The organism is Paenibacillus sp. NPDC056579 (genome assembly GCF_042793215.1).
Classification (GTDB): Bacteria; Bacillota; Bacilli; order Paenibacillales; family NBRC-103111; genus Paenibacillus_S.
In genome coordinates, this window is sequence record NZ_JBHTVD010000016.1 from 57672 (window position 1) to 115342 (window position 57671).

The window sequence follows — 57671 nt, forward strand, 5'->3', positions numbered from 1 at the left end:
TGCTGACGCTCGAGGTTCGTTTCTACGTGGGCTTTCATGATGTACGTAGCTACTTCCTCCTGAATGCTTTGAATCATCTCCTGGAACATTTCAAAGCCTTCAAACTGGTATTCGCGCAGAGGGTCCGTGCCGCCGTAAGCGCGCAAATGAATCCCTTGACGAAGCTGATCCATCGCATCGATGTGATCCATCCATTTGGAGTCTACCGCACGAAGCACAACGACCTTCTCGAATTCGCGCATGAATTCTTCGCCGATGGATTGCTCACGCTCTTCATACAGGCGAAGTACAAGGTCTTTGATGTATTGGGCGATTTCTTCCTTCTCTTTGCCCCACAGCTCTTCCGCTGTCAGCTGGCCTTCGTGTAGGAAGGAGCCGTTCGCATAATCGACGATCGCCTGCAGATCCCATTCCTCCGGAACGAGGTCGCTTGGACAATGCGCTTCGGCAAGCCGTTCGATGACCGGCATGATCATGCCCAAGGTAATGTCACGAATGTTGTCCGAATCCAACACTTCGCGGCGCTGTTTATAAATAATTTCCCGCTGCTGGTTCATTACATCGTCATACTGAAGAACGACCTTCCGCACGTCGAAGTTGTTACCTTCTACGCGCTTCTGAGCGGATTCCACGGCACGGGTAATCAGCTTGCTCTCGATAGGCTGATCTTCCTCGAAGCCGAGACGGTCCATCATGCCCATAATATTCTCCGCACCGAAACGGCGCATCAATTCATCCTCCATGGACAAGTAGAACTGGGACGAACCCGGATCGCCTTGACGTCCTGCACGGCCGCGCAGCTGGTTATCGATACGGCGGCTTTCATGCCGCTCTGTACCTATAATATGCAGACCACCCACATCATGCACACCTTCGCCGAGCATAATATCGGTCCCGCGGCCCGCCATGTTCGTAGCGATCGTCACTGCTCCCGCCTGGCCTGCACGAGATACGATTTCCGCTTCTTCGGCGTGGTATTTGGCATTCAAAACTTTATGCTGAACGCCTTTCTTCTTGAGCATCTCGGACAAACGCTCCGAGTTCTCGATAGATACCGTACCGACCAATACCGGCTGCTTGTTCTGATGGCGCTGGACGATCTCGTCCACTACCGCGCGGAACTTGCTGTTGACCGATTTGTACACGACGTCCGGCATATCCTGACGGATCATCGGACGGTTCGTCGGCACGACGATAACCTCGAGCCCGTAAATCTTTTTGAACTCTTCTTCCTCCGTTTTCGCCGTACCGGTCATCCCGGACAGCTTGCGGTACATACGGAAGTAGTTCTGGAACGTGATCGTCGCGAGCGTCATCGATTCATTTTGAACCTGGAGCTGCTCTTTCGCTTCGATCGCCTGGTGCAGTCCTTCGCTGTAGCGGCGACCTGTCATCAAACGTCCGGTGAATTCGTCGACGATGACGACTTCGCCTTCCTGCACGACGTAATCGACGTCACGCTTCATGATAACGTGAGCTTTCAAAGCTTGCGTAATGTGATGGTTCAACGTCACGTTGGCATGGTCGAACAGGTTTTCGATGCCGAACGATTTCTCCGCTTTGGACACACCTGTTTCCGTCAGCGCTACGGAACGCATTTTTATATCAATGATGTAATCTTCTTCTTCCTTTAATTTGCTTACAAAACGATCGGCCAGGTAATACAGATCCGTCGATTTGGCAGCTTGTCCGGAAATGATGAGCGGCGTTCTCGCTTCGTCGACCAGGATCGAATCGACCTCGTCAATGACCGCAAAATAAAGCGGACGCTGCACCATCTGCTCTTTATACACGACCATGTTGTCGCGCAAGTAGTCAAAGCCGAACTCATTGTTCGTACCATAGGTGATATCGCAAGCATAAGCCATCTGCTTCTCACCGTGCTGCAGAGAGTTCAAGTTCACGCCTACGGTCATGCCGAGGAATTCGTAAATTCTGCCCATCTCCGCGCTGTCACGTTGAGCCAGGTAGTCATTGACGGTAACCACGTGCACGCCTCGGCCTGTCAAAGCGTTCAAATAAACCGGCAGCGTACCTACCAGGGTTTTCCCTTCACCTGTTCTCATTTCCGCAATACGGCCCTCGTGGAGTACCATACCGCCGATTAACTGTACGTCATAATGGCGTTTGCCCAAGACCCGCTTCGAAGCCTCACGCACGACGGCAAAAGCTTCCGGAAGCAGATCGTCCAAATCTTCACCTTTATCCAGACGCTCACGGAATTCTCCGGTCTTGTTCTGCAGCTCCTCATCGGACAATACCTCGATAGAAGGCTCCAATTGGTTAATTGCATCGACTGTCTTCCACAGCCGCTTCACTTCACGTTCGTTTGAATCGCCGAATATTTTCTTAACGAGTCCTAACATGGGCCCATCTCCCTTTTCTAAGAACGGTTTGCCTTAAATTGTAGCAGTTTGCGGCACGAGTCGCAAGAACTGCGGGGTCATCCATTTATTATCATGATCTCATAGGATTTCCTTATTACTGTGAAAACCATCCACCCAACCCGAGCTACATGGCGGGAAAGTACCTTCAAACCATATGAAAAGAGCCTGCCCTGTGAGGCAAGCTCCTGGATTTCCACCCATTATCTGGCCGGCTCAATCAAGCCGTATTTGCCGTCATTTCGTTTGTACACCACATTGACCTGCTCCGTATTCGAATTCGCAAAAACGAAAAAGCTGTGGCCTACCATATTCATCTGCAAAATCGCTTCGTCGATGTCCATTGGCTTAAGCATGAACTGCTTCGTTCTCACCAGCTCGTAGTCGTCTTCATCCTCATACAGCGCCGGCGTGTCCACTTTCAATATATCTCGCATACCGCCTTCTTGGCGAATTTTACGGTTCACTTTGGTTTTGTGCTTGCGGATTTGCCGCTCCAGCTTGTCGACCACCAGATCGATGGAAGCGTACATGTCGTTGTTCTTCTCTTCAGCTCTCAGCATGACCCCCGTCATAGGGATCGTCACCTCGACCGCTTGTAGTCCTTTGACTACGCTCAAAGTTACATTTACATCAGTTGTAGGGGGAGTTTCAAAGTACCTTTCCAGCTTGCTAAGCTTTTTCTCAACATATTCTTTCAAAGCCTCAGTTACCTCGATGCGTTCTCCGCGAATGTTGAATTTCATTGTACTTCTCCTCCTTTCATGTACCTATTATACTATATTCAACGGAGGTCTTCAAAAATCCTTCATTTAAATCGACAATTTTTCAAAATATTCTTACAATTTAGTGTCAATGTGACAAACCGCATTGCGCCTGGGTTTGCAGCGTATTGGGGACATTCCCCAGCCCCATTCTTCCCATGCATTCTCTGTACTGCCAATAAGAAATCTTAACAATCCGCCGCGGAAATATTAATAAATATGGATCGTTTAACAAAACCTACACAAACAAAAAAACACCCCGGATTTCTCCAGGGTGCCGTCGCTGCTAATAGTAATCGAATAACCATCTATACAAGGGCGGAATGCCGGATGATTATAGCTTGATAACGTTAGCTGCTTGAGGTCCGCGAGCGCCTTCTACGATATCGAATTCAACCGCTTGACCTTCTTCCAAAGTTTTGAAGCCCTCGGTTTGGATTGCCGAGAAATGAACAAATACGTCTCCGCCGTCTTCGCGCTCAATGAAACCGTATCCTTTTTCTGCGTTAAACCATTTTACTTTACCTTGCATGTAAAACATTCCCTTCATTATCAAATAACTGTGAGCGTTCTCACAATTCGAATATATCATCCCCCTGTCTTACATGTCAATTATAACCACGCCTGTTAGCAAAATATTTTGAAAATTCACGTATTAACATTACGTTAATAATCTATACACATACAAAAACCGCATCGTTGTGCGGTTTTTCGACATTTTTTATGAAAGTTATACACAGAGTTATCCACATTGTCCACAGGGTCCTTCTTTCAACAGAATAATTCTAAAACTATTCAGTTCAAGGGTTACTAAGTGAATTATTCCACTGAGAACGTGTGATTGCTAACAGATTAACATCATAAAATTGCCCATTCGAGTAATGATCTTGATGTAAAACACCTTCCAACTGGAAACCACATTTTTGTTTAACAGAAATAGATGCAATATTATAATCAATTGCGTATGCATATATCCTGTTAATAGCAAGGTCTTCAAATGCATATTTTAGTAATAACCTAATCATCTCGGTGGCGATTCCTTTGCCCCAAAGCGAACGGTCTCCTACAATCGTAGATCCAATTTCCGCTTTCCGGTTTATATGATCAATACTGTAGAGACCGATCATACCCACTGGTTTATCAGTAGATTTAGATACAGCAATAAAGATTTCTTTTGATCGGCAATATTTCTCAAACCACTTGTTCTGTCCAGAAAACATCCTGATTTCTCCATTTACAATGTTTCCAAGGTTCTCTTCTTCTAATATCTTAAAATCAACCTACAGTTGCGAATTTAAATAATGATCATTATCAAACCCCGTATATTCCTTTCCCTAAATTGTTCCAAACATTCATCAATACGAAACGTCGGGGTGAATAATTGAATTGATGACATTTTTTATCCCGTTTTATTAAGATACGCATTCAAGACTTGTAAGCCTCACAAGTTCGGATAGAGCAGCATGACAATACTTCTCTATTGAGAAAGTTCTTAAAGATTGGCCATTTGTTTTAGCTAATCCCATTACCCAAATTGCTACCCTTAAAAAACTCTGTAAAGATCTAAAATATAAATCTTCTCGTGTTAAAATGCTATTTTTCCTACTTTCTTCAATAAGCTCGTACCACTCATCAACAGTAGCAGCCTTTGTAAGAACATCTCCTGAGTCTTGTCCCGCATGTACTCTAAGATAACAAAGAGGTTCAGCGATATATACTCCCTTACCTTTTGTTAAATGTTCTAGCCAAGTTGCTACATCCGTTAATTTATAAGTTACAACATTTTGATAGGTACCAAATGCTACATTGTCTTTGCGAAATAAGCATGCCGATGGCTCACCAATATAATTACAACATTCAACTAAAATTTTCCGAGCTAAAGCAATTCCGTCGATTATTGTATCGTGTTCAACTAACGGACGTGTTGATAAATCATGAGGAAGTGTGTTTCCATTTTCATCGATACGCTCCCGTACACAGGTAACTAAGTTAATTTGTGGATCATCAAGTAAAAATTTAATCATCCGTTCGATCTTGGTAGGATGAAATAAGTCATCATCCATTAAAAAATTAATAAATTGGCCATTTGCCAAACTCTGGCATTTCAAAAAATTCTCAAAAGCACCGATATTCTTTTCATTCTTTATGTAGGTAATATGGGGGTATTCGCTTATATATTTCCTCATTAACTTTGCTGTATCATCGTTTGTACTGTTATCGCAAACTATCACTTCTATATTTGAATAAGTTTGTATAAGTACACTTTGTAGTGCTTGCTCCAAATAATGAGGACGATTATAAGTCGGTATAAGGACACTTACAAGCGGCCGTTCGCAAATTAGAGCAGCTTGTTCGAGCTCTGTTTGATAGTTACAAACCTGTTCATACTCATTTGTACATTCAAAATTATCCCCTAGTTTGCCAACTATGGCGTTAATATAGTTCAAACAACCCTTGATCGCTTGAATACGTGTTTCGTCCTTTGATAAAAACCCAAACAATGGAGCATTTAAAACAATGTGACAATAATCCAGCATACCCGCAACGATCATTTTATTCGAATGAAGTTGCTGATTGTCATGCAGTCTAAAGTAGCTGAGTGTCTCTGAAATGTAGACGATCTTTCCTTTTGAAAGCAGGTTCACCCATGTCGCCGTATCTACGTTACAACCATACTCTTTGCCAGCAAAGGTTCCAAAAGGTACTTCCAAATCCTTTTTCCTGAATAAAACTGTACTTGGTTCCCCGATAACGTTGGCATTTCTTGATATGACGAAGTCCCCAAACTCGATACCATCGGTTATCGTATCATTACTAAAAAGTTTGGTTGTTACATTCATATCGTCAAGTAAATTCCCTTCTGAATCAATTAATTGCCTGTGAGAAGTAACGAGCGAAACCTCTTTCCCTGTACCACTTAAAAAGTAGCTCATCATTCTCTCAATTTTGTTATAGGCAAATAGATCATCATCCATCAAAAAATTAACATATTCCCCGTTAGCAAGTTCCATACATTTTAGATCATTTTTGAATTGGCCCAAGTTCTGTTCATTTTTGTAGTAGCGAATATTAGAATATTGCAATAAGTACGGTTGTATTACTTTAAATGTTTCATCATTGGTGCTATCATCGCAAATAATAATTTCGATGTTATTGTAAGTTTGGTCAAGAACGCTTTTTAATGCAAGTTCAAAATAGTGGGGTCTGTTATAAGTAGGAATCATGACACTAACAAGAGGAAACAATCGTTGAGAATACTCCTCTAAAAATACTCTCCTATTTTCAGTAGAAGTTTTCGCATAATTGTTGAATCCGCAATCATGAATACACCATGGGCTCGTCTGAAATGGGACACCCACTTCATATCCCTCTTTTATGAACTCCATACATTGAGATAGATCATAAAAGTGCCATCCGTTAAACAGATCGCTTCGCCAAGGGAGATCATACTGAGTAACAAGTATACACCCATCCAAGGCTTTAACGATTTTATAATTAGATTGAACTTCTTTAAAAGATAACAAGCTCATATTGCCGCTATGGCTATCAAATACTTTTCCATATTTCTCATCAGATTCCCGCCATACTGCATTTGTTGGAATCGTTCCCGCTCCGACAACCCCCAACATACCAAGTTGAGTATTTTTGCTGAAAATTTCGGATATATCATAAATAAATCTCTTATTAATAATAAATACATCCTGATGCAAGTATACTTTATACTTGGCATCCGATTGATTCATAGCATAGTTGTAACCTGCCGTCATGCTACCCGCTTCACGCACAGTAATTACATCTATTTCAAAACCTTCCGGTATTTCTAGATAAGCCAAATATTTTAACGATTCATCCAATTGTCTTTCATCGTTTACACAATAGATAAAACACACTTTTTTAGGGTTCATATCAACAATGACTCCTCCAACTCTCGTGCGGCTGCAATCAAATTTTCATCATTTGTACTAATCTGATTTAAGTATCGATGTGCCAAATCGGTCTCTCCAAATTGATACAGTACCAGAGCCAGATTGTACAAAGTTTCAGCATCATTTGGCTCGTATTCAATTGCCTTTTGTAATAAAGTTAGTACCATCTCATATTGACCCTGCCCATAGGAAGTATTTGCAAGCGCATTAAGGACTTTAGCCTTCGATATTACATACTGCTCTAGATTGAACCACATCAAATCTATATTATTGTCTGTATCTTCCTGTAACCACTCTATTACAATATCTGTGCTTGGTTGGACTTCTATATCAAATTCGATTCTGCGAAGCAAATACTTAAGCTCATCCTTTATAAATCGTTCTTTTGCCAGCAGCTTCTGAAGTTCCTCTTCAAATTGGAGAACATCATAATCACGATTTTTAATAAATTGCAGCCAGTCGTAGGCAAGTTGATGCTCGCCTTTGGCATGTAGTACGACGGCTAAGTTATAGTATGTATCCTCATTATCAGGGGCAATTTCAAAAGCTTTGTTGAGTAGCTGTTGCGACCAATCGTATTGCTTTTGCTCATAACCCAATATACCTAGCACATTTAATACTGGAACCGCTTCATTCGTACGCTCAACAATTGTACTAATCACTTCGTCAACTTGATATTGGAGTAATAATTGAATACTATCCTCGATCTTTTCCTCCACTAAGATACTTTCTACCAAATTGTCTATGGAATCTTTATTGCTAAGCCGACTTGAACGCACATAGAAACTATGTATACGATAAGGCTCTTCTATACCAACTCCACTAATCTCTGCAATTTGCTTGATAAAAGCATCATCTCTTGAAGGGATATATCCAATGGCAGCCTTGATTTCCACTTGGCTCATTCCTAGCTCTTTAAAAATCGGTTCAATTTCGCTTGCTTTGTAATATGTTAATTGCTCTCGATTAATTTTTCCTTGTATCATTTCTTGAACAACACGGTAATAAAGCAAGTTGGGCATTTGTGCCAGCAATACCCCGTCCGGTTTCAAATAGGCTAGTAGGTTCCGTATCTGCTCTGAGTGATTATCTTTTGGGTTTGTAATGATAATGACATCGAAAAAATGTTCATTAAACTTTAAGGCAAGTTCGTGGATATTGCTCATAGTTTGAGCAAACAACGATGCCGATAATCTATTTGGCTCTTTTTCTTCAATCCCATATATCTCGGCGTTACGGTAGTGATCTTTAATTTGCAACAGAGTGCCACCGCACAAACATCCGATGTCTAGAATACGCAGTGGTTGATGTAAAGGTTTACGGATAAGTTGCGCAATCTCCTGATTTATTACTTGTGCCGAATCCGGGTCAAAACCCCACTTTTTTAAAAACTTTAATCGATTCGTATACATTAAATCGTTATATGCCTTATTTTCACGAAAAGAAGCACTCCCAAAATGGTGGATAAAAGTGTCCTTACAAAGGATCAGTTTGTATCCTGCTTTTCGAATCTGCAGTGAATAGTCATCATCCTCGTAGTTTCCAGGCGTGAATTGCTCGTCCAACAGTCCGATTTTATCGACTACTGATTTTTTAATAAGCAAACAATAGCCGATTAACTTTAGTCTTTCCTCCCATAGCAACGGGTTCGATTGATTGTAATCAAGTGCAAACTGGTGCATCTCTTCAATCGTCTGATAACTTACAGGTATCGCTTGATAGTAGGAGCAATGGTTAGTCACAGAACCTACTGCACCAATGTCATCACAGCTGTAAAGACACGAAAGCAAGTTATCCAGCCAATTGTGAGTAACGATTGTATCATTGTTCAATAAGAGAATATTTTCTCCATTGGCTATTTCTATTCCCTGATTGCACGCTTTCGGAAAGCCGAGATTCTCATCATTTACTATCAAACGAATATCGTTTTGCTGCCGCAGCCAATTTACCGTCTCATCCGTAGAATGATTATCTACTACTATGATTTCATAATTGCCGTATTCAGTATATTCCCTTATACTCTGGATACATTGCTGTGTGTATTCCATTTTGTTGTAAGTGGCTATAATTATGCTTGTTTTCACAGTTTCCCCCCACATTTGATTGATCAGTTAGTATCCAGTTTCAAAATATTATGATTACTACATATATCGACATTTTTATTTGAAATAGTTAGATCTACATATATACAAATGTCGGTAATTGTCTAAAGGATATCTGATAAGTAACCACAAGCTTCTCAATTAAAAAAAAACAGAATCCTTCTATATAAAACCCATCTTTTTGTCGATAAACTAATTGAAGGTATATGATGACTTCTTAGGAGGATCCATGGGTAAATTATTATCACTCTGTATGATTGTTAAAAACGAAGAGAAATTATTAAAACGTTGCCTTGATAGCATAGCGGATTTAGTAGATGAGATTGTAATAACGGATACAGGCTCAACCGATCGAACAAAAGAAATTGCTTACCAATACACCGATAAAGTCTACGACTTTACATGGACCAACGATTTTGCCGCGGCCAGAAATCATGGCATACAACATGCGGAAGGCCGGTGGATCCTCTGGTTGGATGCGGATGAATATGTATCTAATAATCATAAAGAAGGTTTAAGAACATTATTAAAGAATCTCGATGAAGCTGCGCCAACTGCACTCTTGGTTCCAATATTAAATTACATTGGTGACTCTTTGGAAAACAGGTTTATAGAATCATCAGCGGCCAGAATATTTCTTAATCATCAAGACATCATATTCACAAGACCAATTCATGAACAAGTCACATATTTGAATGGCCAATTAAAATATTATAATACTGATTTTTTTATTTTCCACACTGGTTATACACATGAAGTTCATGTGGAAAAGGACAAATCAACTCGGAATTTATCCATATTTGAAGATATGAGTGAGAAGAGTATTCCAAAGGATAACTACCAATTATTCACACTAGCTAATGAGTATATGATGATAGGTAATCATAAAAAAGCCCTTTATTATTATGAGCGAGTTTACAAGCGTGCTAATAAAAATGAATCTTGGTTCATTCATTGTACGGTTCAATACATTTTTGCATCTATGGAATTGAAACGTTATAAAGAGGCGATAGTACTAATAGAAGAAGCAATCGGCCGATGGGGACAATATCCTGATTTTTATTGTTATCTTGGAGTAATATATAAAACCCTCGGTTTTGATGACCATGCTATTCAAAATTTTGAAAAAAGCCTCGAATTAGCAGAATTAGCTAGTGCATCTTCAGGGAAATTTTGGCTTGTCAGCCCCAACTTCGGAAGCATTACTCCTTATATGAAATTAAATGAAATTTTCTCTAAGCAAGGTAATCTCCCGAAGGTCATTTATTGCCTTTCGAAAATAATTGGCATGAATTCTAGTGATTCAATTAACCTCTACAGGCTGTTACATTTACTTTCCTTATCTGAACCAGTAGACCAGATAATTCTATTCCTTGATAAATTCTATCCAAAAACAGAGACTACTAATTTAAAACTATGTCTTCAAATGAGTCTTTTATTGGGCCATGAGCAGCTAAGTACGTTTTACATGGAACAATGTCATAAAGCAGAGCTCGAGCTTGCGACAACTTATAGGCTCCGATATGCTATTATTTCTAAAGACCACGATTTGTTCGATTCTACTTTTTCTTGTTTATCGTCTACTCCCGAAGATCTTGAGTATGTCAAATCTCTATGCTTGGCAGCATGTATATGGAAAGATTCGCAATACTTAAATGCAGTAGATCATCAAGTAGATGAATCCTTCAGTGCTTTCAAATCAATATTAGAGGATTTTATTAAAGAATCTCCTTCTGAAGATAATTATCGTCCATATCTTTCTACCATAGCATCGATATTGATTGAACTTTTTAAAACAGGGCACTATGACACCTATGATTGGCTGATTAATTGTGTTCCAAATCTCTTCGAAGAACTTGCCAATCACATGGCCAATTATTTTTATACTCAGCATCAAACAGAGCTTGCCTTAGATTACTACTCTCTACTTCATAACTCAAACCGTCTGAATGCTGAAAGCTATGAAAACCTTGGTTGGCTTTATATGAATCAAGGGGAACATCAAGAAGGGCTCGAGTTTTTCAAAAAATCATTAGAGCTTAATCCTAATGTCGTTTCGATTTATACCGCTATATGTACGAATACAAATAATCCTTCAGATAAAGCTATATACAAAGAGAAAATGTTCAATTCATTCCCGCAATACCGAGGAATTCCTTTCTTAAAAACTCTATAAAAGTAAAAAAGGCTTCGTTTAAAACGAGCCTTTTCTTTATTTAATCAATATGCCGATCAATAAAATAGCCTGAGGCCTGCACATAAGTGCCATAGTTGTTCTTCATAATATTGCTTTTTTGTTTAAATTGCTGAAACTCTCGCTGGATTTGACTCTGAAAATTTGTAAGCTTAGTTTTCACTTGTTCCTCTACTTGCAAACAATCCGCAGCTAGTGCTTTTATTTCATCACCTAACAAAGCCGAGTTTATTAGAAACAGTCTTTGAAGCTCTGCACGTACAATTTCTTGCCGCTGTTGAAGATCATTCAGTTCTTCAATAAATGTATCCTCATGAAACGACAGCTGCAATATTTTGTGCGAGATGTCTTTGGATTTATACAACAATTCAACCGCTCTTTGTAAATCTTTGGTTTGATTCATAGATTCACCTTTTCTTAACCAGCTTCAAGGCTTCAACCCATGTATCGCGAAGCTCCGTAACTAACTCAATAGCAGTACTTAAAGATTCCACATGTAGCTTTAAATTAGCTTGTTGCAGCTGTTCCTTAATATAAGTATAAAGGGCCGCCAGATTTTTGGAAATAGGGTAGCCATGGTTCAATGTAATTAGTAACTCATCAATAATGTCTTGCGCTTTTTTAATGTTTGTGTTTTTCTCTTGATAGTTATTTTCCTGGATTGCTTCAAGAGCTTGTTTCATAAACTTGATGCATCCGTTATAAAGCATTAGAGTTAAATCGCCAGGGGAAGCTGTAGTAGCTTGCGTTCGTAGATAAACCTGTTGGGCTTGATTATTCATGTTGATAGTTACCTCTTTTCATCTATGATTACGCCCGAAATCTCCTGTAATTTCACTACCAGATCGATAAGTTTCTCCGGTGGGATTTCGCGAATAACTTCCTTGGTATCCTGATTGATTACTTTAACTATGATATCTCCTGTTTTTTCATGAACGGAATATTGAAAAGATTTTTCAACCCCCGCTAAAGCTTTATTAGCCTTCTCTATCGCTTTCACAATCGCTTCTTCTGCGATAGAAAGCTGCTGTTTATTTTTGTGAAGTAATTCCGTTGTTGAAGCTTGCACTTGTTTTGTTGCCGCTTCTTCGCCGCCCACGTTGCTGGAACTCTCCATTTTTTTTGCAGACATACCTACATTATTAGCAAGAGATTGAATATCCAAGAAACTCCCCGCCTTTACCCGCCAATTTTAGAGAGATAGGACATTTGTGCATTACTCTTCTCAATGGCTTGCTCCATTGCCGAAAACATTTTATAGTAGTAGTTTTCTTTACTCACGAGCTTATCTTCCAGGCGGTCGATTCCATCTTCCATATTCTTAATTTGTAACCCCAACTCAGTTGTAATATCGTTGACGATGGTACCAACACCACCGGCTTTGGTGATCAATTCCCCTATTCCCTTATTTGCTTGATCATAAAGCCTTTGTGCAATACCATTAGAGTCGGAACTACCGCCTTGATTAGTAAACAGCGAAACAACACCGTTAGGATCTTCGCTTAGCGCTTTACGAAGCTGTTCTTCGTTAATAACCAGCTTCCCGGCATCATTCTGAGCATTTGCATCATAGCTAACCGTATCAATCCCAATTTTTGACAAGGAATTATAAGTAGTGGATAGGGAGCCTACAGGATCAATGATTGCACTTCTCATAGATCTCAAGGTGCTACTTAAAGTAATATCGTTTTTCAACAGACCGCTTTTCGCTTTTTCCTCCCAGAGCTTAATATCATCTTCGCTCATATCAGCCTTCTGGTCATCCGTAAGCGGCGAATATGACTTATATTTTGTTTCCTTTACCCGTTTATTGAGCAGCTCGATGGTTTCGTTATATTTAGTAACAAAGTCTTTAATTTTATTTAAAACCGCATCCGTATCGTAGGTTGTATTCACCGTAACCGGACTAGTTGTCGTTTGCTTTAATGTATAGGTAACCCCATCCGCAGTAAAAGTGTTGGATCCGCGGAATGTTGTCGCTCCGTCGATCTTTACTTCCGCATCCTTTCCGGTAACTACAGTAGTATCCATCTTCATTGCTGATACAAAATTACTTGTACCGTTCTCTAATTTGACCTGCGCTGCAACACCAGTATCCTTGGATGTGAAAGTTATTTTGTCGGTAATCTCATCATAGGACATAATGACTCCGGCCGCGGAATTGTTCACTTTATTAATGACGTCAGATAACTTATCCGTGCTGTTTACGGAAATGGTCTGGCCATTGATTTTAAAGTCTCCGTACGTCAGCGTCGTTGCGAATTTGTTTGCACCTAATTCTGCATTGATATTCAGTTTATAGGACTGCTTATCAGTGAAGCCAATTGCGGCTAAACCAGTATTAGCACCAGCTGCTTCCATTGTTACCTGTGGTAAAAAACCAGCAGTACCTGTTGGCGTCAAGCTTAATTTTGATGTATTAAGATTTACGTTGATTCGGTTTGCCCCGAATGCTCCATCAATTTTAGATTGAAGCTCATCCTTCAACTCTGCTGGTGTGTAACTTTTAGCAGTTAGAGTAATAGTTTTCCTCACACCATTTAATGTAATGTTAAGTTGATCATTCACACCAGCGGTGATATTCGTACTGCCTGCTAAAGCTGTGCCTTCTAAATTCTGGTTTGATATAGTCCCAGTACTTGATTTAACAGCATTAGAAGCCAAGGATATTACTTCAATAGTTCGATTAATTGAGCTGACATTTCCATTGGTACTTGTTGCAGTCACCGCAGCTTCATTGGATGATGCCGCTTTGATTTCTTTAAAATCATTTCCGAACCTCATATCGTTTAGCGACTTCCTAAGCGAAGCAAGCTTTGTATTAACTTCACGATACAGATCGGTGCTCCATGTTGCAGCGGTTTTCTTCTGTTTTAATTTATCTAGTGGAATTCTCTCTGCCTTCATTAAGTCTTTAATAATTTTTTCCGTATCCATTCCCGAGCTCATTCCTGTAATCCTTATCGGCATAATGAGTATACCTCCTCTTCCCTATCCGAAATGTTATTACTATTAATATCGTCTTTTGATGGAGTGTTTTTAATACTTAAATTAACAGTTTTAAACGAACCCCAGCTTCTTCATATCCGTATGAAAGTGCAAGTTGATAGTACTGAATAGCAGAAGGCTTGTTACCTATTATTTCATAATAGACAGCCAAGTTATATGCAGCTTTGTATGTTCCGACCCCGTTTATGGAAGAATATTTTGTAGTATCTCCTATGGATATTGCGGTAAGAAAACAAGGCTCAATGATTTGAATACTGCCCACATCCATTGCTAAGAGGCCTAATAAAAACGGTAAGTCGGGAATGTCTGTATAGATATCCAAATATTCCAATAGCATTTGTTGAGCCTTCGCACTCCGCCCCATCTCTTTCATGCAATAGCCCCACATAACCAGCATGACTGGAAAATAAAGATTGCTTTCTTCCTTCTGCAACCATGACTTTCTAAAAAATAATTCTGCATTAGAATAATCGCTTATCGAGTAGTAGAGCTTACCCATTTGGTATAGCATGTAGCCATCATTGGGGTAGCGACTCAAGTGCTTCTGATATAGTGGGAGGTAACGATTTACCTTATCTTTATTCTTATAAGTTTCAGTCTGATAACCAAAGTGGCGGATTACCATGTCAGTAGATTCAAAGTCTGCGGCTTTATCGAATTGAAATAGCTTTTCGTGTACTAAACCATTAAATTGATACGATCTATGATTAGGAAAAAAGCGCACCATACGGTGTCTTCTGATTTCATTGTCAATAATGTTCTCTATAATAACGGACCCAGCCGTAGATGGGTATTTATTTACAAATTGATATATCTGTTCCTCGATATCCTCTGATAGTTCTTCATCAGCATCCATAATTAATATATAATCACCGCTAGCTAAGGAATTGGCATAATTCCTTGCTGCTGAGAAATCGTTATTCCAGTGAAAATGGCTTAGCTTGACGTTGTACTTATTTACCAAGTCGATAGTGCTATCTTCGGACCCCGTGTCTACAACAACAATCTCAAATAACATAGGAATACTTTGCAATGCTCTTTCAATATGAAGTTCCTCATTTTTTACAATCAAACAGACACTTACTTGCACATAATACACCCCATAGTTAGAAAAAGCCCATTACTAAGTAATGGGCTTTTTCTATTGATAATATTAACGAAGCAATTGCAGTACGCCTTGAGGGGCTTGGTTAGCTTGAGCCAACATAGCTGTAGAAGCGTTTTGCAAGATACCCAATTTCGTGTAGTTCATCATTTCTTTGGCCATATCTACGTCGCGGATACGGGATTCAGCAGCTTGCAAGTTCTCAGCTGTTGCAGCCAAGTTGTTGAAAGTGTGCTCGAGTTGGTTTTGAACCGCACCGAATGTGGAACGTGCAGTGTTAACTTTACCGATAGCAGTGTCAATTGCACCCATAGCGCTAGATGCTCCTGCTGCTGTGGAAAGGGAAAGTGAAGCAATACCCAATGTGCTGGATTGGATATCCTGTAAAGAAACGGTTACAGTATCCCCAGCTTTATCGCCGATTTGAACATTGATGCCCGAAGTGCTGTTCAACAGGTTGATACCGTTGAATTGAGTTTTTGTAGCGATGTTGTTGATAGCATCGTCAAGCTTTTGGAATTCTTTGTCCATTGCATCCAAGTCAGATGCATTGTAAGTTCCGTTACTCGCTTTAACGGAAAGCTCTTTCATACGAACGAGCATATCGGATACTTCACCCATTGCACCTTCAGCTGTTTGAATCAAAGAAACGCCATCTTGGGAGTTCGCTTGTGCTTGGTTCAAAGATCTGATTTGCGCACGCATTTTTTCGGAGATCGAAAGACCTGCAGCGTCATCAGCAGCGCGGTTGATGCGGTATCCGGAAGAGAGTTTTTCGCTGGATTTACCTTGATCCGTGTTGTTGAATACAAGGTTACGGTGTGCGTTCATTGCGTTAAGATTGTGATTGATAATCATTTGTTTCTTCCTCCTTGAATGTTAAGTGTCCACTTCCTTGTGGATTTGTAGTGCTTGAGCTCTACATATTACTATATCGGTAGTCGCACATTGAAACTTTAGTCTAATTTACGATTTTTTTCAGTTTTTTTGTAATTTGTTGTATTTTCCCGATAAACTACTCATCATTCTTTTTAGACTGAACAAGCGATCTTATTACTGCTAGATTAGGCTTGCTTTGCGCGGCTTCTTTATTACTCGCTTGAATGGCATCCAGTACCTCTTTACGATATATGTTGATCTCTTCAGGAGCTTTAATTCCTATTTTCACCTGTTCTCCTTCAATAGAAGCCACGAATATCTCTATATTGTTATTGATGACAATGGACTGGCCTTTTTTTCGTGTCAAGATCAGCATGATTATTCACCGCCCTCTGTCGAAATAGTTCCCTGAAACAGCAACGTTTGGGTATTATAGGAACTAGCTTGAAGCACAATCTGCTTCGCTCTCTTAGTCTTTATGTTTACTATAAGAGGAGCTAATAAGTTCACGGTCGATTGACTAAACGGTTCACGAATGGTGACAATGGAGAACACGGCAAGCTCTTCTTCGTTTTGTATCCCCAATTCTCTTCGATTGCCATCCGGAATCTCAAACTCATATTCTTTGAAAAGCCAAAATGGTGTAGTAACAAGAAAGCCGATATTGAGATCTTCGGTGCTCTGCAAATAAAGAAAAGGTTCGCCTTCATTTACAAGTATAACTTCAAATTCATCGTATTGCTCAAACCCCAATATACTTCCTTGAAATGAAAAAAAACTTCCCGTAAAAAGTTCTAACATTATTAATCCTCCCAAATAGTAAAAGCTATAGTTTCACTATAGCTTTGTTTATTTATACAGATCATATTCGCTTACATAGATGTTTATTGAGTTTTTTTGTCTCAGGTACAACTCAACATTGCCCTGAGTATACTGAATTTGCGGTTTTTGGGAAATGAATTCGATATCAGCTTTTTGTGGTTCTATGTTAATAGTAGGATCATTTGCTTCGAACTGCACTCGAACATTAGTAAACGAAGGGGAACCTTGGAAGTTAAGCAATGACTTGGGCCTGAAATTGCTGTAAGCAATATCCGCTATGGCGTCATTCGGATTGGAGATATCCGCCATTCGGTTACCATCCTCCACAATACCTGAAATGTTCTGCATAACGACACCTTGCATTTGACCGTAAATGGAACTCATCCATTCAAGATGACTTCCCCTTCCTAGAGCTGCCCAAGCTTCAGAGGAATCTACCGTCAACCTTCCAGGAGGAGCTTCTATTTCGATTTTTGCAGGTTTCTGGTCTATGGATTGTTCGCCACGAGGAGACTCAATCTCTACCTTTGCATTCGTTGTGGTTATGCCTAATTGAGAATAGGTCTGCCGGATAGATAGTCTTAAATTATTCATCACAAGCCGTCCCCTATCCTACTCACCTCAAGTAATCGACCAAACTAGGCTGTATAATTTTAGCCCCTATGGACAGGGAAGCTTGATATACGTTTTCCTTAGTCTTTAATTTGATGAGTGTTTCGGCGTAATCAGCGTCCTCCGTCTTGCCGCTTAGACTTTCCAGATTCAAGTTTAAATCTTTTAATCGGTTGTCTAAAAGTTCTACCCTGTTTGCTCTAGCCCCAACCTCAGCACGTGTGTTCAAAAACTTGTCCATCCTGGAGTTAAACAAATCCATCATATCCCCGGCAGCCTCTTTTTCTCCAGCATTAAACGCATCCTGCAGCCCCTTTATTACTTTAAACAGATTGTCTTCTTCCGCGTTTGTACCAAACACTTCATTACCGGTTATATTTATAGGAATAGTTACACCGGCAGCAAATTGATACACAATATGGCCTGTATCCGTCGACTCATTTTGAGCATTATCAGTAGTATAGGGCTTCTTATCCGTTTGCTGACCATTAAACGTATACTTCCCATTCAATTGAATATTGCCCAGCGTCACCGTTTCATCGAACAATTGTCCCATCTCTTTGGCAATGGCGTCCAATGCGGATTGAGGATTAGTGCCGTTTAATCCTCTTGTCCCTAATTCTTTTACACGCTGCATAACATCGTTGATTTGATTTAAGACTGTATCAACATGCTCTATGGAAGATGTGGCCGTATCAATATTTTTTTGATACTGCTCATTCATGGAAAGGTCACTTCTATATCTTAATGCGTAGGTAATGCCCACGGGATCGTCAGACGGTTTATTAATTTTCCTTCCCGTTGACAGCTGATTCTCATAATTATTCAAAACGGAGATATTATTACTTACGTTCCGCAAGAACTGCGTCTGAATCATTCCTTGAGTAACTCGAAGTGCCATTTTTACGAAACCTCCCTCATGCTATTAGCGACCGACAACACCCATGCCGTTTATAACTTTATCCAGAGTCTCATCAAATGTAGTCATAGCTCTGGCAGCCGCATTATAGGCATGCTGGAACTTGATCATGTTAGCCATCTCTTCATCCAATGAAACCCCGCTGACCGACTCGCGACGTGAGCTTACCTGATCAACCAAGGATTGCTGGTTGGTCAGGTTTCGGGATGCTTCCATCCCCTGTACACCTAGTTGTCCAACTATCGAGCGATAATAGTCATCAACCGTTCCCGTGGTGACGCCTGTGCTGGAGTTAATGGTGAATTTTACATCTTTTAATTGGCTCATAAGCAGCGCCAACCCATTATTGCCTTTGACTACACTCTCGTCTGCCCCCGTACCAACTGTTCTCAAGGAAGTTGCGATGTTATCACCACTTGCAATAATAGCTGCACTAAGCTGAATATTCTCGGCTGTAACCGTTCCAGAATTATCTTTGGTTGTAAAGAACGCCCCCCCCTTAGTAGGCGGACTACCAAGTGTGTAGCCTAATTGATGAAGGCCATTGATCCCATTTATCTTAACGGTTAAATCACTAGCGAGCTTTCTATTTTCACCGGTATATACGACATTATTTATAATAGTCCCTTCAGGCAAAACGGAATCCTTTGGTATAGTAATTGTAAATTCACCGTTAACCAATGTGTTTGCCATGGTGTCCAATTGTCTTTGATAATCTGCCACGTAACGGTCTCTTGATAACATCATCCCATGTACTTGACCACTATTCAGAGCACCTGAATTAAATGCAGCTGTCAATATATCAGTCGTCGTAGGTGTAGTAGCGCCACCATCAACAAGAGGAGAACCACCAAGTGCAATGGTGTAGCCTTGAGGGGTATCTTGAACTTGAATATTGGCAATTTTCGATAATTGGTCCGTCAATAAATCCCTTTGATCCCTTAAATCATTAGCATTATCACCCAGTCCTTCAATTCGCTGGATCTCACTATTTAGGTTTGCGATTGTGGTAGATATAGAGTTAATTTCATTTACTTTTACATTAATATTCTCTGTCAAGTCGTTGCTTAGGTCTTTTAGCTGCTTGCTAGTAAGATTAAATGCATCAGCTAAGGCAATGGCGTTTTCCCTAACAATTTTACGGCCCGTTACATCTTCCGGATTCTTACTTAGTTCGGACCAAGACTTCCAAAAGCTATCCATTACGGTTCGAATACCTGAATCTGAAGGTTCGCTAACAATAGCTTCAATTTTCTCAAGAGTATCGGATTGGACTTCCCAGCTGCCTAAATTTTTATTTTCATTGCGAAACTGGTCGTCAAGGAACTTTTCCCTTACCCGTGTTATGGAGGTAAACTCAACGCCCGTACCTAACTGTCCAGGTATAGAGGAATGCATCATACCTACAGCTTCAATCGGTCTGGAAGCCGTCATGTTAACAACTTGACGCGAATAACCGGCCGTGCTGGCATTGGCGATGTTATGCCCAGTCGTTTGCAAAGCTGCCTGCTGGGTAAACAAACTTCGTTTGGCCGTTTCAATTCCATGAAATGTAGAACGCATCATAATTTCCCTCCATATTGCTTATTTTCTGCTTTCATGCTTTGGTATCAAATAAACCCGGCCGTTTTGAACCATACGTTTGCTGCTGTGGTTTCTGATAGGTAAAATCATTGTCCGGCGGTCCCGCAATTATATCTATCGAGTATTCAATAAAAGCCAACGAGTGCTCAATCAGCTGCTGATTCAACTGATTCATTTCCCTCAACTTCTGTATCGTCCCCATCAGCTGCTTCTGCTTCCCTAACAGCAGCTTCTTGTCGTCCACATTAAACACAATTTTCGTCAGGTCGCTTACCGTCACCTTCGGATTCGGTTTATAACCCTTCTCGATCATATATTGGCCTATGGCTTCGACACGCTGCCCATCCAATTCGTTGATTTGCTTGATCAGCTTGTTTTCTTTCGCCACGATCTGCATCAGCTGTTCCACATCATTGCGGATGAGCACCTGCTTTTTCCGTTCACCCAGCTCAAGCAGACTCTCATGAATGTCGTTTAATGTTGTCATCGTTTGTATTAACGCTTCGAATGCCATGCTCATCCACCTATGGAATCAGAATTGGAATTACTTGATAAAAGGAAACAGCTTTTCCGCCAATGCTCTCGCATCGATTTTATAAGTACCGTTCGCTACCGACGTTTTTAATGCTTCCACTTTCTCTCGATTCTTCTCTGCTGCTGCCGCATTGTGTGTCTCCAATAGCTCTTTCGCCTCGCTGGAAATTTCGACTTGATCTTTCTTTTTGCCGGTCTTGCCCGTTCCTGATGATTGCATCGCTTCCTGGGACTTCATATATTGATTTACAGCCCCGACTCTATTCGTTCCATTTATCTTCATCGATGTTCACCTCTTTATATACATAAAATAACTCCACCGGATAAGCGCTACTACTTTTATCGGTGGAGTTTCTCTGAAAGTTTATATTAATTTGATAATATCATTGTTGGTGCCGATCCCGCAATCGGTCGGTGATTTTAAACTGCATCCGATTCGCATCCTCTTGCTGTGTATGCTTCCGCTGTTCATCTTCGCGAAGATTACTGGCGTCTTTCGTCAGCTTCGAGCGGCAGGAATCACATATGGTATGCACCCGGATAGGGGTATTACAGACTTCGCAATTGTAAGCCATATTAGGATTATTATTGATGGAAATCCGGCCTTCACGAATAAACTTCGTAATTTGTTTTATCGATACCCCCGTCGCTTCACTCAATTCGGTTATATAGCAAGCGCGATTCTCCCTAAGATATTTCAAGCATTTTTCATACTGAAGATCGATTTCCTTAATGCAATTTCCACATAGACCGTAGTTGTTTTTGACATATACTCTCCCGCAACGCTGACAATTGTCTACATTTAAACTCATAATCTGCTCCCCTCCCATGAACGGTTCCCTGTTTGCTCAATTATTAGGTCTAGTGTACTGTAACACCCATGAGATTGTACACCATATTTTTTAACATATTTCGACAAATCGGATTACCTAGCCCAGCTAATTCCATACACATGGATGCCTTCAAGCTCTCGGCGCACCGTTCTGGCGCATTCGTTCAGTGTACTGCCCGTTGTGTAAACATCATCAATCACGTACAGCTTGATCGGCGAGTAGGCCGCCAGCTGCTTTAAGGCAATCGCCGATGCTGGAATCAGCGCAAAAACCCCCTGCAAATCTTCCAGCCGGTCTCCACGCGTCTTAAAGCTTTGTTTGTCGGTGTGCCTTGTCCGCTCCAGTAAGGGTATGACGGGGATGCCAGCTCTCTTGCCCAGCTCTTCAGCCAGCTGCTGTGCCTGATTAAAGCCCCGCTCCAGCTGCCTTTCTCTGCTAAGAGGCACGTACGTGATCAGCTCCCTGAAGGGTGGCTGTTCGTTCATGTCTTCCGCTCCGAATCTATGCAAATGATAGGCGTGCAGCAGCATCGTCCCAATAAGCTGGCGAAGCTTCTCGTGACCGCGATATTTGAACAAAGCCAGCCACTCCTTCATTAATGGGCTGTAGTTTACCGCGCTGCGGTTTTGGACGAAAAATGTGTCCCGACGACGTAAACAGTCCGTACAATGGTCGGGCCTGCCGCACCGCTCACAGCGAACCTGCAAGATCCATGGAACTGCCTCCAAGCAAGTGTCACACAATGGAAGCTCACGCAGCTTATTGTATCGGCCCCCGCATGCCGTACAAACGGACTTACTAGCTGAGAGCAGCCCCTCCGTTACTCGTGCAAGCCGTTGCCAACCTTGTCGGAATCGGCTTCCTCCGCTCAAGCTTCACCCACTCCTTTTTCCCGTAAATATCCCTTCTTCCTGGCCAGTGTGTTCATTCCTTTTATTTGACGAACGGCCTCCAACTGGGCACGAGTCCTCTCTTTGGAAGCGAAATATACATGCCCTGCCGGGTCTTCCGCAGAACGCCCTGCTCTGCCCGCCATCTGCACCAATGCTGCCGAATCAAAAATAGGCTCGTCCGCATCTACAATCAGCACGTCGGACTTCGGAATCGTGACGCCCCTCTCAAGGATCGTTGTCGTTACCAAAATGCGGGTTTGCTTGCTGCGAAAATCGACAACCTTTTGACCCCGCTGCTCATCCTTGGAAGAGGTGCCTTCCGTAACGACCTGCGGAAACGACCGACGAAGCAAGCCTACCAATGGCTCTACCATATGGATCTTTGGAACAAAAACGAACAGCTGCGCGCCTCTCTGTATCGAGTGAGCCACGATCTGTTTCAGCTTCGGTGCGAGAGTCATCTTCTGCAGTTGTTGGCGGACGGACGAGGCAGGGATTAATACGGGAACAGGCAAAGGGTGGCGATGGTAGCGTGCCGTTACTTTCACATGCGGCAATCGGCCGCTAGCGGCTGCCTTTTGCAGCTCACGCGGAGGTGTCGCGGACAGCAGAATCGTCGCTCCGTTCACCTTGCACACTTTTTCTGCAGCATACTGCAGTACGGGATTATTGTGGTAGGGGAACGCGTCCAGCTCATCTATGATCACCAGATCGAATGATTGATCGAACCGCAGCAGCTGATGCGTTGTAGCAATTGTTATCGGGGCCATATCCCACCGCTGATCACTGCCGCCATATAACGTGACAACCGGCGTGGGGTGAAACGCTTTTTCCAGCCGGGGCTTCAACTCCAGCACAACATCCTTCCGCGGAGTGGCGACCACTACTCTTCCGCCGCGCGCAACCGTATACTGGATCATGGGAAAAATCATCTCCGTCTTCCCCGCTCCAGTTACCGCCCAAATGAGAAACTTCGCCCGTCTATATGGATGCATATGCCCCGATTGTAATTCATTCCCTTTCAAAAATAGCAGTGCTTGTCCCGACGCTTCCGCTTGAATCTCGCTTAGCCCCCACGGACTCAAGTAAGGCTCGAGCTCTCGCCCGGTATCCCCTTTGGCTGAGGTGTTCGGTTTAACCATAAGGTTGCCTTTTGCCGGTTGAATAGATACAGAGCAATACCGGGACCGCCCCATGGTCAAGCATTCCTCACAATACGGACACTCAGTACCGCAATACATGCATTCGGTAAAGACCATGTGCTCCAGCCCGCTCCCGCATCGGCGGCAACGGAAGCTTCTTACCTGATGAATCCAGGGAAACTTGCGCTCCCTTATCATCTCAATCCCTTGATCCAATTGCAGCATGCCGTACAAGTACGCTGTCTGCAAATAAGCCAATGGACGTGCCAACGCATCCGCGAGCCCATAATGCTCCATCAGCTGCTTCACTTCATCCAACAGCAAGCTCCGTCCTTGCATCCAATGGACCATCCGCTCGAGCTCATCTGCTAGAATAGGCATAGGGTCACCATGACTTTGCAAATAAGCCTCCCATTGCTTCCGCGTACAGTCTACCATCTGCAGCCCATCCGCCGGTAAAGGCAGCTCGAGCTGCGATGCTTGTTCTCTCATAGTCTTAAGAAAAACACCCGGTCCTGTAGCGTCTTTACCCGTCCAATCAAGCGCATTAAGCTTGTCCCGCAATACGACAGCTTGTCCAAAAGAAATGGCCGGCTCCAGCATCCGGATCTTGATAGACTCCGAACGCTGACCGAACCAATAGTCCATATCAGCCACTATATCTATTGATAGGTTCCACTTCATAGAGTGATTATCGAGAACTACATATAGGATGGATTTCATTAATCACCTGCTAGTTCATAATTACATCGTTTTGTAAGCGGTTACCAAACCATCTTGGGCGCCAAGCCGAACAACAATAACCTGCTTATCTTCATATTGTCGGATCCATTCATCCATAGATTCAGGTCCTTCAAAGATACAAATATCCAGATTATTTTCCTTTCGGAAACGTTCGGCTATAGCTAGCGTATCATCCGTTGAGCCTTCGTCGGCGATAGTTACATGAACGTCTCTACCTTTGAGCCGCGAGAAAAACAGGAGCGAACGAATGTACCATTCCACTTGCATTTGATTATTATGTGTAATAAGCAATAGATGCGTTATCTTCCGGTCACTTTTCCGGTGCCGCCGATAACACCAATGCACCAAGGCAATACTTGCAGCATAGCTGCCAAAAATCCACAGTAACCCTAACATCATCGCGGCTCCCTCCCTTAAGACCAGTATATGCCGCAATGAGTTGGTTGGTTCCTGTTTTAGAGTGTGACCCAGCCGTTTTTAATAGCAATAATGACGGCTTGCGTCCGATCGTCGACCTCCATTTTTTGGAGAATGCTGCTGACGTGGTTTTTCACTGTTTTCTCACTAATATACAAAAACTCGCCGATCATCTTGTTGCTCTTTCCTTCGGCCATTAGACGAAGCACCTCGGCTTCTCTGCGCGTCAAAGGACTGTTGTCGGAATGAACGTATTTCACTCCCGCCTCTTTCGCTACCGCTCCGTTGCCGGCTACTCCTACCTCATCCAAATAAGTCATTCTGCGCAGCTGATTGATCAGCTTACCCGTTACCTTAGGATGTATGTAGGCATGTCCAGCAACGACAGAGCGAATTGCATTGATCAGCGACTCCGCCTCCATATCTTTGAGCAAATAGCCGGAAGCGCCTTTACGCAGCGTCTCGAATACATAGCTTTCGTCATCATGAATCGACAGAATGATTACCTTTATATCGGGAAAAATATCCTTCAGCTTCTCGGTAGCAACCACGCCGTTCTCGACCGGCATATTAATATCCATTAATACGATATCCGGTGATAACGAATTACACAACTCGATGACCTGAATTCCGTCACCGCACTCGCCTACAACCTCAAGATCGTTCTCCATATTTAAAATGCGTTTGACCCCTTCGCGAAACAGCTGGTGGTCGTCTGCAAGCACGAGCTTTATATTGCGCTTCGTATTTCCCATGATGTCCATTATCTTACTCCTCCTTCGAGTCTAGTTTAATTGGAATCAACATCGATACCTTCGTGCCGGCCCCTTTGGCCGATTGAAGCTCCATTCTGCCCTCGAGCAGCTCAACACGCTCACGCATGCCTATTAAACCGTAATGACTTCCTTTCTCAATCTTTTTATCGATACTTTCAACAGCAAACCCGATTCCGTTATCGGTCACGACGATTTTGACCATTTGCTGCTGATAGGTTACCTCTAGTGTAACATGAGAAGCTTGCGCATGCTTCGCTACGTTGGAGAAAGCTTCTTGAACAAGGCGATAAATCGCGACTTCCATCCCCGACGGAAGACGGGAGTCTTTCCCCGTAAAATCGAACTGCGTGCGGATTCTCGATTTTTCCTCAAAATCCTGTACGAACTTCCTGACGGCCGGAATCAGACCGAGATCGTCCAAGGCCATTGGCCGGAGGTTAAATATGATTTTGCGGACTTCCTCAATCCCGCCTCGAACCTGTCCTTTCAGGTCCACCAGCTCTTCTTTAACAGAAGTATAGGCTTGCTTGGTAAGCATCCGTTCGGCGATTTCCGTTCGCAGCACGACGTTTGCCATCGTTTGTGCCAAGCCGTCGTGTATTTCCCGGGCAATCCGTTTGCGTTCCTCTTCCTGGGCCAAAATAATCTTCAAACCAAGCAGCTGTCGATTTTTGGCGGATTCCAGCAACCGGGTTACCTGGTTCAAATCTCCCGACAGGTACTCAAGAACTACATTCACTTGCGAGACGACCGATTCCGCTCTCTCCAGTTGTTTATCGACATTTTTAATCCTTTTTTGCAGATCGTCCCGTCTCGCCTTCAGGTACAGCTCCTTCTCCCTGTAGGTAGCGAGCTGAGTTTGCATCTGCGTGGCGAATTCGTAAGCGGTCCGTATGTCCTCTTCCTTGAATCGTTTAAAATCACGGCTTACCTCGGTCAACCGGATGCGAGCCCGCCTATATTCCATTTCAATATGATCGACCATATCGATCGTTTTCGTCGTTTCGTCGATAACTTGCTCCAGTTCGTTATTAAGTGCGTTCCGCTCTGACCGGACATTCTCGCAAATTTCAAATATCTGATATTTGCTGCTCTCCATGACGTCAATCGCATTTTTAATAATGCGGTCCAATGCGTCCACTTGCATATGCCAGGCCCCTTCATTAACGATTCCATATGGAGAAGCCTGTTCGACCCCGAGTGTCGGACAGGCTCCTAGCAATATAGTACCATATTTATCGACGTTTGTAAGAGGAGCATGGAACTAATTATTGCAGAGTAATTTGCTGCGTTTTCTCATCCCATGTTACTTTCCAGCCGAGATTCTCGGATAAAATCCGAAGCGGTACCATCGTCACATCTTTCATAATCCTTGGCGCGACCTCCGCCGTAATCCGTTTTCCAATCACAATCAGATCGGGATTGTCGATCCAAAGATCGATCATTTTGTCGCCTCGAATCACCGTCACCTTACGCTCATTATCGTCCCATCGGACAGTGCCGCCCAGTGCATCCGTTACGAAACGGATAGGGAGCAACGTATTCCCGCTAATAATGACTGGCGCTTGCTCCAAGGTCATATTTTTGCTGTTTACCGTAACCGCCGTCTTATTGACGGTCAATTTGACCGAGTTGTTCGATGGAGTTGTAATCTGGCCTTTGTAACTAAACGTAATATCGTCAAGGCCTACTTTGCCAACGGCAGCCCGCTCGTCTTGACCCATTTTGTCGTTGACTACATAGACACTCTTTACGGAAATCGGATACTTCAAGTCATATGCCGACAAATCCACGGAAAGCTGCTTCCACCCTTTCCAGTTAATGTTCGGGGTGAGCTCTACATAATAAATCTTACCGCTGTTATCTTTAATTTCCGTTTTCAGAGCATTGAGGCTCTCATCACCATTGACTTTCAATTTCAAAAGCTGCGGCTGGCCTTCAATCTGGATGCCCGTGTCCATATCGGCATAGGCCCATTTGGTCCCTTCGCCTTTGGTGAAGTCATACGCCAACTCCAAATATTTGTTCTTGTTTTCTTCCCGAATATAGACCGAAGTCGTTACGCCTTCCGGAAGCGGTCTGGAGAGCGTCATCACCGCATTGGTGTCCAGATCGTACCATACCTTATCCTTGCCGATCGCAAGAGTCAGCATCGTGCTGTAGCCGTCATAACGGGCGATAAGCTGAACCTGGGTTGCACCAGCGAGACTTTCGACGTTCAGCACGCCGTTTTTGACCTCGCCTTTCATGCCGAGCACTTCCCATTGAATCAGCTCAGCCGGCACCTCTCTGGATTTCCCGGATTTTGTCGTCGCAATGACAGGAAGCTTGTAAGAGGAGCCTTCGGACAAAGCGATGTCGCTTCCGCTAATTCGGAGCCCCGCCAGCTGATCCCGTCCTACGACCGGAATTTCAGCGGATTGCGTTCCATTGCCCGATTTAGCCGTTACTTTTGCTGTTCCTACTTTGGTTGGTGTAAATACATTCTCATTAAACGTGCCCGCTTGATTATCGGAGCTCCATTGTGCTACTACATTATCGGATACAACCGGATTGTAAAAAATATCATAGCCTTTAAACTTCAATGGCACTTGTTCGTTCAAAAATAAAAATTCAGGCGCTTGGATAAACAATGCGCTGACATCGCCTTTAGGTGCGGTAGAATAAACACCGACTCCGTTAACGACTTTTCGCTGAACGCCTGTCTCCGTCTTATTGACCAATACGGGGTTAAATTCCCCTAACGGCCGGGCAACCATCTGGGTCGATCCGCCGCCGTCCAAGTTCATCCCTTTCCATACGCCGACTTTGATCATAAACTGCTGCAGCTCTGTCATGCTCAAGCCTTTGCTTTCTCCGCTATTATCCACTGTAATGAGATAAGCCTTTTTCATGTCTTGCGAGTACCCAATGGCTGTTCGGGAACGGTAGCAGCACAGATCGTCCACGGTTCTTGAAAACTCGGTAGCTTGCCCCCCATCTACCATGATGGTATGGCCGCCGATCATCATTTTGAAATTTTTCGCATCATACTTTTTGCTTGGATCTTGAGGAAGAATCTCATAATCCGTTACCAACGGATCTCCGACCTTCATATGCTCACGAACAAAGTCCGCCGCTTTCCCGGAAGCTCTTAGTATGTATCCGTCTTGAGGAGCAATCATATCGATGATCGCATTGTCTGCGATTTTTGTTATAATTCCTTTTTGGACCAGGACTTCTGTCGGCACGGTGACACCATCATTGGAACGGTCCACCTGTCCCCATGCATTAGTATACATAAACATGGCGTCAATATGGCTGTGCTCACCGCCCGGCTCAAACCAGTAATACGTTTTATTGATACCGCCGAGAGCGAATTTCGCCCCGTCTTTTGCCTTTATGGAACCTTGAAACGTAAACAAATCTACTATCGGCACATTATCCTTGGTCAACGCGAAGGAATAAAAACCAGGCAAATAAGGAGGCGTTGCCACCAGCTGTCCGTTGGATATTTCCGGTCCCATCGGAACCCCTTCCGCCTTCGTATTATAAAAATCCCCGTTCACCCCGGCTACCGCCTTGGTTTCTGTAGCCATTCCCAATATGCTCTGCTCTTTGGTCAGCTGGTTGTTCGTGCCTGTCATGACATCCAACTTCACATAGGGATTGGTCAAATCGACCTCGATGACATTACCATTCGTCATATACTCTTTATTGCTTCGTGTCGATTTCCAAACATATTTTTTGAGAACTGCGCCCGTCGTTAATATATCTTGGCCTACTAACGTTACTGTCGGTTCCGTCGCAGCGTACACTTGTGTTGTAGATAAAAGAGGCGACATGCTTATCACAGCCGATAAGACTATTGAAGACATACGAATCCATAACTTATGCTTACTCACGTTGCGTTCTCCCTTCTATTTCCCACTCTCCTTAATCTTAGACTCTATTACTATGGAAAAAGTTACGTTTTGCTAGATTAAAATAAGATAAAATCCACCTTAAATTCGCTATATTTGAACATTTCGCGACAGACAAACAAAAAAGCCCGGTTCTCATAAAAGAACCAGGCTTTGGTATCTGAAGCAGATGAAATTATACTAATGCATCGCGCTTAAGAAGCTCGGCTTTGTCGGTACGCTCCCAAGGCAGATCCACGTCTGTACGGCCGAAATGACCGTATGCAGCCGTTTGTTTGTAGATAGGTCGGCGAAGATCCAATTGCTTGATAATGCCCGCAGGACGAAGATCGAAATGCTGGCGGATTACTTCAACCAATTTCTCTTCAGACACTTTCCCTGTGCCGAATGTGTCAACTGCAATCGAAACCGGTTGTGCTACACCGATTGCGTATGCAAGCTGAACTTCGCATTTGTCTGCAAGGCCTGCAGCAACGACGTTTTTAGCTACGTAACGAGCCGCGTAAGCGCCGGAGCGGTCAACTTTTGTCGGATCCTTACCGGAGAACGCACCGCCGCCATGACGTGCGTAGCCGCCATAGGTGTCAACGATGATTTTACGGCCAGTCAGACCAGCGTCACCTTGAGGTCCGCCGATAACGAAACGACCTGTCGGGTTAATGAAATACTTAGTGTTTGCATCAAGGAACTTCTCAGGCACGATAGGCTTAATAACGTGCTCTTTGATATCCGCTTGGATTTGCTCCAAAGTTACTTCTTCACCGTGCTGAGTCGATACAACGATAGTATCAACGCGTACTGGTGTATCACCTTCATACTCAACCGTTACTTGCGTTTTGCCGTCCGGACGAAGATATGGCAATGTACCGTTCTTACGAACTTCAGACAAACGACGGGACAACTGGTGGGAGATAGAGATTGGAAGTGGCATCAGTTCTGGCGTTTCATTAACCGCAAAACCGAACATCATCCCTTGGTCACCCGCACCAATAGCTTCGATCTGCTCGTCCGTCATTTGACCTTCACGTGCTTCAAGCGCTTTGTTAACGCCTTGTGCAATGTCAGGGGATTGTTCGTTCAAGGAAACGAGCACCGCGCAAGTTTTGGAGTCAAAGCCATACTTCGCACGAGTATAGCCTATATCCTGGATCGCTTGGCGAGCAATCGATTGAATGTCTACATATTCGGATTGGCTTGTAATTTCTCCGATCACCAATACCAAACCTGTAGCTACAGAAACTTCGCACGCAACACGTGCATTGGGATCATTAGCAAGAAATGCGTCTAACACTGCATCGGAAATCTGATCACAGATTTTATCCGGATGCCCTTCTGTAACGGACTCGGATGTAAATAAGCGTCGACCGCGTGGAATGGACATACTATCGACCTCCTATAAGTAGTATTCTTAAATAAAAAGTATACATACAAAAAAATCAACCTTTTCCTAGTGGAAAAGGTTTCTTTAAACATGACCTTCTTTAAGTTATGTTACTGGATTTGTCGAGTACTGTCAATAATATTGCATGAGTTCCCACAAAAATAACATATTTTTTAATTAATAGAAGCTGCATCATTCTTGGACTACAAATTAAACATCATTTCCTCAGCTTTACGTATTAACCTGCTTGTAATAGCTCCGCCAACGGCTCCTGCATCACGGGATGCAATATGGCCCCAGTAGTCTTCCTTCATCGAATATTGAGGAATTGCGCCTAATTCTGTAGCGAATTCGACATTGGCGCTTGCGTTCGACATCGACTTTCCAACTGGTAAACCAAGCTCTGCAGCAATCTCATACTTCAATGCATCCAACGCTTGCTTACTTTCAGGTACAACCTTTTTGGCTTTTGCCATGAAGTCCACCTCCAAGAGTGATGTAACCGTAGTATGTCTCTCTGCACGATCAGCAAACGTATAAACTGTTGACAGTATGGGTAAAATTTATGGTGTCACTTTAGAACCATCTGCATTGGTTAGGACATAGCTTCCACGCACCATAACAAAAATGTCTTGCTTGTTTTTAGGGTCAGGCTTAACACCACGCCCTTCTCTAGGAACAATAAGCAAATGGTTGTTTTCAACTGCTGCACCGGCAGCCAAATCTTTACCGGACGTGACATCGGCAACACCATTATCATCTGTACTTATAACAGTTACCTTACCGGTTCGAACAATAATCTCTACTCCAGCACCGCCATAAAGCAACTGTCCCTGCTTGAGCTCCACGACGGTTAACTCGGAACTTCCAGAGGCTGGCGGTGGAGTAGGCACTTCAGGATTAGATGTCCCAGGAGTTCCTTTGCCAAGCTCGGCACTTATGATTTGTTTAATTTTCTCTTCCGTCATCGATTGCTTAGCAAGCTCGTCCATCACTTTCTGCTTAATGTTCTGATCAAAATAGCTTTTCGTAATAACCGGATCATCGACCGACCCCGGCTGGATGGTGTAGTTATTGCCGTCTGCGTTCGCGCCAACAATGGTAGCTGCCCATAAGAGCAAAGTACTGACTAAAACTTTTGTATGTGTCTTGTTCATGCTTCACCTCTTGTCATCAGCTTAGTATGTACTGTAAGTATAGCTTGGATATACAAAAAAAAGAAGACCCCGAAGGGCCCTCTCTTTTTTAAGGCTTATTACTTGGAAACTGTGAATGTTGCAGTTGTTCCGTTACCAGCCATTACGTTGATTACGAAGGAAGTAACAGCGGAATCAGCTTTCACAGATACTTTACCGTCAGCAGCTACGATAACATCGGACAAAGTGCCGCCAACTACATCAGTGATGTAAGTTGTCAATCCGTAAACAGAAGCATGCTTAACAGTTTCGGATTTAGCAGTATTCTCAGATACAACTTCTCCGCCGTAGTTGTCTTTCAAAGTCAGTTTCTCACCAAGTTTAGCATCCCACATGTAGGAGCTTCCAGTGACAAACAATGTGTTGAAATCAGCTGTGGAAAGAGTTTTCTCAGTCTTCTTGGACACCAGGCTTGTAACTGTAGGTGCATCGGACTTCGTAGTTACTTCCAGAGCATTAGCAGTTTTGCGCTCGCCTTTTTCATTCGCATACAAGACAGTCAACTTCGTAGTACCTGGGTTGATACCAGCAACGAATTTGTTGTCATATGCTGTTGCAATGTTGTTGTTAGCGGAGCTAATCGATACGATGGAAGAACCAGTTTTCACTTCTTCACCGTTTTTCTTAACTCTTACTTTCAACTCTTTTGCAAGTTTAGGGAAGTTGTCTTTTACATATGTTGCTTGAGTAGTTGTGGATCCTCCGAGATCGAAGAAGTCACCCGCTGCAAGAAGCGTATTGTTCAAAGATTTGTCAGCATAAACTTCATAAGTGAAGTTGTTGGAAGCACTGTTAGGGTTAAGAACTTCCAGAGTGCTGGATTCTTTGGAGATGGATTTGTACTCATCATCCTTCTTACCTTTTTTGAACAATTCAGCCTTGAATTCGAACGTAGAAGCTTGTGCACCTGTTGTAGTGTAGAACTTCCAAGAAGTGTCAAACACATTTTCAACAGCAATGTTGTTTTTGTAAACAGACTCACCAACAGAAGTTGCTTTCAGCGTTTCAGTAGTGTCGCCGATTTTACCTTGCAGGTAAGTTTCAGTTACTGCGCTACCTTCAGTTGCTCTGTAGTTGAAGTTTACATAGTAAGCATCATCTTCAGAGTTTTCGTATTTGATAGCTTGACCGTATTGGTCATAGAATTTCAATTTCAGTTCGTTATCCACTGTTCCGGAAAGAGCAGGAGTTTGGTATTTCTTAGGTGTAGTGGAGAACTTCACGGACTCAATAGTACGAACGTCGCCAACATAAGTAGTCCATGTTTTTACTACTGGCTTATCTTCCAACTCGATCTCGATGTCTTGAGCACCCGTTTTATCAACGGATTTGATTGCGATGTATCCTTTGTAAGGACCAGTTTTTTGGATCGCATCTTCTCTCAAAGTGATGCCGTTAGAAGAGTCAACAGTAAACTTCTTCTTATCGTAGTAAGCAGTTACTACATCGTCTGCATCCAATACGTCGCCGTTAGCGTCTTTGATGATTACTGGTACAAACAATTGCTTTCTGAACTCTTCTTCTTGCAATTTAGCGTAGTCATCGCCTTTAGCAAGTTGATAGTTGTAAGAACCGAACTCTACGGAAGCAGGCTCTTTGGAAGCTCTGATTTTAACTTGCTTGGATACGGATTGGCCGGAACCGTTAGCGAAGATTTGAACTGTTACGTCTTTATCTTCGTCAGTGTCGGACCAAACTCTCAGATCGTCAGCATCGTCGCCGATAACGTCGGATACGAACGGATCGTCATTGCCTTTAACGCCTGTTTCAAGGTCACGATCAGTTGTAACAACGTTCACGGAATCGTTCAAGATAACTGCTTTCTCAACGCGGAAACCGTATTGGTCCCAAGCTTTAACGTCAAGGTAGCCGTAACCGTCTTTACCGTCAATAGCGTCGATTTTCTTGCCAGTGGAATCAACAAGATCGCCAACTTCTACTTTAGCAACAACGGATTCCATACCAACTGTGAACAGCTTGTTAGCTTGAACGCCAGTTTCTTTATGGATGATTGTGATGGAGATACGATCGTTAGTATCAACATCTTTCTCTTGAGTCAAACGGAACGCTTGCTCGCCAGCGATTGGAGTAATAGTTCCATCGTTGGTTTTGATATCGAATGCACTTGCATTCAAGCTAGCTTTTGCACCGTATTGGTTAGTAGCTTTGAAGTCAATGCGGATATCTTGCAATTTCTCATCTTTATCCCAACCCAAAGGAATTGTGTCGGAAGCAGTCAAGAAGTCGATTTTAGTGATTTTCTCTGGGCTAGTTGTGACGGAAGCAGTTTTAGCTGTTTCGTCGATGTTAGTCAAGCCGCCCAAAGTGATTTCGTATTTGCTGTCAACGAACTTAGCGTCGAAAGTCAAAGTTGCTTTTGTTTTGTCGTCGCTCCACTTCGTAGTGAAACCGGAAGTGATTACAGAGCCGTCTTTCTTAACTTCAAGCTTCAAGTTTTTAGCAGCTTCTTCGGAAAGAGCTCCGTTCAACTCAAGAGACAAGATGTTAGCGTCAGTTGCTTTGAAGGACGCGATTGCATACTTGCCATTGAAGTTTGGCTTGTATTGTTGCTTAGCTTCGTAAGAAGAAAGAACCAGCAAGTCGCGAGTTGCTGCGGAAGTACCACCGAAAGTACCGTCAGTACCGCTAGTCAACAATTTCTTTTGGATTGCAAGAGCTACATAACCTTTAGCCCAGTCGGAAACTGTTTTGTCAGTAACGCCTGGAGTAGCTTGTGCGTCTTTATCCAAGCCCAAACCACGAAGCAAGAAAGTAGCCAATTGCTCTTTAGTCACTTCGCCAGATGGGTTGTATTGACCTTCTGCATATCCATCAGTGATGCCAGCAGCTTTAACTGCTTCGATGTAAGGAAGAGCATAACCGTTAGCTGGATCGTCAGCTTTAACGTCTGCGAAAGAAGATGTTTTCAGGGAAGTATCAACTTTCAATTTGAAAACCAGAGCCGCAACTTTAGCAAATTGAGCGCGGTTCATTTTGTCTTTCAAACCGAATGTGCCTTCGCTAACACCATCAAAAATACCAGCAGAGATCATATCGTCGAACTTAGCTTTAGTAGCTGCGTCCAGATCTTTCAAGTCGCTGAAATCAGCGGAAGTTTTAGCAGCTTCTGCACCCAGAGCTACGGAAGAAAACATAGAGAATGCCATAGCTAGGGACAGGATTGTAGATAAACTTTTCTTCATAACCTTTTTTTCTCCTCCTCGAATATCTTTCGGTTGTTGAGAGTTTTGTTTAGATAATTTATAGCTCGTTTCCCTCATTAGCCGATTCACCCCCTTCCCAGAGTTGAGCGAATTTAAAATTATTATAAAGGTCTGCAACGTATAATATTGCAGAAACTAGTAAACAATAAAAATGAGAACATAGGGACTCGCATACCCTTATACATTATACACTGCAAAACTAGTAAGGTAAAGAGGGTATTTTGTGAAAAATATCCAACAATACTTGCTCTTTTAAGCGATCATTTCCGTGTTGTTTTGTGTTTCATTGTATTAAACGCAATGTTGTTTAAAAAGTTGCGCTCTTTGAAAAAACTTTTTTAAAGTTTTTTCTCATTACTTTCAAGCGGTTAGTACTGCATTTCGTATATCATTTCAGTATACTCGCTCGCTTACGAAACTTAGTATACAACGATATATCACCTTCGTCATCACGTATTATTTTCCAACCGATACCTTATGAAAATGCCCGTCAACAAGCTGCATTGACGGGCTCCAATCATGATGTTATTCAGGAAGTTATTTAGGGATTTTCTTTTGCTGCTTCAATATGCGAATAGCTACTGCAGCGGCTTCTGCACGAGAGAAATAGTCCTTCGGCGCGAATCGAAGCGTCTGCTTCTTTTGGCCTTCCAGCAGCACGTTCGGCATCCCTTCGATAAAGCCTTCACGGGTTGCCGCTTCAACGGCAGGCCTTGCATAGTATTCAATGCTTCCGCCATCGGTAAATGCCTTTTGAAGCGAAGCCAGCACTTTTTTATCATCGGTGGTCATCTTCAGATCGGCAGCTCTTGCAATCATGACGGCAGCATCTTGACGAGTTATAGAGTCTTTATGACCGAAATAGCCGTCACTTCCGCCTCTAACGATACCGGCTCTCGCAGCCGCCTCAATATGTTTAAAGTCGTACAACCCATCGGAACCATATAGATCGCCTCTTTGGACATCTTTAAATGTACCGTCATAGTTAGGGTCGCTCTCGTCAATAATATTCGTATCTTCATTTTCCAAAGGAATATTGAAGATTTTGACGAGCATCGTTACGAATTCCCCGCGAGTAATCGACTCATCCGGCAAAAATCGTTCCGGGCTGGAATCTTTGTTCTTCATCATACCCTTGGAGTAAAGAGTATCCAGATAGTCGCGCGCCCAAGAATGACCTGTGACATCATTAAAGCTGTCATCCATATACATAACCTGATAATAACCAAATGAATCAAACGGTACGGTAATCGTGTTTTTGCTCAAATCCACAACGCCGCCGATATTTCTCCACTCTGCTCTGGCTTTGTTAGCTTCACCGTTGTTATCGGCAAATGTATTGAAATGGAACACCGTTACATACTTCCATGCGTCATCACGAATGTTGGCATCATATTTTAACGTCAATGTACCGCGCTTGGTCGGAACAACGAGATCGTTTAAATAACGGTTGTAGAACGTATCGTTGGAAGAACCGAATTCGGAAGACTCGTTCGGCAAGCGTCCGCTTCCCTCCAAAGCATCCTTCAGCTTCTCGTCTTCTTTTGGAGCTCTAATCTCCTCAATCGTTCCGCCGTCAATCCAGAATCGTTTGCTGGCCGGCTTAAAGCGGCCCGACATTTCGATTAAGAAGTTTTTGCCTCCGCGGTCCTCAACTTCTTTATCTACTCGGCCATCGTCGTTGCTGGCAATACCGAACAAAATTTTGCGGTCTGCGGAAATGTATTGCTTCTCCGCTTTTCTATCGTTGCGCATCAGCTTCGTATCTTTTGGGAAGCCTAGCTCAATGTCTCCATTAAATACTTTCATTTTGGAAGCCAGTTCGGCTTTGTATTGATTCCCTTCAATCGGAGTGTCTACATTATACAATATGATGCTGCCGTTTAATTTACCGGAAGAACGATTGATCGTAAACTTGATTTCATTCTTTCCTGGTTTCAAATTACGCGCCTCATAATAGTAAATACCTGGTTTCGTCGGATCCGTTTCTTTCACAGCTTCTTCTTTGCCGAAAATGACACTGTCTGCGTTCTCAGCCAACATAGTGATTTTCTGGAAGTTCTTATTGATATTAGCCTGATCTTTTCCTTCTTCATTCTTGATGAGCGCCGGCTCCAAGATTTGATAAGGCGTCGGCTGGCGCGTGATGGTAAATGATTTGCTTACTACAGCACCGCTAACATTTTTCGCTTCAACTGTAAATACATAAGCGCCAAATTCGGTCAGCTTGATCGTATCGTCCGGAGAAGTGTTGCGGAATGGCGTTGCAGCCGCTCCGGCAGCATTCGGTGAAATGGAAACATTGATCGGCGTTGTACTGCCTGGCTTCAAATAAGTAACCTTCAAAGAGCTTGCATTGGTTGCGGAACCGCTGATTTTCATATCATTGGATGTTGTGTAGTACGTATCCGGCTTCGTATCTTTGGAGAACCGCACATCCTTCGGATCGTAATCCGGTGCAAAACTCACAATAGCAGGCAAAAATTGACTGAATACAAAAATATCGTAGCTTTGTTCGGTAACCTTTTGGCCGTTGACGATAAGCTCAAAATGAACCGTTTTTCTTCCGTCGTCTTTACCGAAATAATATTCTGATTTAGTCGAATCAAGGGCAATCGTAAAACCGCCTGGTACAGCTGCATTCGTTTTAATGTCCGCAGCATCAACATCTTTGTTATTAATGGAAACCTTCAATACCCCATTACCAAGGTTAACAGTTCTACCCGAAATGCAAACACCGGCAGCTGCTGTACATGTAAGCTCACTTACATTTTTCACTACCATGCCGTTAAAGATATTATCAACGATGAGATAAGGCGCGGCAGAAATTTGCAAGTCGTATGACTTGCCGCCTGCAGTAACTAACTGAGGTGGTGTGCTGCCATCGTATGGGATAACCTCTAAAGTCGTATTGCCGTCCCGAAGACCTTGCAGCAAGACATCTACATTACCTTTCCCCGATGCATCAGGAGTGAAGGAGTAAATACCGCCAGGATGGGAGCCGTCATTATAAGCACTTCCATTAATCTTGACCAATACACTGGACGTTTTATCCGCATATACTTTTAATGTTGCCGGAAACTCATTGATCTGGTTTTTACTTGTTTCAAACAACAGAGGATTGTTCGTGCCGCCAGGTACAACAATTCGCTCTACTTTATCTACATAAGGCGCATCTTTATCGACGTAACTGAAGTAAAAGCTCGACTTCGTCGTATCGATCAAATTTTTGTGAGTGAATTCTACATCAATCTGCTGGAATCTTCGTCCTGTATTGACCGGCAAATCAACCTGAATATTATGGACCTCGTACAGACCCGAAGCATCCTTCACCACATTCGTATTGGCCACTCCAATTGCAGGGCTCAAATACGGAGTTAATCCGTTGTTCAATGCCCCCGCCGGACTCACGGGATTGCCGTTCGAATCAATGAGGGACAGCTTTCTATCTCCAAAAGTATAATGAAGGATATAGGTGCCGCCTGTACCTACCATCTCAATGTCCGCATAGACGTAGTCCGTAACAGATCCGGTCAGGTTCGTTTTCAGTGAAGCTGAGAAAGCGACATTGTTGTTGTTAGACGAGCTTTGTTCCAAATTAGGGCGCAAGCTCGGAGTCATCTTCTGCGTTGGTGCCGTTGGAGTCGTCGTAGCGTTCTTTTGATCAATAAAGGCGTTGTAAGCGAATGCTTTGCCGTCATCGTAAATAAACGATTTGTTCAAGTTGTAAATATTCGTGCTGTTTCTCGACACAAAATTGATGTCGTTATCGCCAGGCACAAACTTGATGTCGTTGACCCGGTTCGTATTGCTGATATAAGTAAAGGTTCCGCGAGTAAAATTCGCAGGATGATACGCTGTCGTACCGCCGTTTACATAAGCTTCGATGCTGGTCGCGTTGCCTGCTTCCCCTGTAATCGTAGCGCCGGAGTAAGGAGGCTTCTTAGGAAACATCTGTCCATCCGTAATAGGATCGCCGTTAATAAGCAAATTATTAATGGAAGAGACAGGGATATAGTAAGCCCAGCTTGGCGCCGAAGCCGTATTCACAAGTCCATCGTATCTCAGGACGATCTTGTTGAGACCTTCTGTCAGCGTAACGTTGCTGAATGTAATTTGATTGTCCGCCGTTTTGAGCGGTTTACTTGTTTTATCTACGACCGATTTACCTGTATTCATATTCGTTACTTCAAAATAAATATTAGGAATCTCGTCGTCATTCAATCCGCTGACATCAGCAACTACGGTAATCGGGTTCGTCGTGAACTGATCTACAGGAGGATTCGGATTCGCAGGATCATTTCCTGGAGGCGGATTCGGATTATTGCGATACTGCAAGTTGGATACACTTAAGGTTACTTCCGCAAAAGCCGTCAATGGCGCCATAAGACTGAGAAATAACGCCAAGACTATGGACAGACTCGTCCATTTGGTAGTCATTCGTTTCAAAGTTGGTTCCTCCTTATGTCATACTTCTACTTTTTCCACTTCTATTTGTTGAAAGCTGTCGTATGGACCCTCCGAGTACAAATTCCCCCTTACCGCTGTTTTGCTACCAAATATGTAGTGCCGTAGCTTTCCAAAGTTAGTTGTACCTAATTTATCGGTCAAAAAGCATGAAAAATTTAGTCGAATCCTGAAATTCCGCAAAACAAAAAATCCCAAACCAATTAAGGTCTGGGATTATCATTCTTTTAAGGATATATCCGTTACTTCATCATTCTGGATCTGGCATTCAGCATGACTCTGACTTTATTGATAAACTGGAACACCGGCTTCTTGGTTTGACTAATAATTCCTATCGCTTCCGCTCCAACTACAAGCACCGCAATGAGGATAATAATGAGCAGTACAACGCCCCAAATGAGCTCCTGCTCCGACATGTAGGAGAGAAGCACGGCAGATAAACCAAAAATGGAGGCAACGCCATAAATGATCAAAACGGTAACCCGATGGCTGAAGCCCAGCTGCAGCAGGCAGTGGTGCAAGTGACTCTTGTCCGGTTTGGAGATGGGCAGATTATTAACCCAGCGCCGCAAAATCGCGAAGAACGTATCGGACAATGGAACACCTAGAATCATAATAGGAACTAACAAAGATAACACCGTAGCTTGTTTGAATCCAAGAATGGATAACGTGGCCAAGCTGAACCCAAGAAACAATGCGCCCGAATCTCCCATGAAGATTTTGGCGGGATGAAAGTTATAAAATAAAAAGCCGATGATACTGCCAAGCAAAATAACGCTCAGCAAAACAACCGTTATATTCCCCATCATTAATGCCAATACAAGAATCGTTGTTGTAGCAATTCCCGAAACGCCTGCCGATAGCCCGTCAAGACCGTCAATCAAGTTAATAGCATTCGTCACTCCGACAATCCAGAAGATTGTAAGCGGAACAGCCAGCCAAGTTAATGACAGCGTCGTATCTCCAAAAGGTACATTGACCAGGTCAATGACAACCCCGGAATAAACAACGACACAAGCAGCTAAAATTTGGCCCAGCAATTTCACTTTTGGTGATAAATCGAATCGGTCGTCCAATGCGCCAACCAGTACAATGATAGCACCGCCTACAAGCAGCCCTAACGCAACGTCCCCATTCAGTGAATCGATAACCGGCGAAATAACGAAGTACGCGCCGACAAATCCAACAAAAATGGCAAGTCCGCCTAGCCTTGGCATGATGCGGCTATGTACTTTCCGATGATTGGGTGCATCCACCGCGCCTACCCAAAAAGCAAACTTTTTGACGAGAGGCGTCATCAGAAGGGCAATCAAGCACGCTACAGCAAAACCAATTCCGTATAAAACATTCATATTTGTTTTCACAGCCCCTTTTATCTATAAAAACCCCAAACACTACAGATTATACTCCGTTTGAGACCGTAACACCACACTAATTTTCAGGAAAATAGGCGATAAATCGGTTGTTTTCATAGTAATTTTCAAGGTTTCTGTACGTTTTCTTGTTCGCGAATCGCTTCACTGCGTATTTCATGCTCCAGCGCCAGATTGGGTAAGTTTCCCTACATCATAGGTGATCCGAATCGCTCGACTTACTTATAGGATGTCCGAATGAAGCAGCGGAATATTCTCTCTTCAATCATGCTTCATCCGACGACTAAGCTAACTATATATTAATGGAAGAAACACATTCGTCCGTTCGTTATAACGATTCGCAGCAGCCACCATGATTTCAGGGGATGCCCCGAGCAAAAAGCTACGATGTTATCTGGAATCTTCCGCTTTGAGGTAAAACGACGCTATAGCCTTCGCCGGAAACTGGGCTTCGTTCTTCAGCTGATGAATCAGCTCCCGCTTCTCCTCCCGCCACGAGTCCCGCTCTTTTAACAGGCGCAAAGTTTCGTTTGCCACCGTTTTCGCTTGAAACGCTTCCGTTGTAGCAACCGAGGTCATCCTCAGCCGGTTCAGGAACTGGTCGATCTTCGGATCATAAGAGATCCCGATCATTGGAACCGCCTGGGATGCCGCATAAATAAGCGAATGCAGACGCATGCCGATGAGCACCGCACATTGACTTACTTCCGCCAGCATGTGCTGCGGATGAACCACATTGTCAGCCATAGTGATTCTGGAACGGTAGGCTTCCCCTAAGTGATCCCGAACTTCAGCGGAAGCAGCTGCGTCCGAAGGCAGATGGAACGGAAGAAAGCGGATAACGGTCTCGCTGTTATCAAGAACCGTTTTCAATGCTTCGGCCAGCGCTTTCAGCTCCGAACGATCCTGATTCCAATATCGGACGGAGACGCCGATAACTGGTTTTACTTCAGAATCAACACCTGCCGCGGCCACTCTTTGTACATCATATGACCCCATAGGCATTCCCATGACCGGATCAGGGACAACCGCAATCTCATTGCCCACCTTCATTCGCTGCAGCAGCTGTTTGGACTCTTGATCCCGAACCGAAATGTATTGGCTCTTATCGAACGTGGAGCGGATCCAACCGAAAAACATTTTTTTATGGACAGGACCAATGCCCTGCGAATAAACAAAGGTCGGCTTTCCAAGCCACTGTGCTATTTTGAGTATAGCGAGATAGTAAGGGATCGTCTTGGCGCTGGTAGCATCCTGCAGAAGACTGCCGCCGCCGCTGATCAAGCCGTCGGCTCCTCTTATGGCTCGTATCACTTCGCCAAGTCTCATACGATGAGCGGATTCGACGCCGTAGGTTCGGCTTGTTTTCTCAGGCTGGATGGAGAGGACCACCGGTACAAAACGAATACCGCTAGCCTTTCCCTGCTCCTCCAATGCCAGTAGAATGGATTGTAACACCGCTTCGTCACCGCTATTGTCGAAGCCGTAATATCCGGATAAGACTATTCTTTTAGTAATAACGGTGTCCAACGACGCCAACTCCTTACTACGATCTCCCATACGACAATCAAGCCGATTCCAATCGGGATGCCGAACGCCAGCCCGTAAACGATACGAATCGAAGAAATCATCAGCGGCGTATGCAAATGGGCAAACGTATCCACAATAGAGGCTTGTCCTACAACGCCGACCAAAATGAGCAGCAGAGCACTGCGATATTTCACGCACAAGTAAGCACCAAGCAGGAACAACGGATGCGCGATCAAAAACTCCTTCGTTCTCGGCCGAACACCCAATGTGTTCTCAAGGAACGAGCGGAACAAACGTTCGAAAGCGGAGGCTTGTCCTTCGTTACCGGTTCTCGACAAATAGTACATCGCTCCGGCTACTAAGACAGCTGCTCCGATAACCCACAAAACACTGATGTAGGAAGTCAGCAGCTTTTTCCCCTTTTGCAGCTTTTCGCGATGGGTGAGATCATCATTAAATAGCAACCAGTAGAGAGCTACCAATACAATCGGCAGCAGGTGAAGCACGCTTACGCCACGGAATTGATCGATCACAAGCTGATAAATAATGCTGTTCAGCAGCCCGACGATGAAGCAAATACCGATTACCGATATAGCCGACGTCTTAAGCAGCAGCCAAATAGCGAATAGCAGCTTGGATCCGCCTTGGGATCCATGTCGGTTTCGCGCTGTTCGGATAGCGAAGAGGATCGCCAGCGTCGGGGCGCAAGTACCCGCTCCCAGAGCCAATGCTTGAGCGAACAAATTCGCGTTCAGCACATAAAGACCGGCCCCTCCGATCAAGCCGACAATGAAGACAAGCAGCGCAATCTCCGGGATAAAATACGATATCGTCAACGTGATTAACGCGATGGCGCCGATAAACAGCAAGCCTTTGGCGATCTTCTGCCATCCGGAATGGAACGGGAAGAAGCGCTCTGCAATACCCAGTGTATAGCCGGCGTCCTGAATTCTGTTAAGCGCGCCGTCAGGCCCCACCAAGCTTTTACGCAGAGATTCCAACGGATTCAGAATCAGGCCCTTGTCCAGGTTTTTCACTGCCTTCGCATTCAAGAAGACCATACGGATATTCCGGTCTTTGACCGCAAGGACAAAGCGGTCGGCCACACCCTGGATCCGGTCGTTCAATTCCTGCTCTGTCAAGTTCTCCGTCAGCTTCTCGCCGTCCTTTTCCGTAAATGAGTGCAGACGAACGACATTGTAATCGAGCAGCTTCGCAAGCTTGTTAAAGCCTTTTTGCTGCGTTTTTTGCAGTTCGATGTTCGCGAGGCCCATATGGTGCTTTTTCATAAGCTCGGACATCTTTTCAATGTTTTCAAAGTCAGAATCGCTCACATAGCCGGGAACGGTTTCCCCGTCTACGATGAACCTTTTGACCCCGTACTTTTGAAGCTGTCCAAGCAGCGTATCCATTCGCTCCTCATTGAAAGGTCTGCGGTTGGACATTCTCATTACGATCTGGAACCCTTGATCCTTCAGCATTTGCAGCGTTATAGGATCCGGATCCATCGGCTTAAGGTTTGCTTCCTCCAAGCCCATCTCAATAATCAAGCCGTTTTGATTTTTGAAATTCCACGGTCTTGTCTTTACATTCAAGCTGGAGAACGTTTGGACAATTAACGGCTGCAGCTTCTCCTGCGAATCCTTTTCGGCAAACAGGACATAGGTGAAGTTCTCATTCGGCGAAATCGGGCTTTGAGTCAGAGCCGTCGCTTCATGGGACGAAAATACCTCGATCCGGCGGGCAAGCCTGAGCTCATTCAACGTCGATTCATAGATCGCCATAGATTGAATACCCGCTTTTTTCATCTCTTTCACCTGGTTGGTGACAAACTGCCGCGGATCGGTTTGCGTATCGGAAATTTCCAGAAGGTCGCGGTAATCAAAGACAAACTCCACTTTGCGCGCCGTTTGCTGCTCCGTTTCATTTCTTTCATAGGCTATAGGAAGGGAGGCCAGCATCCCTAAGATAACCAGCCACCATAACCACTTTATGCTTCGTTTGTTCCATTGCAAGTAGCGCCCAGTCAACACGTTCACTCCTACCGTTAGTTTTGGTCGACCCGGCTCATTACGGCTTTAACCAGCCCATGAATCGCGTCCGAAGCCGCTTGCGCGGAACTGCCGCGGACAGCAAAGTATACTTTGATTTTTGGTTCCGTTCCGGAAGGGCGCAGGCAGAACCAGGAATTATCCGACAGAGTATATTTCAATACATTTTCAGCAGGCAGATCATACAATCCGAGCGAGAAATCCTCCACCTTGACGACTTGCTGCCCGTTGATCTCGGCAGGCGGGTTATTGCGCCAGTCGCGCATAATACCTTGGATTTGCTCTACGCCGTCCTTGCCTTTCATCGTACGCGACTCGAGCGACTCCAGGAAATAGCCGTGGCGCTCGTACAATTGCTGCAGCACCTCGTACAGCGTCTTGCCTTGGTTTTTATAGTAAGCGGCAGCTTCACAAATCAGCATGGAAGCGATAACCGCATCCTTGTCTCGTGCGTAAGTGCCGGCTAAATACCCGTAGCTCTCCTCGTAGCCGAACAAAAACTCCGCTTCCTTCGAGGATTCGAACTTCGTCATTTTCTCACCGATATATTTGAAACCTGTCAGCGTGTTCAATGTCTCTACGCCATAATGCTTGGCTATGACAGCTCCCATTTCGCTGGTCACAATCGTTTTGATCACAACGCCGTTCGCAGGAAGCTCTCCCCGCTCCTTCAAGCTATTAAGCAGGTAGTCCACCATAATAGCACCCGACTGGTTGCCTGTCAGAACAAAATATTCCCCGTTCGCATCCTTAACAACAGCGCCCATGCGGTCGCAGTCCGGGTCGGTACCGATGATGATGTCCGCATCGACTTCCTTCGCCTGGCGGATAGCCAGCGTGAAGGCTTCCTTCTCTTCCGGGTTCGGAGACTTCACGGTAGAGAACTTCGCATCCGGCAGCTCCTGCTCCGCCACGACGTCGACTTGGGAGAAGCCTACCTCCTCCAACACGGCGCGTACGGACAAATTCCCCGCTCCGTGCAGCGGCGTATAAACAACGCGGAAATTATCGCTCATTTTCTTAATGAGCTCTTTATTCAAGCTTACGGAAGTGACTGCGGCGATATACTGATCGTCCAGCTCCTGTCCGACCCACTGCAGCATGCCTGCAGATTCGGCCTGCGAACGCGTCGAGCGTTTGACGTCCGCGAACGATTGCACCTTCTGGATTTCTCCAATCACTTGTTCAGCTTGATCGGGAACCAACTGGCCGCCGTCGGCGCCATACACCTTGTAGCCGTTATATTCCGGCGGATTATGGCTAGCCGTGACTACGATGCCGGCCGTTGCCTTCAAAGCTCTTACGGCAAAGGACAGTTCCGGCGTAGGGCGAAGCGATTCGAATACATAAGCCTTAATCCCGTTGCCTGCGAGTACTTTGGCCGCTTCCAGCGAAAACTCGGGAGATTGATTACGGGAATCGTAAGCAATGACTACGGACGGATTCGTTGCGCCCGTTTGGTTGACGAATTGGGCAAGCCCTTGAGTAGCGCGGCCCACCGTATATAAATTCATCCGGTTCGTGCCTGCCCCAATAACTCCGCGGAGGCCTCCGGTACCGAATTCCAGATCACGATAGAAACGATCTTCTATTTCTTTAGGATCGTTAGCGATGCTTGTAAGCTCCTGTTTGGTTGCTTCATCGATGGCAGGATCGTTTAACCATAGTTGATATTGTTCTTCGACTCGGTTTTGCGTACTCATGCTCCATCTCCTTAAATTTAATAGATATATGGGTTCTATCGTGCCCTCTTGTGAGGGTTCACGGTTGTTTTTATTATTTGGGGTCGGACAAGGCGAACATTAGCGTTCCTTCGGCAACGACCTTATCCCCTACTTTGGCAACAGCCTGTCCTTTGCCGATGGAGCCTTTTAAACGGGTGATCTCCACCTCTAAAGTCAGCGTATCGCCAGGAACAACTTGACCACGGAACCGGAATTCATCAATGCCGGCGAAAAAGCCTAATTTGCCCCTGTTCGCTTCCACCTGCAGCATCGCTACGGTACCGACTTGCGCAAGAGCCTCCACGATCAGCACGCCTGGCATAACCGGATAAGCCGGGAAGTGTCCGGCGAAAAACGGCTCGTTAATGGTCACATTCTTGAGACCTACCGCTCTGACCCCGGCTTCTACCTCCAAAATTCGGTCTACAAGTAAAAACGGGTAACGATGGGGAATAATTTCTTGAATCTGCATTGCATCCAGCACAGTTGTGTTGCTCCTTTCAGGTTTTAGAATAAAATGTATAGTTTCAACTTACACTATGCTTATCCTTCATGATCTGCAGTAATGAAGGTTGATATAAGGGAGCTTATGTGCGGGTTTGCCAATGTATGCCAGCCCGAACCATAAGCTCTTTTTCCCGATTCAATTGCACCTATATCGGCGCGCTTGTCTCATAGCTTAGTTGCTATGATTGTGATGGTTCGATGCGGGAGAATCGTCTCCCTTTTTATTCAGCAGCAGGAATTGCACTATGTAAATCACCGAGGTCAAAAAAGAAACCGTGATGACGAACCACAAGTATGCGTTTGCGTAAGGAAGCTTAAAGACGATGAGCAAAATCGCTACGTAATAGAGCACCGTAGTCAATTTCCCCATAGCGTTGGCCGGAACCGTCTGTTTGCCGCGAAAATGAAATATCGCTGATCCTACGATCATGCCAGCATCCCTCAGAAACATCGCTATGGCAGCCTCCCACGATATCATTCCGGAGAATACCAGAGAAAGAATCACCGTGATCATCATGGACTTGTCCGCCAACGGATCCAGCATGCTTCCGAGCTGAGTCACGAGCTTGCGTCTGCGCGCAATATAGCCGTCCAGAACATCCGTAAGTCCCGCTACCAGCAAAACTAAAAAAGCGGTTTTCACGTATCCTGCCCGGAACACGGCCACATAGAGGGGAATCAGTAAAAATCGGCATAGGGTTAACAGGTTAGGCACATTCCACACGGAACACTTGTCTCCCCCTCCAGCTCATTTGGGCATTCGTCCCATCCTTACATTATACCGTTCTTAGACAAAAAATAAAACTCCCATACCGGGAGCTTTGATTGAAATCCTATTAAGCTATAGAAAAGACCAGATCGTAGATATGGCGCCATGTATCGAGCTCGTACACCTCTTCAAGCGGCCGCTTGCCCAAATACACATAGCCAAGAACCAGCCCGGTGCATAAGGCAACCACGCACAATAGCGGGATCGCCAGCCACCTGCTTATAGAAAATACAACCCTCTTCCATTTTGGTCTGGAAGCGGCTTTCTTTTTCTTGCTTGGTTTGCTCTCTGACTTGACTGCTTTCTTGCCTTCTGTTTCCGTCATGCTCACCAACCTCACTTCAAAAGACGCTTAGCCGTTGCGCAAACCGTTCGCAAGACCCATCATCGTATCCGAGGAGGTAACCGCCCGGGAATTCAGCTGAAATGCCTTCTGCACTTGCAGCAAGTCCGTCATTTCGTCAGCCAATGTCACATTGGCCTGCTCCAAGAATCCTTGACGAACCGTAATCGGGTCAACCAGATTGTTAGCTGCGTCCACCGTTTGCAAAATTTCCTCGCGATTCGCGACATCCGCCGGCAAATTGTATAAATTATCACCCAACTGCTGCAGCAGCTGCGGGCGAATAACACGTACCATTTTGATTTGTCCGACCTCGATCGGAGGGGCTGTTTTATCTGCATCGTCGGATGCCATAATGGTTCCGTTCGGCTCGATTTTGATGGTATGGTTCTCCGGAATCCGGATCGGATTGTCGTCCGTTCCCATAACATAGTTCCCTTCCTTGGTCATCAGGAACAAATCCGGATCAGCCGGATCGGCGGATTGGCTTAATTGGAAGGATCCGTTGCGCGTCCATACGGTTTGCGTCGTCAAATTGTTATTGGCATCCCGGATGACCGAGTTGATCTCGAACAACCCGTTGCCTTCCACGGCCACATCCAAAATATTTCCCGTCGCCTGCAGCGATCCTTGAGCCATATTGAGCTGAGCCTGTACAAGCTTCGCACCCCAGCCTTGGTTATAACCAAGGGGCGACAACCGGCCGAGCTTCTGAAATCCGTTAGGCTGCTGCTTTACGCTGGTCAGCACATCCTGAAACGAAGCTTCTCTGCGCTTGTACCCGGTGGTGTTGGAATTGGCGATATTGTTGGCTACCAGATCCAGCTTTTGCTGCAGAGCATGCATCGAGACGGATGAGTTTATCATCGAATTGTTCATGGGTTCCTCCTGAAAGCTTTGCGGAGCAAAGCTAGCATCGAAAGCATTACTGAGTTTTGCGGAGCAAAGCTTGCCTCGTAAGCGTTACTGAGCTTTGCGAAGCAAAGCTAGCATCGAAAGCATTACTGAGTTTTGCGGAGCAAAACTTGCCTCGTAAGCGTTACTGGGTTTTACGCAGCAAAACCGGCGTCATAAGCTACAACCGGCCAACCTCGTTAACAGCCTTGTCCATGCTTTTGTCGTAAAATTGAACGACCTTCTGATTCGCCTCATAAGCCCTAAGAGCAGCCATCATGTCGACCATGGATTGGGTAGGATCCACATTCGAACGCTCGACGAAGCCTTGGCGGATTTCTACCCGATCGTTAGGATCATTCGGATTGATAGCTCTGACCAGACCTTCTTGTCCATCATTGATACGGTACAAGCCGTTGCCTTCGCGGACGAGCTGATTAGGATCATCCACCCTGCTCACCAGCAAGCTCATCGGCTCATTGTTCGCATCGAGCAGCAATTCGCCGTTAGCGTCGGTAAGCTGTCCCGACTTGGTGATATGGAAATTCGTAATCGGCGTTTGCATTACAGGGTCAAACAGCACAACCGGCTGGCCGTTCCCGCCTATAACAGCATGTCCATCCCCTGTAATCAATTGCCCGTTGATGTCTACAGATAACTTGCCGTCCAAAGAATATCTCTGCTCGCCGGCCGCATTCTGCACGGTAAAGAATGCCTGCGGCTGAACGATGCGCGTTCCGTTCTCGTCCACATATTTGCCTGACGCATCAAAACGAGCGCCCGGCACTTGAATGTTCGAGATTAAGGCGAAGTCGAACGGGTTGTTCGTTTCCTGAATATCGCCCTGCTTATGGACAGAGACATTCTCCTCCGCCATCACGCCGGTGTTGAGCTGGCCGACAGGAACCGCTCCCGCTTCGCCTTTTCCATTGTTAATCCGCGCAATGAGCATTTCCGGGAACGACCGGTTAATGCCGTTGCCCTGTTTAAAGCCCGGTGTATTAATATTAGCGATGTTGTTGGTCACGATGTCATGTCTGCGCTGTTGAGATATCATTCCTGAAGCTGCGGTGTAAAAACCTCTTAGCATGTAACCATGAACCTCCCAAACGTATGTTCTAAAGCCTACCCGAAAGCAATCGGCCTACATGTATTATCGGTTTTTAGAACTTCCGTTTTGAGACCTTATCGAGGTTGTCCAACATAATGCCTGTCCCTTTTACGACGCAATGCATCGGGTCTTCCGCAATAAGAACCGGCACTCTAAGCTCGTCCGCCAGCAATTGGTCGATTCCATGCAGCATGGCGCCGCCACCGGTCAAAATCACGCCGCGATCGATGATGTCCGCCGACAGCTCCGGCGGTGTCCGCTCCAGCACCGATTTAGCTGCAGCTACGATGGAGGATACAGGATCCCACAGCGCTTCTTGAACTTCATTCGAGTTGATGGTTATCGTCAACGGCAGCCCGCTCACCATATCTCTGCCGCGAATATCCATCGTTTCCTTGCGTCCGTCCGGATATACGGTTCCGATCTTCACTTTAATATCCTCTGAAGTCCGTTCACCGATCAGCAGCTTGTATTTGCTCTTGATGTATTTCATGATGGAGGAGTCGAACTTGTCCCCCGCGATTTTAATGGAAGAGGAGGTGACGATATCGCCCATAGACAGCACGGCCACATCTGTCGTCCCTCCACCAATGTCAACGACCATATTCCCGCTAGGCTGGTAAATATCCATACCCGCTCCGATCGCCGCAGCTTTAGGTTCCTCTTCCAAAAATACCTCACGCGCTCCGCTGCGTTCCGCCGCTTCACGAATAGCCTTCTGTTCCACGGACGTAATATTCGTCGGAGCGCAAATGAGGATTCTCGGGTGGCTGTACCACTGCTTTCCTCCTACCTTATTGATGAAATGCTTGAGCATTAATTCGGTGATCTCAAAGTCGGCAATGACACCGTCTTTAAGCGGGCGAATAGCCACAATATTACCTGGAGTACGTCCAACCATGCGGAACGCTTCCTCGCCCACAGCCAGCACCCGCTTCGTATCGCTTTCAATAGCGACCACAGACGGCTCATCCAGAACAACGCCGCGCCCCTTCACATGTATCAGGACGTTCGCTGTCCCCAGATCTATGCCAATATCCTTGCTTAACATTGAAATGTTCCTCCCTAAACAAAACCGTCCATTCCTTAAAAAGAAGCGGCACCTCTTATTATAATTTTCGTTAAATTATTACATTCGCTATATATTTTCAAAATCCTCTTTTTTCATCATTTTTTTCGACATGAATCGCTTCGTTTTGTCGGTTCGGATCGGTTCTGGGGAGTAAAGAATTTCATTGCCATGCTACTTTACAGTGACCAGCTTATCCTGAGCTTTAGGGCTGCGTGTCTTCCTGTATTTGATCTTCGTGGCTTCTCCCCCGCGCAGGTGACGAATCGACTTATGATACTCAAGAATATGCTTGACTTGATTAGCTAAATCCGGGTTGATTTCGGGCAGCCTTTCGGTTAAATCTTTGTGCACCGTACTTTTGGAAACACCGAATTCTTTGGCAATCGTGCGGACCGTATGCTTCGTTTCCACTAGGCAACGTCCGATTTTAATGGTCCGCTCTTTGATGTAATCGTGCACTCCCCTCGCCTCCCTACTCGAGTTAGTTTGGTACATTATATGAGGGGCGTTTACTTATATTCTTTGTTTCCAAGCATGACAAGCCCAATATGACACAATTATTTTCAAGGACAAGCGGTAACGGCGCCTTGGAATGCGAAAAAAAGGGAGCGTCTATGCGCCCCCTGCCCATGTTATTCCATTCCAATTAATTTGTAGCGGTCATAAATTGTTCCGGATTTACAGCTTGGCCTTCTTGACCTTGACGAACTTCAAAGTGAAGGTGGGTGCCTTGCTCCTTCTCCAATTCATTGCGGCCCGCTTTGGCGATCACGTCGCCCTTTTTCACTTCAGCGTCTTTAGCTACCGTGACTTCGGACAAGCTTTGATATACGGAGACCAATCCGTTGGAGTGAGTAATCTCGACCAAGTTGCCGACAACCGGGTTTTTCTCAACTGCAGTAACTTTACCGCTCATAGCAGCCAACACCTCAAACGGCTGATTGTCTGGTCTCGAGAAATCCATACCCATGTGCGGTGTGAACGTGTCGCCATACTCAACCATAGCGGTCTGTCTCACTTCATTCGAAGCTTTGCTGTCGAAGAAAGGAAGCGTTACTTCCAGCTCGTTGCGATCCTTAACCGGCCATTGCATCGATTCGGTGCTGCCATTGACAGCTACTGCGTCCGGCTTCATCACGTTGTCGGTTACCGTAGCGGATTTGGAACTGTCGATCCCCAGCTCATTGGTGAGGGACGACTTTCCGGCATCCTGGTATACCCACATTAACGTTAAGATAATTGCCGCCGCTGCCATGTACGTTGCAGGAAATACCCACTTTTTCGCCAGTAGTCTTTTCCAGGAAAAAGATGGACTCGATTGCGCTCCTTCGATAGTTTTAGGAGCTTCTTCTTTTTGCAAATCTCTCTTTTGATCATTATTCATAGATTTATCACCTCGCTAATCATTGTTGCCACGGATGCGAGTTTTATACGCGAGGTGATCTATTTTTTTAGAAACTTTTCCCTTTTAGTAGGTTTGCCGCTCTATCAATCTCAATTCCGGTGTAAAAGTATTTGACGATGTCCTCGGCCTTGCGTCCTTCCTTGGCCATTCCGTTCGCTCCCCATTGACTCATGCCGACCCCGTGCCCGTAACCGAACGTGGTGATTTGGAGACTGCTTCCCTTCCAGCTCCACTGGAATTGCGAGGAGGCCAAGCCGAGCTTTTCTCTTACGTCGCGGCCGGTGAACGTTTTTCCGCCTATGCTGATGTTCTTGATCCGGTGCCCTTGCGTGGTCTCGATAACCTTCATAGCGCCGCTGCCGCTGGCCGACGCCGGAACCGCGCTGCGCAGGCCCAGTTTCGTTTGAAGCTCTTTGGCCGTCAAGACTGTCGTTTCCCTGTACCGGGGCGACAGCTGAACATCCCAAGGGCTTGGGACACTGCGCAAATAAGGAATATATTGATTCCAATAGTCTTCCGAATTTTCCGTATACCCGTTGCTCGTGGAGAAAAAGGTCGCTTCGATCGGCTTGCCCTGATACGTCAGCACGGAATCTTTCGTTTCATTTACCGCCCGGCTCAGCTTGTCCATATTGGAAACGTAGGCCGCCCCCCATCGCGCTTTCAAATCATCATCGGTGCTGTAGGCTTGATGAGCGATCGTATCCGTTACCCAAGCTCCAGACACGGGCATGTTGCTGAAATCCTGGTCCAAAATGCGGCGAACGATGTACGTTCGAGCGGCCATTGCCTGGGCTTTCATCGCTTCCAATTCAAACTCGATAGGCATTTCCGCGGCCAAAACGCCTCTTACATAGGCCTCCAGCTGAACCGATTGGATTTTCTTCTCTTTGGATAAATAGACGGGGATGACGAGCGAAGAAGCGTCATTCTGTGATTGAAGCTCTGCTGTCGATTGCGGCACCGCGCCGGCAGGGGTGTGCGTCGAATCGGTAGTCTTTACAAGAATAGCCGGTACCAGAACTACGACAGCTACAAAGCTGGACAAGCATGCAGCCGCCCAGCGGATGATCTTTTTTTTGTTGTTCATTCTCCTGCTTCCTCCATCTTCTGTCGGCTCTTATCGCTCCTCCAGAACGGTTCCGTCCGCTCCGCTATCATTTCCTGGATACTCTCAAAATGCCGGGATCCTTCCTGCTAGCGCAGGTAACATCATCTTATGAGCCGAAAAGATAGAATAGAACACGGAAGCAAGCTCTCTTACAACTTAAGAGCAAAGAGAAAAAAAGAGGAGACCCTCTCCATAACAGAGAGAATCTCCTCTATAAGCTCGCAGCATCTTATGCCAAGCTTGGGCTGACTGCAAAAATCGAAATCGGCTCCTCCACCGGCTCGGCCACTTCCAGCGGCATTCTTTGAACGTCCGCACCGATCAGACGCAGCTTGTTCGCAATATCGACATAGCCTCGATCAATATGATGGACGCCGGTAATCTCGGTTTCTCCGTCGGCGGCCAGAGCTGCCAATACTAGAGCCGCGCCGGCACGCAGGTCGGTAGCGCATACTTTGGCGCCGCGCAAACGGTTGCCTCCGCCAATAACGGCGGTACGCCCGTCGACTTTGATCTGCGCGTTCATATTGACCAGCTGCTCTACATGCATGAAACGGTTCTCGAATACCGTTTCCGTCACGATACTCGTCCCGTCGGCCGTAAGCAAGAGCGCCATCATCTGGGATTGCATATCGGTCGGGAAGCCGGGATAAGGCAGCGTCTTCACGTCGACACAACGAAGCGGTCGGTCGGTATACACGCGCAGGCCGTTCTCGTCTTCCTCTACGTGGACGCCCATTTCCTGCATTTTGGAAATGACTGGCCGCAAATGATCGCCAATCGCTCCTTCAATGTACAAATCGCTGCCGGTAATGGCCGCGGCGATCATATATGTACCCGCTTCAATTCGATCCGGAATGACCGTATGTACGCAACCGCTCAGCTTTTCCACGCCGTCAATTCGAATAAGACCGGTGCCCGCACCGCGAATTTTTGCACCCATGGCGTTCAAGTAGTTGGCCAAATCCACAATTTCCGGCTCTTTCGCCGCATTTTCAATCGTGGTTGTACCCTCTGCCAACGTGGCAGCCATCATGATATTTTCCGTAGCGCCTACGCTGGCTACGTCCAAATACACTTTGGCGCCCTTAAGACGTCCGGATATTTTCGCATCGATATATCCTTGGCCCAGCTCGATCTCGGCACCCATGGCCTCGAACCCTTTCAGATGCTGGTCGATCGGTCTCGTACCGATGGCACATCCGCCGGGAAGCGATATTCTCGCGTGTCCCATCCGGGCCAATAAAGGTCCCATCACGAGAAACGAAGCCCGCATTTTGCGAACCAGCTCGTAGGATGCTTCACAAGTCCTTATGTTCTGTGCATTTACGCGTATAGTTTCATCTTTATATTCAATTTCGACACCAAGACTTTCCAAAACCTTGTTGATCACAATAACGTCGTCCAGGGGAGGCGCGTCATGAATCACGCTGACTCCTTCTGTACCCAAGATAGAGGCTGCGATAATCGGCAGGACGGCATTTTTTGCGCCGTGTATTTTCACTCTGCCGGACAATCTTTTGCCGCCGCGGACGATAATTTTGCTCATCATGGTCCCCCTCCGCGCTGTTTTCATTGCATACTGTAACAGTTTAGCATTGAACCTTCAGCATGTAAATTTTCAAATTGAAAAACAAACGATCACGAATACTATTCGGAGCTAATAAGGGATTTCTAACGGTTGTACTAACCATTGTTGACAAAATTCACCTTAGTTATTCTAAATCCAGTGGACAAACCGTCAAAACATCCCCGAAAGCCAGGTCGACCAATGAAAATAATCGACAAAAAATTTCGCAACCTGATAGCCCAATGCAATCGACAAAAAGATTTGCAGCACCTTGCTTTGGATGCTCTTTGGTTTTTTTACTATTTTATCGAGCTGAAGTTCTTGCAGCGCCCACCACGAGCATGCAATGCATACGAGCACGATGAAGATGTTCATTAACCCGTTCATCCCCATGGACGTGCTCATTTGATCTACATAATCCATACTTGACCCCCGTTTTCGGATTAAGGCATGATTTTCGCAAGCATCGTGACAAATTCGGCCCTGGACGCCTGCTGATCGGGTCTGTAGCTGCCATCGTCGTAGCCGGTAATCCAGCCTTCCGCCTTCATTTGCTTTAGCACGCCAACGCCCCAATAATTTTCATCGACATCGGTAAAAGGAATCGCGCCCCGCCGTTTGCCCGATATGTTCATGCTTCTGGCAATCATCGAGGTCATTTCCATCCGGCTCACCGGCTGGTCGGGCGCGAACGAGCGATCAGGATAGCCATCAACAATTCCTGCTTGGGCGGCCTTGGCAATATCCGCGTAAGCCCAATGCCCGCTGGACACATCGGTGTAGCTGATCGTCTTTTGCTTGCTGAGCTTGAACGCCCGGCTAAGTATCGTCGTCGCTTCCGCACGGGTTATCGGCAAATCCGGACGGAACGTGTAGTCGTCGTAGCCGTTAATGATCTGTTTGCCGCTTAGCTCCAGGATGCTGTTCAAAGCCCAGTGCTCCTGAATGTCGGCATACCCTCCGATTAGAGGCTTGGCTTTGACCATGAGCTGATACACATCGCGATCGAACGGCTCGCTTGCCGTCAGCTTCAAATAATACGTCCCCGATGGAAGCCGTTGATGCAGCATGATGATTTTCCTGCCGTCGCCGCTCGCGATCGGACGCATGCTTCCATCGTACAGGAACGCGAACATAGGAACGTTCGGAATGCCGGTTACATTCAACTGCGCATACGTATCGCCGCTTAACTGGAATTGATACCAATCCACGTCGTCCGCCTTATCGATCAAACCGGTGTATTCAGTATCCAGCGAGATCGTCGTCGCCTGATAGGAGCGATTGTTCGGCTCGTTAGGGTCCATTTGCTTCGCATCGTATTCAATATCCAGCATATACTCGCCAACGACCGCGTTCGCGTATTGTTTGACGTTGCTTACTTTAATATAATATTTGCCCGGAAACACTTCCGCTAGCGCCAGCATTTCCGTAACGCCATCATCGTCGGTATCGATAGTGGTGCCCTTCTCTCCCTGCTTCTGCACGAACAATACCGGATCGATCCGGGCCGTATCCGTGCTGAGGCGTATCGTAAGCGATCCGGACTGTTCTACCGGAAACTCGAACCAATCCTGGTCGCCAGTCTGATGAAACGTTCCTTTCAGTCTCTGGCTTCGGGAAGGGAGCACGTATGCTTTATATTGTTTATCGTTATCTTCGAACTGATCGCGGTAAATGTCAAAAGACGTGGTCAGCTTGTAAGGCACTTCGCCGGTTTGATTCCGGTCCGTCAATTGAAGCAGCAGGTAGCTTTTGCCTTGGGTTACCTTCAAGGGCACCGGCTGACCGGGGTGCGCCGTCACACTGCTAAAGGTGCCTTTGGCATCGGTATGCTGCACCGTCACCGTCTGTCCTTCCGCCAATTCGAAGGTGAGGTTCACCGTGCCGTCGTACGGGGCATCGAATGAGAACCAGTCCTGGTCCGAGCCGCCGGTGAACGATGCGGAAATCATCTTGCTCACGGAGATCGCTTTGGCTTGATTTTTCCGGTTATTCGGTTCATACATATCCAGTAAAGGCATCTCCGCGAGGGCGCGATCCGCACGCAGAAGCCCGTAACCCGTAGACTCATCCCATCCCGTATCCATCAAATCCTGTGCGGTTTGCCGCAGCAGCTGACGAATTTGGTACACCTTCATATCCGGATACTTGCTCCATGCCAAGGCAGCTACGGCAGCGACTTGAGGAGCGGCCATGGACGTGCCGTCCTTATGCTCATACGAATTGCCTTTGGCTGTCGTGAACACATCCCACGGGGCAACAAGATCGATCTCCGGCCCCGAATTCGACAGGCTGTTCGCCTGGAAATCGGCCGACATGCCGCCAACCGCCAATACCGTAGGATACGCAGCGGGATACCTCACCCGGTTGCCTTCATTCCCCGTCGCTGCGACGAGAAGCAC

At 45.2% G+C, this 57671-nt stretch carries 48 protein-coding genes (2 of these 48 cut by a window edge); 1 reads left to right on the forward strand and 47 read right to left on the reverse strand.

Annotated features, from left to right (window positions below):
• The 6 genes from secA to ACFQ88_RS36040 form a co-directional block, all read right to left on the reverse strand.
• Positions 1 to 2366, reverse strand: partial view of a preprotein translocase subunit SecA gene (gene secA / locus ACFQ88_RS36015; protein ID WP_379462345.1) — the 5' portion only. The gene continues 145 nt to the left of window position 1, outside the view; only the first 2366 of its 2511 coding nucleotides appear in the window; it begins with the start codon at positions 2364 to 2366; its stop codon lies beyond the left edge, outside the window.
• 221 nt (positions 2367 to 2587) lie between these two features.
• Positions 2588 to 3130: a ribosome hibernation-promoting factor, HPF/YfiA family gene (hpf, locus tag ACFQ88_RS36020; protein ID WP_239630458.1), complete on the reverse strand. Its 543-nt coding sequence runs from the start codon at positions 3128 to 3130 to the stop codon at positions 2588 to 2590.
• A 352-nt stretch (positions 3131 to 3482) separates the two neighbouring features.
• Positions 3483 to 3680 carry a cold shock domain-containing protein gene (locus tag ACFQ88_RS36025; protein ID WP_239630459.1) on the reverse strand — a complete coding sequence of 66 codons (198 nt, stop codon included), beginning with the start codon at positions 3678 to 3680 and terminating at the stop codon, positions 3483 to 3485.
• Between the two features lie 268 nt (positions 3681 to 3948).
• Complete coding sequence (locus tag ACFQ88_RS36030) at positions 3949 to 4368, reverse strand: GNAT family N-acetyltransferase (protein WP_379462348.1); 420 nt, start codon at positions 4366 to 4368, stop codon at positions 3949 to 3951.
• A 192-nt stretch (positions 4369 to 4560) separates the two neighbouring features.
• On the reverse strand, positions 4561 to 7053 hold the full coding sequence (locus ACFQ88_RS36035; protein ID WP_379462350.1) for a glycosyltransferase: 2493 nt from the start codon (positions 7051 to 7053) through the stop codon (positions 4561 to 4563).
• Positions 7050 to 9158, reverse strand: coding sequence for a glycosyltransferase (locus ACFQ88_RS36040; protein ID WP_379462352.1), 2109 nt, complete (start codon positions 9156 to 9158; stop codon positions 7050 to 7052). The genes ACFQ88_RS36035 and ACFQ88_RS36040 overlap by 4 nt, the downstream gene beginning before the upstream one ends.
• A gap of 247 nt (positions 9159 to 9405) precedes the next feature.
• Between ACFQ88_RS36040 and ACFQ88_RS36045 the strand changes: the two genes are divergently transcribed.
• Positions 9406 to 11352, forward strand: a complete 1947-nt coding sequence (locus ACFQ88_RS36045) for a glycosyltransferase (protein ID WP_379462354.1) — start codon at positions 9406 to 9408, stop codon at positions 11350 to 11352.
• 40 nt (positions 11353 to 11392) lie between these two features.
• Here ACFQ88_RS36045 and ACFQ88_RS36050 read toward each other — a convergent pair whose 3' ends face one another.
• The 41 genes from ACFQ88_RS36050 to ACFQ88_RS36250 all read right to left on the reverse strand — a co-directional run.
• A complete protein-coding gene (locus tag ACFQ88_RS36050) occupies positions 11393 to 11773 on the reverse strand; it encodes a hypothetical protein (RefSeq protein ID WP_379462356.1) in 381 nt (126 codons plus the stop codon).
• Between the two features lie 4 nt (positions 11774 to 11777).
• Positions 11778 to 12152 (reverse strand): flagellar export chaperone FliS, encoded by a 375-nt coding sequence (gene fliS, locus ACFQ88_RS36055; RefSeq protein ID WP_379462358.1) that lies wholly within the window; start codon positions 12150 to 12152, stop codon positions 11778 to 11780.
• An 8-nt stretch (positions 12153 to 12160) separates the two neighbouring features.
• A complete protein-coding gene (locus ACFQ88_RS36060) occupies positions 12161 to 12535 on the reverse strand; it encodes a flagellar protein FlaG (protein ID WP_379462360.1) in 375 nt (124 codons plus the stop codon).
• Positions 12536 to 12549: 14 nt separating this feature from the next.
• On the reverse strand, positions 12550 to 14340 hold the full coding sequence (fliD, locus tag ACFQ88_RS36065) for a flagellar filament capping protein FliD (protein ID WP_379462363.1): 1791 nt from the start codon (positions 14338 to 14340) through the stop codon (positions 12550 to 12552).
• A 76-nt stretch (positions 14341 to 14416) separates the two neighbouring features.
• Positions 14417 to 15469 (reverse strand): glycosyltransferase, encoded by a 1053-nt coding sequence (locus ACFQ88_RS36070; RefSeq protein ID WP_379462365.1) that lies wholly within the window; start codon positions 15467 to 15469, stop codon positions 14417 to 14419.
• Positions 15470 to 15532: 63 nt separating this feature from the next.
• Complete coding sequence (locus ACFQ88_RS36075; protein WP_379462367.1) at positions 15533 to 16342, reverse strand: flagellin N-terminal helical domain-containing protein; 810 nt, start codon at positions 16340 to 16342, stop codon at positions 15533 to 15535.
• 157 nt (positions 16343 to 16499) lie between these two features.
• On the reverse strand, positions 16500 to 16739 hold the full coding sequence (gene csrA, locus ACFQ88_RS36080; RefSeq protein ID WP_379462369.1) for a carbon storage regulator CsrA: 240 nt from the start codon (positions 16737 to 16739) through the stop codon (positions 16500 to 16502).
• 2 nt (positions 16740 to 16741) lie between these two features.
• A complete protein-coding gene (fliW, locus tag ACFQ88_RS36085; protein ID WP_379462371.1) occupies positions 16742 to 17164 on the reverse strand; it encodes a flagellar assembly protein FliW in 423 nt (140 codons plus the stop codon).
• 48 nt (positions 17165 to 17212) lie between these two features.
• Entirely contained in the window at positions 17213 to 17779 is a 567-nt protein-coding gene (locus ACFQ88_RS36090) for a DUF6470 family protein (protein ID WP_379462373.1), read from the reverse strand.
• Positions 17780 to 17801: 22 nt separating this feature from the next.
• Positions 17802 to 18698 (reverse strand): flagellar hook-associated protein FlgL, encoded by an 897-nt coding sequence (gene flgL / locus ACFQ88_RS36095; RefSeq protein ID WP_379462375.1) that lies wholly within the window; start codon positions 18696 to 18698, stop codon positions 17802 to 17804.
• Between the two features lie 24 nt (positions 18699 to 18722).
• Positions 18723 to 20279, reverse strand: coding sequence for a flagellar hook-associated protein FlgK (gene flgK / locus ACFQ88_RS36100; RefSeq protein WP_379462552.1), 1557 nt, complete (start codon positions 20277 to 20279; stop codon positions 18723 to 18725).
• Positions 20280 to 20313: 34 nt separating this feature from the next.
• The gene (locus ACFQ88_RS36105; protein ID WP_379462377.1) at positions 20314 to 20814 is read right to left on the reverse strand and encodes a flagellar protein FlgN; all 501 of its coding nucleotides are present in this window, start codon (positions 20812 to 20814) and stop codon (positions 20314 to 20316) included.
• A 30-nt stretch (positions 20815 to 20844) separates the two neighbouring features.
• A complete protein-coding gene (flgM, locus tag ACFQ88_RS36110; RefSeq protein ID WP_239630479.1) occupies positions 20845 to 21117 on the reverse strand; it encodes a flagellar biosynthesis anti-sigma factor FlgM in 273 nt (90 codons plus the stop codon).
• Positions 21118 to 21217: 100 nt separating this feature from the next.
• On the reverse strand, positions 21218 to 21646 hold the full coding sequence (locus ACFQ88_RS36115; RefSeq protein WP_239630480.1) for a flagellar protein: 429 nt from the start codon (positions 21644 to 21646) through the stop codon (positions 21218 to 21220).
• Positions 21647 to 21759: 113 nt separating this feature from the next.
• Positions 21760 to 22245, reverse strand: a complete 486-nt coding sequence (locus ACFQ88_RS36120; RefSeq protein ID WP_379462380.1) for a ComF family protein — start codon at positions 22243 to 22245, stop codon at positions 21760 to 21762.
• Positions 22246 to 22535: 290 nt separating this feature from the next.
• The gene (locus ACFQ88_RS36125) at positions 22536 to 24425 is read right to left on the reverse strand and encodes an ATP-dependent helicase ComFA (protein ID WP_379462382.1); all 1890 of its coding nucleotides are present in this window, start codon (positions 24423 to 24425) and stop codon (positions 22536 to 22538) included.
• A 21-nt stretch (positions 24426 to 24446) separates the two neighbouring features.
• The gene (locus ACFQ88_RS36130; RefSeq protein ID WP_239630483.1) at positions 24447 to 24845 is read right to left on the reverse strand and encodes a glycosyltransferase family 2 protein; all 399 of its coding nucleotides are present in this window, start codon (positions 24843 to 24845) and stop codon (positions 24447 to 24449) included.
• Between the two features lie 56 nt (positions 24846 to 24901).
• Entirely contained in the window at positions 24902 to 25627 is a 726-nt protein-coding gene (locus ACFQ88_RS36135) for a response regulator (protein ID WP_239630484.1), read from the reverse strand.
• A gap of 4 nt (positions 25628 to 25631) precedes the next feature.
• Complete coding sequence (locus tag ACFQ88_RS36140) at positions 25632 to 26786, reverse strand: sensor histidine kinase (RefSeq protein WP_239630485.1); 1155 nt, start codon at positions 26784 to 26786, stop codon at positions 25632 to 25634.
• A 121-nt stretch (positions 26787 to 26907) separates the two neighbouring features.
• Positions 26908 to 29523 carry a stalk domain-containing protein gene (locus tag ACFQ88_RS36145; RefSeq protein WP_379462385.1) on the reverse strand — a complete coding sequence of 872 codons (2616 nt, stop codon included), beginning with the start codon at positions 29521 to 29523 and terminating at the stop codon, positions 26908 to 26910.
• A 193-nt stretch (positions 29524 to 29716) separates the two neighbouring features.
• Entirely contained in the window at positions 29717 to 30922 is a 1206-nt protein-coding gene (gene metK, locus ACFQ88_RS36150; protein ID WP_239630487.1) for a methionine adenosyltransferase, read from the reverse strand.
• A 203-nt stretch (positions 30923 to 31125) separates the two neighbouring features.
• A complete protein-coding gene (locus ACFQ88_RS36155) occupies positions 31126 to 31398 on the reverse strand; it encodes an alpha/beta-type small acid-soluble spore protein (RefSeq protein ID WP_239630488.1) in 273 nt (90 codons plus the stop codon).
• An 87-nt stretch (positions 31399 to 31485) separates the two neighbouring features.
• Positions 31486 to 32079, reverse strand: coding sequence for a hypothetical protein (locus ACFQ88_RS36160; RefSeq protein ID WP_379462388.1), 594 nt, complete (start codon positions 32077 to 32079; stop codon positions 31486 to 31488).
• A 98-nt stretch (positions 32080 to 32177) separates the two neighbouring features.
• A complete protein-coding gene (locus ACFQ88_RS36165) occupies positions 32178 to 35399 on the reverse strand; it encodes an S-layer homology domain-containing protein (RefSeq protein ID WP_379462390.1) in 3222 nt (1073 codons plus the stop codon).
• Between the two features lie 480 nt (positions 35400 to 35879).
• Positions 35880 to 39782, reverse strand: coding sequence for an S-layer homology domain-containing protein (locus ACFQ88_RS36170; RefSeq protein WP_379462554.1), 3903 nt, complete (start codon positions 39780 to 39782; stop codon positions 35880 to 35882).
• 269 nt (positions 39783 to 40051) lie between these two features.
• Positions 40052 to 41161 carry an MraY family glycosyltransferase gene (locus tag ACFQ88_RS36175; RefSeq protein WP_239630491.1) on the reverse strand — a complete coding sequence of 370 codons (1110 nt, stop codon included), beginning with the start codon at positions 41159 to 41161 and terminating at the stop codon, positions 40052 to 40054.
• A gap of 411 nt (positions 41162 to 41572) precedes the next feature.
• Positions 41573 to 42712 carry a polysaccharide pyruvyl transferase CsaB gene (gene csaB / locus ACFQ88_RS36180; protein WP_379462392.1) on the reverse strand — a complete coding sequence of 380 codons (1140 nt, stop codon included), beginning with the start codon at positions 42710 to 42712 and terminating at the stop codon, positions 41573 to 41575.
• Positions 42685 to 44742 carry a DUF5693 family protein gene (locus tag ACFQ88_RS36185; protein WP_379462397.1) on the reverse strand — a complete coding sequence of 686 codons (2058 nt, stop codon included), beginning with the start codon at positions 44740 to 44742 and terminating at the stop codon, positions 42685 to 42687. Before ACFQ88_RS36185 ends, csaB begins: the two co-directional genes overlap by 28 nt.
• 17 nt (positions 44743 to 44759) lie before the next feature.
• Positions 44760 to 46466, reverse strand: a complete 1707-nt coding sequence (locus tag ACFQ88_RS36190) for a phospho-sugar mutase (RefSeq protein ID WP_379462399.1) — start codon at positions 46464 to 46466, stop codon at positions 44760 to 44762.
• 73 nt (positions 46467 to 46539) lie between these two features.
• On the reverse strand, positions 46540 to 46971 hold the full coding sequence (gene fabZ / locus ACFQ88_RS36195) for a 3-hydroxyacyl-ACP dehydratase FabZ (protein ID WP_239630495.1): 432 nt from the start codon (positions 46969 to 46971) through the stop codon (positions 46540 to 46542).
• A gap of 195 nt (positions 46972 to 47166) precedes the next feature.
• Positions 47167 to 47718, reverse strand: a complete 552-nt coding sequence (locus ACFQ88_RS36200; RefSeq protein WP_379462402.1) for a CDP-alcohol phosphatidyltransferase family protein — start codon at positions 47716 to 47718, stop codon at positions 47167 to 47169.
• A gap of 112 nt (positions 47719 to 47830) precedes the next feature.
• On the reverse strand, positions 47831 to 48088 hold the full coding sequence (locus ACFQ88_RS36205) for a DNA-directed RNA polymerase subunit beta (protein ID WP_239630497.1): 258 nt from the start codon (positions 48086 to 48088) through the stop codon (positions 47831 to 47833).
• A gap of 27 nt (positions 48089 to 48115) precedes the next feature.
• Entirely contained in the window at positions 48116 to 48985 is an 870-nt protein-coding gene (locus ACFQ88_RS36210; protein WP_379462404.1) for a flagellar hook-basal body protein, read from the reverse strand.
• A 196-nt stretch (positions 48986 to 49181) separates the two neighbouring features.
• Positions 49182 to 50090: a flagellar hook-basal body protein gene (locus ACFQ88_RS36215; RefSeq protein WP_379462406.1), complete on the reverse strand. Its 909-nt coding sequence runs from the start codon at positions 50088 to 50090 to the stop codon at positions 49182 to 49184.
• A gap of 73 nt (positions 50091 to 50163) precedes the next feature.
• A complete protein-coding gene (mreB, locus tag ACFQ88_RS36220) occupies positions 50164 to 51162 on the reverse strand; it encodes a rod shape-determining protein (protein WP_239630500.1) in 999 nt (332 codons plus the stop codon).
• A gap of 192 nt (positions 51163 to 51354) precedes the next feature.
• Positions 51355 to 51642: a sporulation transcriptional regulator SpoIIID gene (gene spoIIID / locus ACFQ88_RS36225; protein WP_239630501.1), complete on the reverse strand. Its 288-nt coding sequence runs from the start codon at positions 51640 to 51642 to the stop codon at positions 51355 to 51357.
• 187 nt (positions 51643 to 51829) lie between these two features.
• Complete coding sequence (locus ACFQ88_RS36230) at positions 51830 to 52567, reverse strand: M23 family metallopeptidase (RefSeq protein ID WP_239630502.1); 738 nt, start codon at positions 52565 to 52567, stop codon at positions 51830 to 51832.
• Between the two features lie 67 nt (positions 52568 to 52634).
• Positions 52635 to 53678 (reverse strand): stage II sporulation protein D, encoded by a 1044-nt coding sequence (spoIID, locus tag ACFQ88_RS36235; RefSeq protein ID WP_379462409.1) that lies wholly within the window; start codon positions 53676 to 53678, stop codon positions 52635 to 52637.
• 250 nt (positions 53679 to 53928) lie between these two features.
• Complete coding sequence (gene murA, locus ACFQ88_RS36240) at positions 53929 to 55248, reverse strand: UDP-N-acetylglucosamine 1-carboxyvinyltransferase (protein WP_379462411.1); 1320 nt, start codon at positions 55246 to 55248, stop codon at positions 53929 to 53931.
• A gap of 192 nt (positions 55249 to 55440) precedes the next feature.
• Positions 55441 to 55692, reverse strand: coding sequence for a DUF1146 family protein (locus ACFQ88_RS36245; protein WP_239630504.1), 252 nt, complete (start codon positions 55690 to 55692; stop codon positions 55441 to 55443).
• A 20-nt stretch (positions 55693 to 55712) separates the two neighbouring features.
• Positions 55713 to 57671, reverse strand: partial view of a S8 family serine peptidase gene (locus ACFQ88_RS36250; protein WP_379462414.1) — the 3' portion only. Its footprint extends 549 nt past the window's final position; only the last 1959 of its 2508 coding nucleotides appear in the window; the start codon falls outside the window, past its right edge; its stop codon occupies positions 55713 to 55715.

Coding starts and splice junctions, on each gene's coding strand:
- flgM (WP_239630479.1), bottom strand. CDS start 21,117: ATGAAGATAAATGGAACGAATAGAGTCGGGGCTGTAAATCAATATATG.
- mreB (WP_239630500.1), bottom strand. CDS start 51,162: ATGTTAAGCAAGGATATTGGCATAGATCTGGGGACAGCGAACGTCCTG.
- hpf (WP_239630458.1), bottom strand. CDS start 3,130: ATGAAATTCAACATTCGCGGAGAACGCATCGAGGTAACTGAGGCTTTG.
- ACFQ88_RS36190 (WP_379462399.1), bottom strand. CDS start 46,466: ATGAGTACGCAAAACCGAGTCGAAGAACAATATCAACTATGGTTAAAC.
- ACFQ88_RS36135 (WP_239630484.1), bottom strand. CDS start 25,627: ATGGACATCATGGGAAATACGAAGCGCAATATAAAGCTCGTGCTTGCA.
- ACFQ88_RS36115 (WP_239630480.1), bottom strand. CDS start 21,646: ATGAGTTTAAATGTAGACAATTGTCAGCGTTGCGGGAGAGTATATGTC.
- fliW (WP_379462371.1), bottom strand. CDS start 17,164: ATGTTAGAACTTTTTACGGGAAGTTTTTTTTCATTTCAAGGAAGTATA.
- flgL (WP_379462375.1), bottom strand. CDS start 18,698: ATGGCACTTCGAGTTACTCAAGGAATGATTCAGACGCAGTTCTTGCGG.
- ACFQ88_RS36230 (WP_239630502.1), bottom strand. CDS start 52,567: ATGAATAATGATCAAAAGAGAGATTTGCAAAAAGAAGAAGCTCCTAAA.
- murA (WP_379462411.1), bottom strand. CDS start 55,248: ATGAGCAAAATTATCGTCCGCGGCGGCAAAAGATTGTCCGGCAGAGTG.
- csrA (WP_379462369.1), bottom strand. CDS start 16,739: ATGCTGATCTTGACACGAAAAAAAGGCCAGTCCATTGTCATCAATAAC.
- ACFQ88_RS36160 (WP_379462388.1), bottom strand. CDS start 32,079: ATGAACAAGACACATACAAAAGTTTTAGTCAGTACTTTGCTCTTATGG.
- ACFQ88_RS36155 (WP_239630488.1), bottom strand. CDS start 31,398: ATGGCAAAAGCCAAAAAGGTTGTACCTGAAAGTAAGCAAGCGTTGGAT.
- flgK (WP_379462552.1), bottom strand. CDS start 20,279: ATGCGTTCTACATTTCATGGAATTGAAACGGCCAAACGAAGTTTGTTT.
- ACFQ88_RS36025 (WP_239630459.1), bottom strand. CDS start 3,680: ATGCAAGGTAAAGTAAAATGGTTTAACGCAGAAAAAGGATACGGTTTC.
- spoIID (WP_379462409.1), bottom strand. CDS start 53,678: ATGAACAACAAAAAAAAGATCATCCGCTGGGCGGCTGCATGCTTGTCC.
- ACFQ88_RS36035 (WP_379462350.1), bottom strand. CDS start 7,053: ATGAACCCTAAAAAAGTGTGTTTTATCTATTGTGTAAACGATGAAAGA.
- ACFQ88_RS36130 (WP_239630483.1), bottom strand. CDS start 24,845: ATGATGTTAGGGTTACTGTGGATTTTTGGCAGCTATGCTGCAAGTATT.
- ACFQ88_RS36210 (WP_379462404.1), bottom strand. CDS start 48,985: ATGAACAATTCGATGATAAACTCATCCGTCTCGATGCATGCTCTGCAG.
- ACFQ88_RS36140 (WP_239630485.1), bottom strand. CDS start 26,786: ATGCAAGTGGACGCATTGGACCGCATTATTAAAAATGCGATTGACGTC.
- ACFQ88_RS36245 (WP_239630504.1), bottom strand. CDS start 55,692: ATGGATTATGTAGATCAAATGAGCACGTCCATGGGGATGAACGGGTTA.
- fliD (WP_379462363.1), bottom strand. CDS start 14,340: ATGCCGATAAGGATTACAGGAATGAGCTCGGGAATGGATACGGAAAAA.
- ACFQ88_RS36215 (WP_379462406.1), bottom strand. CDS start 50,090: ATGCTAAGAGGTTTTTACACCGCAGCTTCAGGAATGATATCTCAACAG.
- ACFQ88_RS36170 (WP_379462554.1), bottom strand. CDS start 39,782: ATGACTACCAAATGGACGAGTCTGTCCATAGTCTTGGCGTTATTTCTC.
- ACFQ88_RS36030 (WP_379462348.1), bottom strand. CDS start 4,368: ATGTTTTCTGGACAGAACAAGTGGTTTGAGAAATATTGCCGATCAAAA.
- ACFQ88_RS36205 (WP_239630497.1), bottom strand. CDS start 48,088: ATGACGGAAACAGAAGGCAAGAAAGCAGTCAAGTCAGAGAGCAAACCA.
- fliS (WP_379462358.1), bottom strand. CDS start 12,152: ATGAATAATCAAGCCCAACAGGTTTATCTACGAACGCAAGCTACTACA.
- ACFQ88_RS36045 (WP_379462354.1), top strand. CDS start 9,406: ATGGGTAAATTATTATCACTCTGTATGATTGTTAAAAACGAAGAGAAA.
- ACFQ88_RS36165 (WP_379462390.1), bottom strand. CDS start 35,399: ATGAGGGAAACGAGCTATAAATTATCTAAACAAAACTCTCAACAACCG.
- ACFQ88_RS36090 (WP_379462373.1), bottom strand. CDS start 17,779: ATGAATAATTTAAGACTATCTATCCGGCAGACCTATTCTCAATTAGGC.
- ACFQ88_RS36125 (WP_379462382.1), bottom strand. CDS start 24,425: ATGAAATCCATCCTATATGTAGTTCTCGATAATCACTCTATGAAGTGG.
- ACFQ88_RS36075 (WP_379462367.1), bottom strand. CDS start 16,342: ATGATTATCAATCACAATCTTAACGCAATGAACGCACACCGTAACCTT.
- ACFQ88_RS36105 (WP_379462377.1), bottom strand. CDS start 20,814: ATGGCATTCGAAGCGTTAATACAAACGATGACAACATTAAACGACATT.
- ACFQ88_RS36050 (WP_379462356.1), bottom strand. CDS start 11,773: ATGAATCAAACCAAAGATTTACAAAGAGCGGTTGAATTGTTGTATAAA.
- ACFQ88_RS36175 (WP_239630491.1), bottom strand. CDS start 41,161: ATGAATGTTTTATACGGAATTGGTTTTGCTGTAGCGTGCTTGATTGCC.
- metK (WP_239630487.1), bottom strand. CDS start 30,922: ATGTCCATTCCACGCGGTCGACGCTTATTTACATCCGAGTCCGTTACA.